General features: G+C 49.1%; 46 protein-coding genes and 1 pseudogene (1 of these 47 running past the window's edge). 37 read left to right on the top strand and 10 right to left on the bottom strand.

Translation table 11 applies throughout. The features are described from left to right. The 8 genes from ispH to C3B51_RS00835 form a co-directional block, all read left to right on the top strand. A protein-coding gene (gene ispH / locus C3B51_RS00870) for a 4-hydroxy-3-methylbut-2-enyl diphosphate reductase (protein WP_125716283.1) crosses the window boundary here: on the top strand, window positions 1-280 show its 3' portion. The gene continues 650 nt to the left of window position 1, outside the view; the window shows 280 of its 930 coding nt (coding positions 651-930); its start codon lies beyond the left edge, outside the window; it ends in the stop codon at window positions 278-280. A gap of 12 nt (window positions 281-292) precedes the next feature. Next, the gene (locus C3B51_RS00865; RefSeq protein ID WP_125716284.1) at window positions 293-1,336 is read left to right on the top strand and encodes a sensor histidine kinase; all 1,044 of its coding nucleotides are present in this window, start codon (window positions 293-295) and stop codon (window positions 1,334-1,336) included. Continuing rightward, the gene (locus C3B51_RS00860; protein ID WP_125716285.1) at window positions 1,314-1,988 is read left to right on the top strand and encodes a LytR/AlgR family response regulator transcription factor; all 675 of its coding nucleotides are present in this window, start codon (window positions 1,314-1,316) and stop codon (window positions 1,986-1,988) included. Before C3B51_RS00865 ends, C3B51_RS00860 begins: the two co-directional genes overlap by 23 nt. 95 nt (window positions 1,989-2,083) lie before the next feature. Beyond that, window positions 2,084-2,650 (top strand): type IV pilus modification protein PilV, encoded by a 567-nt coding sequence (gene pilV, locus C3B51_RS00855; protein ID WP_125716286.1) that lies wholly within the window; start codon window positions 2,084-2,086, stop codon window positions 2,648-2,650. A 1-nt stretch (window position 2,651) separates the two neighbouring features. Beyond that, window positions 2,652-3,629, top strand: a complete 978-nt coding sequence (locus C3B51_RS00850) for a PilW family protein (protein WP_130243858.1) — start codon at window positions 2,652-2,654, stop codon at window positions 3,627-3,629. Next, a complete protein-coding gene (locus C3B51_RS00845; protein ID WP_206074680.1) occupies window positions 3,623-4,114 on the top strand; it encodes a pilus assembly protein PilX in 492 nt (163 codons plus the stop codon). Before C3B51_RS00850 ends, C3B51_RS00845 begins: the two co-directional genes overlap by 7 nt. Beyond that, complete coding sequence (locus tag C3B51_RS00840; RefSeq protein WP_125716289.1) at window positions 4,114-7,242, top strand: pilus assembly protein; 3,129 nt, start codon at window positions 4,114-4,116, stop codon at window positions 7,240-7,242. The genes C3B51_RS00845 and C3B51_RS00840 overlap by 1 nt, the downstream gene beginning before the upstream one ends. Continuing rightward, window positions 7,229-7,651 carry a type IV pilin protein gene (locus C3B51_RS00835; protein ID WP_130243909.1) on the top strand — a complete coding sequence of 141 codons (423 nt, stop codon included), beginning with the start codon at window positions 7,229-7,231 and terminating at the stop codon, window positions 7,649-7,651. Before C3B51_RS00840 ends, C3B51_RS00835 begins: the two co-directional genes overlap by 14 nt. 63 nt (window positions 7,652-7,714) lie before the next feature. Here C3B51_RS00835 and C3B51_RS00830 read toward each other — a convergent pair whose 3' ends face one another. Together C3B51_RS00830 and C3B51_RS00825 are read right to left on the bottom strand one after the other, a co-directional pair. Beyond that, the gene (locus tag C3B51_RS00830; protein ID WP_164519166.1) at window positions 7,715-8,230 is read right to left on the bottom strand and encodes a GspH/FimT family pseudopilin; all 516 of its coding nucleotides are present in this window, start codon (window positions 8,228-8,230) and stop codon (window positions 7,715-7,717) included. A 165-nt stretch (window positions 8,231-8,395) separates the two neighbouring features. Beyond that, window positions 8,396-8,935 (bottom strand): GspH/FimT family pseudopilin, encoded by a 540-nt coding sequence (locus C3B51_RS00825; RefSeq protein WP_130243857.1) that lies wholly within the window; start codon window positions 8,933-8,935, stop codon window positions 8,396-8,398. A gap of 134 nt (window positions 8,936-9,069) precedes the next feature. On the opposite strand from C3B51_RS00825, the gene glnB reads away from it, so the two are divergent. Beyond that, window positions 9,070-9,408 carry a nitrogen regulatory protein P-II gene (glnB, locus tag C3B51_RS00820; RefSeq protein WP_010382451.1) on the top strand — a complete coding sequence of 113 codons (339 nt, stop codon included), beginning with the start codon at window positions 9,070-9,072 and terminating at the stop codon, window positions 9,406-9,408. Between the two features lie 86 nt (window positions 9,409-9,494). Here the strand turns inward: glnB and C3B51_RS00815 are convergent, their stop codons facing one another. Then, a complete protein-coding gene (locus C3B51_RS00815) occupies window positions 9,495-10,256 on the bottom strand; it encodes an outer membrane protein assembly factor BamD (RefSeq protein ID WP_046006671.1) in 762 nt (253 codons plus the stop codon). 121 nt (window positions 10,257-10,377) lie between these two features. Between C3B51_RS00815 and rluD the strand changes: the two genes are divergently transcribed. The 6 genes from rluD to C3B51_RS00785 all read left to right on the top strand — a co-directional run bounded on the left by rluD (window position 10,378) and on the right by C3B51_RS00785 (window position 18,167). Next, window positions 10,378-11,355, top strand: coding sequence for a 23S rRNA pseudouridine(1911/1915/1917) synthase RluD (gene rluD / locus C3B51_RS00810; protein WP_130243856.1), 978 nt, complete (start codon window positions 10,378-10,380; stop codon window positions 11,353-11,355). 1 nt (window position 11,356) lies between these two features. Further along, window positions 11,357-12,082, top strand: coding sequence for a peptidoglycan editing factor PgeF (gene pgeF / locus C3B51_RS00805; RefSeq protein WP_125716293.1), 726 nt, complete (start codon window positions 11,357-11,359; stop codon window positions 12,080-12,082). Between the two features lie 79 nt (window positions 12,083-12,161). Continuing rightward, window positions 12,162-14,735 carry an ATP-dependent chaperone ClpB gene (gene clpB, locus C3B51_RS00800; protein WP_130243855.1) on the top strand — a complete coding sequence of 858 codons (2,574 nt, stop codon included), beginning with the start codon at window positions 12,162-12,164 and terminating at the stop codon, window positions 14,733-14,735. Window positions 14,736-14,857: 122 nt separating this feature from the next. Next, window positions 14,858-15,793, top strand: coding sequence for an NADP-dependent oxidoreductase (locus C3B51_RS00795; RefSeq protein ID WP_130243854.1), 936 nt, complete (start codon window positions 14,858-14,860; stop codon window positions 15,791-15,793). A 71-nt stretch (window positions 15,794-15,864) separates the two neighbouring features. Then, a complete protein-coding gene (gene gshA, locus C3B51_RS00790) occupies window positions 15,865-17,442 on the top strand; it encodes a glutamate--cysteine ligase (RefSeq protein WP_130243853.1) in 1,578 nt (525 codons plus the stop codon). A 116-nt stretch (window positions 17,443-17,558) separates the two neighbouring features. Next, a complete protein-coding gene (locus C3B51_RS00785; RefSeq protein WP_125716297.1) occupies window positions 17,559-18,167 on the top strand; it encodes a hypothetical protein in 609 nt (202 codons plus the stop codon). 43 nt (window positions 18,168-18,210) lie between these two features. On the opposite strand, the gene C3B51_RS00780 is transcribed toward C3B51_RS00785, so the two are convergent. Further along, window positions 18,211-19,494, bottom strand: coding sequence for an HlyC/CorC family transporter (locus C3B51_RS00780; protein ID WP_125716298.1), 1,284 nt, complete (start codon window positions 19,492-19,494; stop codon window positions 18,211-18,213). Between the two features lie 93 nt (window positions 19,495-19,587). Beyond that, entirely contained in the window at window positions 19,588-20,394 is an 807-nt protein-coding gene (locus C3B51_RS00775) for a cytochrome C assembly family protein (protein WP_125716299.1), read from the bottom strand. Between the two features lie 162 nt (window positions 20,395-20,556). Between C3B51_RS00775 and ffh the strand changes: the two genes are divergently transcribed. Continuing rightward, window positions 20,557-21,936, top strand: coding sequence for a signal recognition particle protein (gene ffh / locus C3B51_RS00770; protein ID WP_046006663.1), 1,380 nt, complete (start codon window positions 20,557-20,559; stop codon window positions 21,934-21,936). A gap of 46 nt (window positions 21,937-21,982) precedes the next feature. Here the strand turns inward: ffh and C3B51_RS00765 are convergent, their stop codons facing one another. After that, window positions 21,983-22,816, bottom strand: coding sequence for a LytTR family DNA-binding domain-containing protein (locus C3B51_RS00765; RefSeq protein ID WP_130243852.1), 834 nt, complete (start codon window positions 22,814-22,816; stop codon window positions 21,983-21,985). Window positions 22,817-23,648: 832 nt separating this feature from the next. On the opposite strand from C3B51_RS00765, the gene C3B51_RS00760 reads away from it, so the two are divergent. The 15 genes and pseudogenes from C3B51_RS00760 to C3B51_RS00690 all read left to right on the top strand — a co-directional run bounded on the left by C3B51_RS00760 (window position 23,649) and on the right by C3B51_RS00690 (window position 48,183). Continuing rightward, a complete protein-coding gene (locus C3B51_RS00760; protein WP_125716301.1) occupies window positions 23,649-24,287 on the top strand; it encodes a class I SAM-dependent methyltransferase in 639 nt (212 codons plus the stop codon). 11 nt (window positions 24,288-24,298) lie between these two features. After that, window positions 24,299-25,723: an APC family permease gene (locus tag C3B51_RS00755; RefSeq protein WP_125716302.1), complete on the top strand. Its 1,425-nt coding sequence runs from the start codon at window positions 24,299-24,301 to the stop codon at window positions 25,721-25,723. Between the two features lie 77 nt (window positions 25,724-25,800). Then, complete coding sequence (locus tag C3B51_RS00750) at window positions 25,801-28,092, top strand: efflux RND transporter permease subunit (protein WP_164519167.1); 2,292 nt, start codon at window positions 25,801-25,803, stop codon at window positions 28,090-28,092. 28 nt (window positions 28,093-28,120) lie between these two features. Continuing rightward, a complete protein-coding gene (locus C3B51_RS00745) occupies window positions 28,121-30,214 on the top strand; it encodes an AMP-binding protein (RefSeq protein ID WP_130243851.1) in 2,094 nt (697 codons plus the stop codon). Next, a pseudogene (locus tag C3B51_RS00740) lies at window positions 30,211-32,883 on the top strand (AMP-binding protein); the annotation flags it as partial. The gene C3B51_RS00745 and the pseudogene C3B51_RS00740, both read left to right, overlap by 4 nt. Continuing rightward, on the top strand, window positions 32,860-34,422 hold the full coding sequence (locus C3B51_RS24125; protein ID WP_346427709.1) for a SagB/ThcOx family dehydrogenase: 1,563 nt from the start codon (window positions 32,860-32,862) through the stop codon (window positions 34,420-34,422). The pseudogene C3B51_RS00740 and the gene C3B51_RS24125, both read left to right, overlap by 24 nt. Before the next feature lie 2 nt (window positions 34,423-34,424). Next, window positions 34,425-37,463 carry a type I polyketide synthase gene (locus C3B51_RS00730; protein WP_130243848.1) on the top strand — a complete coding sequence of 1,013 codons (3,039 nt, stop codon included), beginning with the start codon at window positions 34,425-34,427 and terminating at the stop codon, window positions 37,461-37,463. Between the two features lie 80 nt (window positions 37,464-37,543). After that, window positions 37,544-40,888 carry a non-ribosomal peptide synthetase gene (locus C3B51_RS00725; RefSeq protein ID WP_130243847.1) on the top strand — a complete coding sequence of 1,115 codons (3,345 nt, stop codon included), beginning with the start codon at window positions 37,544-37,546 and terminating at the stop codon, window positions 40,886-40,888. Window positions 40,889-40,897: 9 nt separating this feature from the next. Further along, window positions 40,898-42,379, top strand: a complete 1,482-nt coding sequence (locus C3B51_RS00720; protein WP_130243846.1) for a condensation domain-containing protein — start codon at window positions 40,898-40,900, stop codon at window positions 42,377-42,379. Next, a complete protein-coding gene (locus C3B51_RS00715) occupies window positions 42,379-43,497 on the top strand; it encodes a thioester reductase domain-containing protein (RefSeq protein ID WP_125716309.1) in 1,119 nt (372 codons plus the stop codon). Before C3B51_RS00720 ends, C3B51_RS00715 begins: the two co-directional genes overlap by 1 nt. Before the next feature lie 55 nt (window positions 43,498-43,552). After that, complete coding sequence (locus C3B51_RS00710) at window positions 43,553-44,719, top strand: acyl-CoA dehydrogenase family protein (protein WP_125716310.1); 1,167 nt, start codon at window positions 43,553-43,555, stop codon at window positions 44,717-44,719. A 98-nt stretch (window positions 44,720-44,817) separates the two neighbouring features. Further along, the gene (locus C3B51_RS00705) at window positions 44,818-45,381 is read left to right on the top strand and encodes a class I SAM-dependent methyltransferase (RefSeq protein WP_130243845.1); all 564 of its coding nucleotides are present in this window, start codon (window positions 44,818-44,820) and stop codon (window positions 45,379-45,381) included. 14 nt (window positions 45,382-45,395) lie between these two features. After that, window positions 45,396-46,133 carry a thioesterase II family protein gene (locus tag C3B51_RS00700; protein WP_125716312.1) on the top strand — a complete coding sequence of 246 codons (738 nt, stop codon included), beginning with the start codon at window positions 45,396-45,398 and terminating at the stop codon, window positions 46,131-46,133. A gap of 9 nt (window positions 46,134-46,142) precedes the next feature. Beyond that, window positions 46,143-46,946, top strand: coding sequence for an outer membrane lipoprotein-sorting protein (locus C3B51_RS00695; protein ID WP_130243844.1), 804 nt, complete (start codon window positions 46,143-46,145; stop codon window positions 46,944-46,946). A 76-nt stretch (window positions 46,947-47,022) separates the two neighbouring features. Continuing rightward, entirely contained in the window at window positions 47,023-48,183 is a 1,161-nt protein-coding gene (locus C3B51_RS00690) for a hypothetical protein (protein ID WP_130243843.1), read from the top strand. 83 nt (window positions 48,184-48,266) lie between these two features. Here the strand turns inward: C3B51_RS00690 and C3B51_RS00685 are convergent, their stop codons facing one another. From C3B51_RS00685 to C3B51_RS00670, 4 genes are read right to left on the bottom strand one after another with little or no spacing between them, the layout of a single operon-like run. Continuing rightward, window positions 48,267-49,007, bottom strand: coding sequence for a HugZ family protein (locus C3B51_RS00685; RefSeq protein WP_125716315.1), 741 nt, complete (start codon window positions 49,005-49,007; stop codon window positions 48,267-48,269). Then, on the bottom strand, window positions 49,000-49,797 hold the full coding sequence (locus tag C3B51_RS00680) for a heme ABC transporter ATP-binding protein (protein ID WP_130243842.1): 798 nt from the start codon (window positions 49,795-49,797) through the stop codon (window positions 49,000-49,002). Before C3B51_RS00680 ends, C3B51_RS00685 begins: the two co-directional genes overlap by 8 nt. Then, complete coding sequence (locus C3B51_RS00675) at window positions 49,790-50,836, bottom strand: FecCD family ABC transporter permease (protein ID WP_130243841.1); 1,047 nt, start codon at window positions 50,834-50,836, stop codon at window positions 49,790-49,792. The genes C3B51_RS00680 and C3B51_RS00675 overlap by 8 nt, the downstream gene beginning before the upstream one ends. Beyond that, entirely contained in the window at window positions 50,833-51,651 is an 819-nt protein-coding gene (locus tag C3B51_RS00670) for a heme/hemin ABC transporter substrate-binding protein (RefSeq protein ID WP_130243840.1), read from the bottom strand. Before C3B51_RS00670 ends, C3B51_RS00675 begins: the two co-directional genes overlap by 4 nt. A 240-nt stretch (window positions 51,652-51,891) precedes the next feature. Here C3B51_RS00670 and C3B51_RS00665 point away from each other — a divergent pair, with 240 nt between their 5' ends. The 6 genes from C3B51_RS00665 (at window position 51,892) to tyrA (ending at window position 57,510) form a co-directional block, all read left to right on the top strand. Then, the gene (locus C3B51_RS00665) at window positions 51,892-53,982 is read left to right on the top strand and encodes a TonB-dependent hemoglobin/transferrin/lactoferrin family receptor (protein ID WP_165389094.1); all 2,091 of its coding nucleotides are present in this window, start codon (window positions 51,892-51,894) and stop codon (window positions 53,980-53,982) included. Between the two features lie 276 nt (window positions 53,983-54,258). Continuing rightward, a complete protein-coding gene (rpsP, locus tag C3B51_RS00660; protein WP_010382415.1) occupies window positions 54,259-54,507 on the top strand; it encodes a 30S ribosomal protein S16 in 249 nt (82 codons plus the stop codon). A 17-nt stretch (window positions 54,508-54,524) separates the two neighbouring features. After that, window positions 54,525-55,058, top strand: a complete 534-nt coding sequence (gene rimM, locus C3B51_RS00655) for a ribosome maturation factor RimM (protein WP_130243838.1) — start codon at window positions 54,525-54,527, stop codon at window positions 55,056-55,058. After that, a complete protein-coding gene (gene trmD, locus C3B51_RS00650; protein ID WP_130243837.1) occupies window positions 55,058-55,822 on the top strand; it encodes a tRNA (guanosine(37)-N1)-methyltransferase TrmD in 765 nt (254 codons plus the stop codon). The genes rimM and trmD overlap by 1 nt, the downstream gene beginning before the upstream one ends. A 33-nt stretch (window positions 55,823-55,855) precedes the next feature. Next, window positions 55,856-56,215: a 50S ribosomal protein L19 gene (rplS, locus tag C3B51_RS00645; RefSeq protein WP_046006656.1), complete on the top strand. Its 360-nt coding sequence runs from the start codon at window positions 55,856-55,858 to the stop codon at window positions 56,213-56,215. A 161-nt stretch (window positions 56,216-56,376) separates the two neighbouring features. Next, complete coding sequence (gene tyrA / locus C3B51_RS00640) at window positions 56,377-57,510, top strand: bifunctional chorismate mutase/prephenate dehydrogenase (protein WP_130243836.1); 1,134 nt, start codon at window positions 56,377-56,379, stop codon at window positions 57,508-57,510. Window positions 57,511-57,671 lie beyond the last annotated feature (161 nt).

Below are 57,671 nucleotides of genomic sequence, written 5' to 3'. Positions count from 1 at the left end.
GCTTGTGGTTGGAGCAAAGAACAGCTCTAACTCAAATCGACTGCGCGAACTTGCCGATAAAATGGGCACGCGAGCATTTTTGATCGATGATGATAAGTGCCTCGAAGCCGGCTGGTTTGAGGGGGTTGGCAAAGTGGGCGTGACAGCCGGTGCGTCAGCTCCCGAGGTGCTAGTCCAACAAGTGATTGCCCGATTAAAAGCGCTGGGCGGTCAAACGGTGGTTGAAAACCCGGGTCAGGAAGAGAACGTGGTCTTCGCCGTGCCTGTTGAGCTCAGGTAAGCATCCCTGACCATGGATAAGTCAGAGGCAATTGGCCTGGGACTGTTAAAAGCCATGGTGTCTGAACGAGGCGTATTGGCTATGCTGATCGCCTCGCAATCCCTTTCCTTTATTTACACGCTCGCCGACTATGATGACTTCTGGCTGACGCTGGGCCTGGTCAGTTTATTTACCCACGGCAACGCCTTATTGTCTTTGGCACTCATTGCATTGATCAGTGTTTTCAAAGTGTCTAAACCGCAGCAAAACGGTGTGCTTGAGCTGAGCATCGTATTTGTGGTGTTCATTAGTGTGTGTATTGGGCTGAGTATCGGGATCCAGTTCACGCCCTTGTCATCTCATGTACCAATAGACTGGGGACCCGTATTTAGCCACAGTGCCATTTGTTGCTTTGTAGTGGTGATTTTACTGTATTTTATGTCTATCTATATCGACAATGTCAATGCACTGGCACTGGCGGCGCGTGCAGAAATTGATGCCCTCCACGCAAGGATCCGGCCGCACTTTTTGCATAACACCCTTAATACGCTGGCTGAACTGACCCATGAAAATGCCGCAGATGCAGAGCAGGCTGCTTTATTGTTGGCGCGTCTGATGCGGGTGTCGCTTGCCGAAAAGAAATGGCACACCATTGCCGATGAAGTGGCTTTAACCAAAGATTACCTGAGCCTGGAACGCTTTCGCTTTGAGCAAAAACTACAGGTTCAGTGGCAGATAGACGAGGCTTTACTGAGCGTGCCCATTCCGACATTAACACTCCAGCCATTGGTCGAAAATGCGGTATTACACGGCATAGAAAAGCGCGTTCAAGGCGGTACTATTAACATTCAGATTGAGCAAGTGGATGACGTGATTGCGCTGCGCGTTACTAACCCATTGCCTCATTCAGTACATCATTCCAGTGGTAATGGTATTGCCACTAAAAATATCGATAAACGATTGTCTCTGTACTATCAGCGCCGGGCGAGTTTGAGGATTGAGCGAGATAGTGATAAATTCGTAGCTACCATCCTTTTACCTGACACCGGAGCATATGAATTATCTGATTTTGGATGATGAGCCAATCGCCAGACGGCGGTTACGGCGCTTGATGTCGGAGTTTGATCATTTCACGTGTGTGGCAGAAGCGGCCGATGGCGCTGAGGCGTTACAATTATGCGAGCTTAACTCACCGGATTTGGTGTTTCTGGATATTGCCATGCCGGGCATCGATGGACTTGAGGTCGCCGGTCAGCTCAGAGAAAAAATGCCAGAATGTAAAATCGTCTTTGTGACCGCATTTGCCGAGCATGCTTTGCGGGCGTTTGATCTGCTGGCTGAAGGCTACCTGGTTAAACCGATAGATAAAGAACGACTGGTTGCGTTACTCGAGCATATCTATGGTGAACAAATGCAGCGGCTGCAATATCAGGTTGGCCATGATACGCGCTGGGTGGCCGTGTCTGATATCCTGGTTGCCAGAAGTGACGAACGTTATACCCACATCTATTTTAACGGCGGTGAAGCACTCATCGATATTCCTTTAAAAAAACTGATGGCCGCATACCCCCGGCATTTTGTACAAGTACACAGAAATACCTTAGTGAAAAAACAGGCGGTACTGAGCCTGGAGTCTGTTGAGGGCTGTCATCGCGTTCGGCTGGAAGGTTTTGCTGAGCCCATTACCGTGAGTCGCCGTGCTGCGGCCAGCTTTAAATCGCTGTTCTGACCATTAAACCCAGCTGATTGACCGTTGAACCCACGACCGGGTTCATGGTGAAGTGATTCATTATATTATGTAGTGGAGCAAACTGACGTTGAAAAATGATGGCAAACACTGTGTGTATTAACACAAATCGCGGATTTACCCTTTTAGAATCGCTCATCGCGTTTATGGTGCTGAGCTTTGGCTTGCTGGGGGCGGTGGCACTGCAGGCAAAAGCCAAGCAAGCTAGTTTTGACTCGATGCAACGCGCCGCTGCTGTTGCACTGGCCGGCGATATTATGCAGCGGATCCGCAGTAACGACACCCTCAATCTGGGTAACCAGTACCAACAAGTATTTAGCAGCACCGCAACGGTGAACGGTAACAATCGCTGTTTCAGTAACGTTTGTACCAACGCAGAAATTGCAGCGATGGATCTGGAGCAGTGGATCATGGCAATCCAGGCCCGTGAAAATACCGGTTCACTTGACGATACCACAGTGTGCATCACCACGGCTCCGGTGCCGGGCTCTCAGGGGCGGGGTTTTAACGTTACTGTGAGCGTCGCCTGGGCAGGCCGACAGGCCTTTGACATGAATGCGGCCAATGAGGCCATCAATTGTGGTGACAACAATGATTTTCGGCGTGTGGTTAGCATCAACAGCTATATTCTGGTGAGGGATTAAGATGAGACGCTCTGGTTTCACTCTGGTTGAGCTACTGATCTCCATGTTCATTGGGGCACTCCTGCTTGGTGGTGTTGTCACGGCTTATGTCAGTATGAAAGTGACGACTCGCGACACGATGGCCATTGGTGAGCTGCAGGAGGTAGGTCGCCTGACCCTAACTCTGCTTAGGCGCGATATTGAGCAGGTTGGTTTTTGGGGCACATTTTATGACAAAGGACTGACCGCGAACAATTCGAACAGCCCGGCTAATCCAAACAATGACTGCTTTGGTGGCCTTAATAATGGTAGTTTTCCAAATACGGTGCAGACTAACTTTCGCTCTGTTTTTGCAACCCAAACAAGCGGCACCGCACTGACTTGCATCTCCGGCGCCAAAAATAACACTGAAGTATTGCAGCTCAAGTTTCTTGAAGGCCGGCAGATCACAAATGACGACGATGTAGAAAATAACCGCTACTATTTTATTGCGCAGCAGGAGCAGGGCACATTTGTGGCGGGGGAAGCCTACACTGGACTACCAACCAATAACGCCACTTTATGGCCATACAGTCACCATGTTTACTACATCGAAGAACAGCCTATTCGCATCAATAGCCAAACGGTCACAACACCCATTTTAATGCGCAGAAGGTTGACGGTGGCAGGTGGTATGACCAAAGAAGCTGTGATTGAAGGGGTAGAGGACATTCGCTATCTGTTTGGTCTGGATACCAATGGTGACAGCCGGGTAGACACCTACCGTAGTACACAGAATATGACTGCTGGCGACTGGGAGCGCTCGGGTGGTATTTTAACAATCCAGATCATTGCACTGGTGCGGGTATTGGAGTCCGACGCAGGCCTCGAGTTAAAAAGCCAGACGTACACGCTTGGTAATGACCCAGACAGACGCACCTTAACCTTCAACGATAACTATCGACGTACGGTGTTCTCGACCACCATTCAGCTTTATAACATGGGGATCTCAACATGGTAATGGCGCATAAACAGCAGGGTATGGTGTTGATTGTTTCTATGGTGCTTATTGTGGCCGTAATGAGTGTTGCCGTGACCCTGATGAGCAGCAGCACCATAGACATCAAAGTGACCAATGCAGCGCAGGAGCGCGAAGCGGCGGAAGCCCTGTTAATGGGCGAGGTACAGCGGCTCATCGCGCGGGAAAAAGGACTACAAAGTAACAGCGCATTTAACTCGCTCAATGGGCAGTTTGTGGTCGATGGCGCCATGGCCAGTCGAACAATACACAAAGATGATGAGCTGGCACTGGCAAGTTTACAGGAAAACCTCAACAGTGGTGAGTTGCTGCTCGAATGTCCACGAGTTTTTAATTTTACTAACGGATTGAGCTGTGTTGTGACTGAAGTGCAAAGCACTGTGCAATATGGCGACCAGTCGCGACATCAGGTAACCGTAGTAATTGGTATTGCGCAAGAGGTAATGAGTAATCGGGAGAATCAATAATGTGGCATAGAATTCTACTTGCCCTGAGCGCTTTACTGATATTCAGCACCCAGGCCGAAGATATTGAGCTGTTTGTAAAGCATGATATTTCGAATTCAGAAAAGTCGCGGGTATTGGTGGTGTTTGATACCTCTGGCAGTATGGCGTGGGATGTTAAAGATGGTCAGCGCTGTTACGAATATCGCAGCGGGCGGTTTCGAAGCATAGATTGCTTTGATTCATCACAAACCAGTAAGCGCTGTTACAAGGTGCGCAATGGCTGGTATCGGGAGTCAAATTGCGGTGACAGCCGTTTAAAGGTCGCCCAGGACGCCATTACTACGCTGGTCGATGAGAACCCCGACTTTGATATTGGCCTGATGCGTTTGTATTCCAGCTCTGGCGGTTATGTACTAAATGGTTTGGGAGCCAGTCAGACAACTTTGAAAAGTAAAATTGCTAACCTGCCGGCCAGCGGTAATACGCCACTGTCTGAAACCCTGTGGGAGGCATATCTTTATCTGACCGGAAAGAACGTTTTATATGGTCGTGATAAGAGTGACCGTGACCGCAGCATTGAAAGTAATGGGGTTTATATTTCGCCGTTTAAACCGGATCCGCTGGCGCCTAAGCGCTGTGACACTTCTACTAATATTATTCTGATGACTGATGGTGACCCTACCAGTGACTCGGCGCGCAATACAGATATCTATAATAAATATGTGTCTACCTTTGGCACAACGCCGAGCAGAGTGTCTAATAATTATCTGAATTCACTGGCCAAAATAATGAGAGGTACTCCGGAAACTCAGGTTGACCTTTACCCTGATACACCACAGGAGCAAGATTTTGCCCGCACCTATACCATTGGGTTTGGTACTGGAATGTCGAATGCAGGTAAAGCCTTGCTGGAGCAAACTGCGCTGGATGGCGGCGGGGAGTACAAGCATGCTAATACTGCTTCGGAGCTTTCTGAGGCACTGAAAGCTACTATCACGAATATCCGTGAAAAAAGCGACAGCTTTTCGTCGCCCTCGGTGTCAACCAGTAGCTCAGATTTAAGTCGCAGCGGGGATTCAATCTACTACACCATGTTTTACCCTGAAACCCATACCCGTTGGCGCGGCAACCTCAAGAAGCTCAAGGTGAAAGGTTCTGTGATCCACGGTATGGGCAGTAGTAGCCATGCCATTAACGAAGAAGGGACCATCGCTGATAATGTCACGACCTACTGGTCTCAGCCTGGCTCCAAAGATGGCTCTAAGGTGGGAGTCGGTGGGGTGAATTACCAACTGTCCAGGCAAACCACGCGCAAGATTTACTCAGACTATGGCAAAGGCACTCTGATGTCGTTTGACTATGCTACTGCGTTAATCGCAGCGGGTGGAGACTTGGCCAAGCTTAGGACCCTGTTTTCAGTGGACAATGCTGGCGTACTGCCCGATGTGATCAACTGGTCCCGAGGGATTGATGTTAATGATGAAAACAATAACAACTCGACTCAGGATCGGCGTAGTGCGATTTTTGGTGACCCACTGCACTCCAGGCCGGTAACCATTGACTATGGCAATGGCGATCAGCGGGTGATTGTCGGGACCAATGCCGGCTTTTTACACATGTTCAAAGATAATGGTGATACGGTCACCGAAAGCTGGGCGTTTGTACCGGGCTCGTTGTTAGATATTCTTAAGCCACAAATGGATCGTCAGGATGACACTAAACTCTACGGGGTCGATGGTCCGATTACGGTGTACTTCTGGGACAAAAATGATGATGGTAAGGTTGGCAGCGGTGAAAGAGTGTGGCTCATTGTAGGCCTGCGCCGTGGTGGCAATGAGTATTATGGCTTTGATATCACCTCGCCAGATAACCCCAAATTACTTTGGGGTGGACCAATAAAAGGCGGTGTGGCACCTTACAAGCAGTTAGCGCAAACCTGGTCCAAGCCTCAGGTCACCTTTATTAAGGCAAAGACGGATGCTCCGGTGATCATTTTTGGCGGCGGCTATGATACCAATAAAGACAATGCCTTGTTTTCTGAAGACGAAAAGGGCCGCGGAATTTATATCGTTGACATCGAAACTGGTAAACCATTTTGGAGTTTAACCGCTGACAATGGCTTTAAAGGCAAACACAGTATTGCTGCGGACGTCAGCACAGTTGATTCTGATTACGACGGTTATATAGACCGTATTTATGCTACAGACACAGGTGGGGGAGTATGGCGGTTTGACTTGCCCGGCACTAAGCCCAATGATAGTGAAACGCCGTGGACGCATTTTCAGCTGGCCAACCTCAGTGGGGGCACCGATAATAATAAGCGACGCTTTTTCTATCGCCCGGTGGTTGCTCGTACCTATTTTTCTAAGGTCTCAACGAAAACGGTAAATGGTCAGACGATAACCATTCGCCGGGATATCCCCTATGATGGCCTGCTGATTGGCAGTGGTAACCGGGCTAAGCCCACATCCACCTCAGTACAAGACTTTTTGTACATGATTAGGGATGAAAATACCAAAACCCGATCATTTGACCGTGATAGCACACCAGATGTCATTCGTTCGTCGGATTTATTAAACGTCACCAACGATCCGTTTTATGCCCGTCTCGATGATTTTGACCGCTTTGTAGAAAAAGAGGTCGAGTTGGGGGCGGCCAAGGGCTGGAAGTTAAAATTGGGCAATGGTGAGAAGTCTATGGCGGCCGCGACTGTGGTTGCTGGTGTGGCCTACTACACCACCTTTACCCCGGCCAGCGTTGAAGTGAACGAGTGTTCGATCACCGCAGGTAAGGGACAGCTGTATGTTTTGCACCTCAATTATGGCATGCAGATGTTAGATCAGCGTAGTTATCAGACCACCGCCGAAGTGCCAGATACACCCAGAGTGCACTACAGTGAGTATACCGAGGAAGATGGTAGCACTACGATTAAAGCTCAGCTGATAAGCCCGGTAGTCCATCTCGATGATGGCAATTCAAGCGATGTTGTTGATGGTAAAGTAAAGCTGGTTGAACCAGATGCCGCAGAGCCATACCGCAAGCCAAATGGCGATGTTGGTGGTCCAACGGGCTCTAAAGAGGTCGAAATCACAATGCAAACGCGGCTATTGTACATTTACAAAAAAGAAGAGCATGATGAAAAGAACTAAGCACACAGAGCAGGGGTTTACCCTGGTTGAGATGATGATCACCATCGCGATTCTGGGGATTTTAGCCAGTATTGCCTATCCCAGCTATTCGGAATATGTCAGGCGCGCTGCCAGAGCCGAGGCCGCTGCGACCTTGCTGGACGCGGCAAACAAACAAGAGCAGTATTTTGTCGATAACCGCCAATATGCCAGTACACTGGCGGAGTTGGGGTTACCGACGACAACAGAAAATGATTACTTCTCTTTGCAGATAGCGCTGGGTGATGACCTTAACTCCTTTGTGGTCACAGCCACTGCGACCGGTGGGCCGCTGGCAGATGACACAGAGTGTACTACGTTGACCATAAACAACCTGAATATTCGCGGCAGCACGGGCACGCTTGCGGCAGATCGCTGTTGGGGTCGCTAGCTCAAACAGGTGCCTGCCAGATAGCAAATATTCAACAGAGCTGGGGTTACCTAGCTCTTGGTGTTACATGCACTTATTGGTGTCCCTGAGTCGGCTTCGGCCAACCACACTGACTGACAATGCCAGGCCAAGAGGGTCACCTGTGAGGCGTTGTGTGCAGTACACAAAGGTACCATTGCCAAATCCTTTCAACGTGCCGGTATGTTTAAAGGTAATGGCCGTTCTGGGGTAATCCAGCGTGTCTGATGTGCGTATTTCTGAGAGCACCATCAGTTTTACGTCGTTTTTGTCAAAGTATGCCCGCTCGTCACGGTCACTAAAAACGGTGAGCTCCTGATGCCAAAAATTCGTGCAACGACCATTGACCAGCGGGCAAATCGTGACGGGGGTCTGATGCGTTATCGCGTGCAGTCGCGCCAAAGTCAGGTGGCGGTCAAGTAACACCAGAGCTTGTCTGGCACGGTCCAGTTCAGTCATCGAGTGTACCGCTGGTGCAGCCAGTAGTAATAACACGCTAAACAGCGCCATGCAGATAATTAATTCAAGTAGGGTAAACCCACTGAGAGTCCTTGAGGCCATGAGTACGCATCCGTGCATCAGTCATAGTGGTTAGCCTAGTTGTTTGTGTCCGGACTGCAAGACATATGAATAAATATCATTTCAGTGCGATATCGGTATGTTAGGTGATCTTTTCAGACCTCTTTTACGGATGTAAAAATAAGCATAACAGTGAAGGTTAGCGGTTTAGTTACAGGTGAGGGTTGTGTCGCCCCGGTAGAGTGCGGAACCCACAACACTGACCTCCAGCTGCTGGTTGGGAAAGTTTGTAGCAGCAGGGCAGTAAATAAAGCTGCTGGACTGCAGCATCGCGGTGCGGCCGCTAGAATCAAAGCGTAAGCTGGCTGCTGGAAAGGTCAGGCCATCATTGTTAGGGACGCGTTCCATCACGCGCAGCAGGTCGTCGGTGCCTGTGTTGTAAGAGCCATTATTGTCTCTGTCGAGGAAGACTGCAATTCGGTTTGTCTGCCAATTCTCTTGGCAGACAAAGCTGTTGTTAGCTTCAACCAGGGCTGCGGTTGCCGGGCATATAATGATGATCTCATCGGTTGCTGTGGCTTGTGCCCTGGCAAAGGTTACGGTGCGTTTAAGTTCTCTCAGGTAAGCTTCGGCGCGGGTTGAGGTAGTCAGACCGCCGCTGAATGAGAATGCCAATGTGGCCAGTACACCCAAAATAGCAATAGTGATAACCAACTCAAAAAGCGTGAAGCCTGTATTTTTTTTCATGATTACAGCCAAAAACAGGAATAAAGTCTATCTAGTATAGTGCGTCTTTTTGTGTATTTATTCAATTGCTTTGTTTGCCTTGTTTTATGGGATTGTCTAAAATCGACGCATTACCAAAGGGATAAGAATCAACCATGAAAAAGATAGAAGCCATCATTAAACCATTTAAGCTGGATGACGTGCGAGAAGCGTTATCCGACATAGGTATTACCGGTATGACCGTGTGTGAAGTCAAAGGCTTTGGCCGGCAAAAAGGGCACACTGAGCTGTATCGTGGTGCGGAGTATATGGTCGACTTTCTGCCGAAAGTGAAGCTTGATATTGTGCTGGCGGAAGAAGATGTAGACCGGGCTATTGACGTGATTTTGAAAACGGCACAGACCGGCAAAATTGGTGACGGTAAAATCTTTGTCACCGAAGTGGAGCGCGTCGTCCGTATCCGTACCGGTGAGGAAGACGAGGAAGCCATCTAAGTCTAACTTCGTCCAACTTAACTTAAACAAAAACGCCGGGTGCTGTTTGCAATCCGGCGTTTTAGTATTCAGTCTGAATAGGTCGCTTAGCGTTGTTGGTTCAGCTCTTTTGCTTTGCGGGCATTCTCGCTCAACTCATCCAGCCCTAACATGGCATAACTTTTTTCCATCATTTCAAGTGCAGGTACCAGGTAACTGCTCTGAGAAAAATGCTCAACCACGTATTTACCACGGTTTGCGGCAGCCAGGTATGCCTCTCGTTCAAAGTAGTAGTTGGCGACTTTCAGCTCATAACGCGCCATCTTGTTAAGCAGCCATGCCAAGCGCTTTTTGGCCTCCGGGACATACGTACTGTCCGGATAGTTCTTCACAAGCGTTGTCAAATCCTGGAAAGCAACCCGTGTGCGACTCGGGTCGCGGTCTGCGCGATCAATACCAAAGTATTCCTGAAAACCGTTCTCGTCTGCTTTGATATTGATTAGGCCTCGCATGTAATACATATAGTCGAGGTTTTTATGGTTGGGGTTCAGGCGTAAAAAGCGATCTACTGTGGCCAGTGCTTGCTCGGTGTTCCCGGTCTGATAAAAGGCGTAGACCAAGTCCATCTGCACCTGATGAGAATAAGGACCAAACGGGTAACGTGAGTTGATGGCACTGAGTAGTTCGATGGCACGTGCATACAGGCCTGAGTCGAGTGTTTGCTTGGCATCTTCGTACAATGCTTGCACAGATTTATTTGGTACGCGTTCGATTTCTTCTTGTTCTGGGGCGGATGAGCAAGCTGCTAATCCCAATACAGATGCGCTCAGTACGATTGCAAAAGCGCGTTTTCCCAACGTCTTTATCATTTTATTTTACTACCTTCGTTATCAGGCTAGGCCAAGTCGGCAAAACCGAGTAAACTATGCATTTATGCGATTCTAACCCAGTCGAGCATGGCTTGCACTGGTATTTTAGGTAAAGTTACACATGTCTGAGCAAATTTCTCTACAAGCCGATGTGCCAGTGGAACTGGGCGGTAAACGTCTAGACCAGATTTTGGCGCAATTGTTCCCCGATTTTTCACGTTCTCGAATAAAAACCTGGATCCTCGATGAAAAAGTCACCGTCAATGGCGAAATTCTGGCGATCCCTAAGGAAAAACTGCTGGGTGGTGAAGTCGTTGCGGTGGAAACACAAATAGAGGCGGAGCGGGAATACGAAGCGCAAGACATCGCGTTAGACATCGTTTATGAGGACGATGACATCCTGGTGATCAATAAGCCTATGGGTCTGGTGGTGCATCCTGGTGCCGGTAATCCAAATGGGACTGTGCTCAATGCATTGTTGCACCATCACCCGGAGATCATTAATGTCCCGCGTGCTGGCATAGTACACCGTCTTGATAAAGACACCACCGGGCTAATGGTGGTGGCCAAAACCATAGTCGCACAAACCCATTTGGTAAAAAACCTCCAGGCACGTGAAAACTTTACCCGTGAATACGAAGCCATCTGTAATGGCACCATGACAGCAGGTGGCGTGGTAGAAAAGCCTATTGGCCGTCATGCCACTAAACGTACCCACATGGCGATTCATGAAATGGGTAAACCGGCAATTACGCATTACCGGGTTGCGGAAAAGTTTCGCGCACATACACGCCTGCGTTTGCGCCTTGAAACGGGCCGTACGCACCAGATCCGTGTCCACATGGCGTACCTTAAGCACCCGCTAATTGGTGATCAGCTATATGGGGGCCGTCCTTGCCCACCGCGCAATGCATCGCCAGAGTTCCTCGACACTTTGCGTGGCTTTAAGCGCCAGGCGCTGCATGCTGTTAAGCTGCGTATAGCGCACCCGGTGAGCGGCGAAATCATGACCTGGGAAGCGCCTATCCCGGAAGATATGCAAAAACTTACAGCCGCTTTGCGTGAAGATTTTAAGCTCAATCCACAAATAGATTACTAATATGCTGCACCCGGATTGGCCATTGAAGAAGGTTGTCGGCACCTTGTCGACAACCCGTCAGGGGGGCGTTTCAGCGGCCCCTTTCGATGGTTTCAATCTGGCCTGTCATGTTGGAGACAATCCACAAGCCGTTGCACACAACAGAGCACAGTTGCAGGCTCAGGTCCCGGTGCCCATCGTTTGGCTTGAGCAGGTACACGGTAATACCGTGATCCTGGCAGAAGAACAGTACGATATTACTAAGACGCCGCAGGCCGATGCTATTTTTACTCGCTCCCGACAAGTTGCGCTGGCAATTATGACAGCCGACTGTCTGCCTGTGCTTCTGGCCAGTGATGATGGCCAGGAGATAGCCGCAGTACATTGTGGCTGGCGCCCTTTGGCGGCGGATATTCTTGCCAGGACCATTGCACATTTCAGGGCTCCGAGGTCCCGAATACATGCCTGGCTGGGTCCGGCTATAGGCCCTCAGGCTTTTGAAGTGGGCGAAGAAGTACGCGAGCAGTTTGTCGCCCGTCATCAGGCGCACCAGAATGCCTTTAAAGCACAAAAAAATGGGCGCTATCTGGCGGATATTTATGCGCTGGCAACACAGCAATTGAAAGAGCTTGGCGTGCAATTTATCTTCGCACAGGCGCAGTGTACTGTATCCAACCCTGAGCATTTCTTCTCTTATCGTCGCGATGGTCGCTGTGGCCGCATGGCCTCTTTGATTTGGCGCAAATAATTGTCGTCTGCACCTTGATCAAACTCCCTCTGATACCCATTTTATAGGTAACTAAGTTATTTATAAGGTTATTTCGGGTATGCGAATAGATAGATTTACCAGTAAATTTCAAGCAGCGCTGTCTGATGCGCAATCTCTCGCATTGGGGCGTGACCATCAGTTCATTGAACCTGTGCATCTTATGTACGCACTGCTACAACAAAGTGGCTCCAGTGTCCGTGCATTGCTTGCGCAGGCCGGTGTGAGTGCCGATGAGCTTAACACTAAACTTTCTCAGGCCATTGAAAAGCTCTTCAAGGTGGAAGGGGTGGGCGGTGATGTTCAGCTGTCGAATAACCTCATTTCACTGATCAATTTATGTGATAAATATGCTCAAAAGCGCAAAGACAAATACATCTCCAGTGAGTTGTTTGTATTTGCTGCCTGCGAAGACAAGGGCCCGCTGGGTGATATTTTCCGCTCGTTAAATATCACGCAGGACAAAATTGAACAAGCCATTAAGGCCATTCGTGGTGGTCAGAAAGTCGATGACCCCAATGCCGAAGATACCCGCCAGGCGCTGGAAAAATACACCATAGATCTGACCGAGCGAGCCGAGCAGGGCAAGCTGGATCCGGTCATCGGGCGTGACGATGAAATTCGTCGCACGGTGCAGGTTTTGCAACGTCGAACCAAGAACAACCCGGTGCTGATTGGTGAGCCTGGCGTCGGTAAAACGGCTATTGTAGAGGGTTTGGCACAGCGCATCATCAATGGTGAGGTGCCAGAGGGCCTTAAAGATAAGCGGGTGTTGTCGCTGGACCTGGGTGCCCTGGTGGCTGGTGCTAAGTATCGTGGTGAGTTTGAAGAGCGCCTGAAGTCGGTCCTGAATGAGCTGGGCAAAGAAGAAGGCCGGGTGATCCTGTTTATCGATGAGATCCATACCATGGTCGGGGCTGGTAAAACCGACGGCGCCATGGATGCCGGTAATATGCTTAAGCCTGCGCTGGCGCGCGGTGAATTGCACTGCGTGGGTGCCACAACGCTGGATGAGTATCGCCAGTATATTGAAAAAGACGCGGCACTGGAGCGACGCTTCCAGAAAGTTTTTGTCGCTGAGCCCAGTGTGGAAGACACCATTGCGATTTTGCGTGGTTTAAAAGAGCGCTATGAGCTGCATCATTCCGTGGACATTACCGATCCCGCCATTGTTGCCGCGGCTCAGTTGTCGCATCGCTACATTAGTGACAGACAACTACCCGATAAGGCCATTGACCTGATCGACGAAGCGGGTTCATCTATTCGCTTACAAATAGATTCTAAGCCGGAGCAACTGGATAAGCTGGAACGACGTATTATTCAGCTTAAACTGGAGGACAATGCGCTGGCAAAAGAAAAAGATGAAGCCAGCCAGAAACGCCGCAGTGAAATGCAGGCGCTGATCCAGCAGCTTGAAACGGAATACCGTGAGCTCGATGAAGTCTGGAATGCCGAGAAAGCCTCATTGCAGGGGACTCAGGTGATCAAAGCTGAGCTGGAGCAAGCCCGACTTGATCTTGAAGTGGCGCGCCGGGCAAGTGACTTGCAGCGGATGTCGGAGCTGCAATATGGTCGTATTCCTGAATTGGAGCGCAAACTGGATCTGGCTTCTCAGGCCGAAATGCAGGAAATGAGTTTGCTGAAAAACCAGGTTAGCGAAGATGAAATTGCAGAGATTTTGTCGCGCTGGACCGGGATACCGGTGGCGAAAATGCTGCAAGGCGAGCGTGATAAGTTATTGCAGATGGAAGACGAGCTACATAAAAAAGTGATTGGTCAGGATGAAGCCGTGAGTGCGGTGGCCAATGCCATTCGGCGCTCGCGCGCGGGTCTTGCCGATCCTAACCGCCCGATTGGCTCATTCTTATTCCTGGGTCCAACAGGGGTCGGTAAAACCGAGCTGACCAAAGCGCTGGCAGGCTTTATGTTTGACACTGAAGATGCCATGGTGCGAATTGATATGTCTGAGTTTATGGAGAAACACTCCGTAGCACGGCTGGTGGGGGCACCACCGGGGTATGTGGGGTATGAAGAGGGCGGTTATCTGACCGAAGCGGTGCGCCGCCGTCCTTACTCGGTGATCCTGCTCGACGAAGTAGAAAAAGCCCATCCAGATGTGTTTAATATTTTGCTTCAGGTGCTTGACGACGGGCGCCTGACGGATGGTCAGGGCCGTACCGTTGATTTTAAAAATGCGGTGATCATCATGACCTCAAACCTGGGTTCTGATGTGATCCAGGAGCAGGCGGGCAGCAATGATTATGCGACACTGAAACAGCGGGTGATGGACGTACTGGTTACTCAGTTCAGACCGGAATTCATTAACCGGATTGATGAGACAGTGGTGTTCCATCCGCTTATCAACGAGCACATTAAGCAAATCGCCGACATTCAGCTGTCGAAACTGCGCCAGCGTTTGCACGACAAAGGCTTTGGGTTTGAGCTGACCGACGCGGCATTGGATAAGATTGCCGCCAGTGGCTTTGACCCGGTATATGGTGCTCGGCCACTCAAACGCGCGGTACAACATTATATTGAGAACCCGCTGGCTCAGCAGCTCTTACAGGGAGACTTTGATGCTGGTGATGTGATTAAGGTCGATGTCAGCGGCGATGACATCGTTTTTACCCGCTAAATACAGCAATAAAGGGGTAGCACAACGCTGCCCCGCTTCATACCTAAATTCAACGTGCTGAGGTTGGGGCTTTTCTCGTGGTATGTTAAAGTTCCTTATCAGCATTCAAACCCGCATCTTCCATGGAAAAGTACTATCGCCAGTATGGCATTTTTCAATTTGGTGGCAGCTCTGAACTAAAAGAGCAGGCGCTACCGCTGACACCACCTAAGAGCCAACAGGTGTTGATTCAAGTCATTTCAACATCCGTCAACCCCATAGATATGAAAACACGCAGTGGCCTGGGCTATGTTGCCGCAGCTAAATTGCCCGACGCTTTTTTGCCACTGGGTTACGATGTGCTTGGCAAAATTGTGCAAACCGGCGATGGTGTCACGCGCTTACGAGCGGGCGATACTGTAATTGGCATGGTTGGCTTTGCTGCGCACCCAGGTTGTTATGCAACCCATGTCTATGCCGACGCCGACGAGTTAATCAAGGTTAATGAGAAAGCGGATATGAGTTTATCCGGTCTGTGTCTGGCGGGGTTAACTGCCTGGCAGGCGCTGGCTGACTTTGAGCCTGATAAACGACCTGTGTACGTTAATGCTGCAACTGGTGGAGTTGGTCACTTAGCGCTGCAAATAGCCCGGTTACGTGGCTTTGAGGTTATCCCGGTAAGCCGTCGGACTGAGCATGAATTGTTCAAGACACTGAAGATCCAGGCGATGACTCCAACGGACTATTTGGCAAAGCCGCGAGACGGGATCCTGATCGATCTGGTGGGTGGAGCACTTGGTGAGCAGATGACAAGAAACCTGCTGCCAGGTTCAGACTTAGTGACAATTCCAACGGTGACCAAAGAGCAGATATTAGCGGTTGCTCATGAGCAACAGGTTCGCGGACGCGGTCTGTTGGTTGAAGCAAACCAGACGCAACTGACCCAATTATATGAAGCGTTTCAGAGCGGACAATTAAAAGTGGTCGTCAGTCAGCAATTTGAATTAAGCGATATTCAGCGGGCACATGAGTATCTTGAACAGGGCACTCATTGTGGCAAAGTGATCATTACCGCTTGAGTATTCGTAATTTGCCCCAATTGACAGTAGCATTGTGTACTACTGAGCACCGGGCCTCGAGGTATTAGTTTTTGAAACAATTAAATTTACAAGGCAAGTTACAAGCGCTTGCAACACCGGCACATCTCAATGCTCTGCGTGGCATTAAACGCGGGATAGAGCGCGAAGCGCTGAGGATTAAGCCATCCGGAGAGATTGCCAAAACGCCCCATCCACAGGGCGCGGGTCATGCATTGACCCATGGTGCGATCACCACTGATTTTTCTGAATCGTTACTGGAATTTATCACCCCGGTGAGTGAGTCTCCACAGGAGACGCTTGCGCAGCTGAGCGATTTACAGAAGTACACCCTGAGCCATATGGGCGATGAACTTTTGTGGCCAATGAGTATGCCATGCTACATACAGCACGAAGACGATATTGTGCTGGCCCAGTTTGGTGATTCTAATATAGGTCGGATGAAAACCCTGTATAGGGAAGGCCTGAAAAACCGTTACGGCAGTATGATGCAGGCTATTGCTGGCGTGCACTTCAATATCTCATTCCCGGATACCTTGTGGCAAAGCCTGCAAGTGCTTGAACAGGATACGCGCCCGTTGCAGGACTTTATTTCTGCACAATATCTTGGGCTTATCCGTAACTTCAAGCGTGAGCTGTGGTTGATAAGCTACCTGTTTGGCGCATCGCCGGCTTTGTGCAGCTCCTTTTTACAGGGCAAAAATAGTCAGCTTCCTTTTAAAAAGCTGGGTAAAGGCACCCTCTATCTGGAATACGGTACCGCGCTGCGGTTGGGAGATTTGGGCTACACAAACAGTGCCCAGTCATCGTTGAAGGTGACATATAACAGCCTGGATGAATATATTACGGGATTGCAAAATGCCATCCGCTGTCGCTCGGATCTGTATCACCATATTCCGGACTATCAGCATGAGACACCCAAGCAGCTCAACAAGAATATCCTGCAGATCGAAAACGAATTCTATTCTCCGATCCGACCAAAGCGCAATGGACGCTCCGGTGAGACGCCCACTCAGGCATTGAGTCGGGGCGGAATTGAATATGTTGAGATCCGGGCGCTGGACGTTAACCCTTTCAGTGAAACCGGCATTGATCTGGAGCAGATCCTATTTTTGGACGTCTTCCTCAGTTATTGTTTATTGAAAGATGCTCCTGAGCTGAGCTGGGAGGAGCAAAAAACCTGCGATGCCAATTTGCAGCAGGTAATTAACGAGGGGCGCAACCCGCAGGTCATGTTACAGCGTGGCGCTGAGGCGTGTTCATTACAGCAATGGGGCCTGGACATCTTTGCCCAGCTTGAAAGCGTTGCAAAGTTAATGGACGAGGCACAGGGTACACAGTGTTACGCTGAGGTGATTGAAAAGCTCAAAGCCTGGGTGACCCAGCCAGAGCTGACCATCTCTGGACGTATTGTTACACAACTTACCCGCGAGGGTAAGGACAGTGGCGAGCTGGCTTTATCACTGGCGGCGCGCTATAAGCAGCATCATGCGACTACCCAGTATCAAGCCTATGAAGCTGAAACGCTGGATACCATGCGTGCACAGTCATTTACGGATGAGCAAGGTGTGGTGGCAGCAGATAGCGCCTCTTTTAGCGAGTTCTTGCGGGACTATTTTTCACGGGCATAAAAAAACGCAGCCGAGAGGCTGCGTAAATAAATTTCAGGGATGAAACAATGCTAAACTGCTGCATTCAGAAAGTAGGACCGGCACAATTTAAAAAAGTTCAACGAGTTCATAAAAAAATGAGAAAAAAAATAATTTTATTACCTTTGTTGGCTGCGCTCACCGGTTGTGCCACGGCACCTCCGAAGCAACCTAATGATATTTGTAAGATTTTTGAAGAAAAGGACGACTGGTACTTTGATGCAAAAGACGCACAAGAAAAATGGGGATCGCCCAAACATGTGCTGATGAGCATGATGTATCAGGAAAGCTCATTCAGGCACGATGCCGCACCACCGATGGAATATTTTTTATGGATTATTCCCATTGGTCGTGCCAGCAGTGCATACGGCTACTCACAGGCCAAAACCCCGACCTGGAGCGATTATATTCGTGAGACGGGCAATTCAGGAGCTGACAGAGACGACTTTGAAGACGCCATCGATTTCATGGGGTGGTTTGTGTATAAAACACATAAAATCAATGGCGTTTCAAAATGGGATGCCTATGCGCAATACCTGAATTACCACGAAGGCTGGGGTGGCTATCGCCGGGGCACCTATAAAAAGAAAAAGTGGCTGATGAAAGTGGCCAACAAGGTGAAGCACAGGGCATCTCGTTATGGTGCGCAGCTTAAACGCTGTGAAGCGGATCTGGACAAGAACTGGTTCGAGCGTTTGTTCTCTTGATAAGCAAACTGGTATAAAAAAGCCGCGATAGCGGCTTTTTTTATTAGTGAGGTTTGACAGACTTCTTTTTCTTGTGCGGGTAAACCTTCACCACTTTGATCATATTTTCCTTGATTTCGACCACTTCCATCGGGTAGCCCGCTATCTTCAGGCCCAGCTGGGTCTGCGGAATATCCTCAAGATGCTCAACAATCAGACCACTCAGGGTCTTAGGCCCTTCTGTAGGCAGGTGCCAGCGCATCTCTTTATTGAGGTCGCGCACGTTGGCACCACCGTCAACCATCACAGAGCCGTCGTTTTGGACGTCCACTTCATCGCTCGGGGCAGGCGTTTTAGTCGTGGTAAAGTCACCTACTACCTCTTCGAGAATGTCTTCCAGCGTCACCAGACCCTGAATGTCACCATATTCATCTACTACTAAGCCGATACGCTCTTTGTTCTGCTGAAACTTCAGTAGCTGAGTATTGAGCGAGGTGCTCTCCGGAATATAGTAAATCTCGCGTACCGCACGCAGCAGTGAGGGCTTATCAAACTGCTCTTTGGTCAGCAGACGTAAGGCATCGCGCGAGTGGATAAAACCGACGGCATCATCAATCTGATCCCGATACAGTAGTACCCGGGTGTGCTGTGCATTGGTCAGCTGCTTGGAAATGTCTTTCCAGTCATCATTAATGTCGATGGCATTGATCTCATTGCGCGGGATCATAATGTCTTCAACCGTCACATGATCTAAATCCAGGATGGAGGTCATCATATCCTGGTGATTGGTTGGCAACATGGCACCGGATTCATTCAGGACTGTTTTAAGTTCTTCTTTACTCAGACTGTGTTCTTCGATTTGCTCTGGTGAAACCCCAATTAGCTTTAACATGCCGTTGGTGATCCAGTTAACCGTGACAACCACAGGGAAGAGTATTTTTAACAGCAGCTTAAGAATCACAGAGCTGGGAAACGCGATTTTTTCCGGGTACAGTGCCGCCAGTGTTTTGGGTGTCACCTCAGCGAAGATCAAAATGACCAGCGTCAGTGCAAAGGTGGCAACCACGATACCGGCATCGCCCAGCAGGCGCATACCCAAGACAGTGGCAACCGCAGAGGCTGCAATGTTAACCAGGTTATTACCGATGAGGATCAGACCAATTAAGCGGTCTGGGCGCTTCAGAAGTTCGTCTACGCGTTGTGCCGACTTGTGTTTTTCTTTGACCAAGTGACGCAATCGGTAGCGATTGATAGACATGATCCCGGTTTCCGAACTGGAAAAATAACCCGAGAGCAGAACAAGCACGCCAAGAATAATAAACAAGGCGCTGGTTGATATGTCGTCCAACAGAGGATCCCTTTTTTGCTTACGAAGGAGTATTAAGCGTTAGCCAGAATTCAGAGTCAAGTCAAAAACCGTGAACTTAAGCTAAAACTTAGATTAAAACTTACCTAAGATCACTTCTTGAACAAAGCGACTACCAAAATAGGCCAAGGTAACGATACCTGACGCACCTAACACTGCAAATACCACAGACTTGCCCCGCCAGCCGAACTGGTGGTGGCCAATGGTGACGGCACTGAACATACACCAGGCAACCAGTGACAACACGGTTTTGTGCAAAAACTCTTTGGCAAACATGCCCTCGAGAAACACAAAGCCAGAGAGCAGTGCCAGAGTTAACAGGCCTGTACCGACAGTCAATAGCTGATAGAGCTGTGATTCAACCTGCATCAATGGCGGCAGATGGCTGTGCATGATGGCCAGGTCTTTTTCTTTCAGGCGGCGGTCAATGAAGTAAAACTGTACCGCATAAAGTGTGGCGATGATCAGCACGCAGTAAGCCAGCAAAGACAAAGAAATATGCACGACCAAGCCAATGTCCACGTCCAGTGATTTCATCACGATATGATGTGGCACGAACAAGCTGGCAACCAACAGCAGCGCAGCGAACCCGTAGACAACGGGTAATAGCAGCGTGGCCGGAAACTTCAGGGAAACCGTTGTCACCGACACCACAATGACCCAGCAGGTAAGCAGTGCCACATTAATGGTACTGAGGTCCTGCCCATCTTGCGTAAACACGGAGTTTACCAGCACCAGCATATGGCTAAGTATCGCCACCGTACTGAAAATAATGGTCAGCTTTTGGCTGGGGCCTTCCTTATGGAATAGGCGCGACAATACATGCCCGGTGGCAAGTACATAAAACAGACTGGCAAACAAAGATAAACTGATGATCAACATGAGTGGCTTTCTACTTACATGCTCCTTTTGTAGGCTATTGTATTTTAAGCACGGGTTCTTGCATAGGGGCAGGGAAAAAGTTTCTTAACTGACTTGAATACTGTATTAGTGACGCGCATATCAGTATAATGCTGTGCAATTACGACATACTGGAAGCGATAAATGTTTGAGAACCTCCAAGAACGCTTAGGAAAAACGCTTAAAAACATCAGCGGCCGCGGCCGACTCACCGAAGACAATATTAAAGAAACGCTCCGTGAAGTGCGTATGGCACTGCTCGAAGCGGACGTGGCATTGCCCGTCGTCAGAGACTTTGTAAAACAGGTTAAAGAGCGTGCAGTGGGTGTTGAAGTGACTAAGAGCCTGAGTCCAGGCCAGGTTTTCATCAAGATCGTACGTGAAGAACTCGAAAAAGCCATGGGGGAGGCCAATGAAGAGCTGAACCTGGCAGCGCAACCGCCAGCGGTTGTAATGATGGCGGGTCTGCAAGGTGCGGGTAAAACCACCAGTGTGGGTAAGCTGGCTAAGTTCTTAAAAGAGCGAAAGAAAAAATCTGTGCTGGTGGTCAGTGCCGACGTATACCGTCCGGCGGCTATCAAACAGCTAGAAACGTTGGCGACAGAAGTAGACGTTGAGTTCTTCCCCAGTGATATTTCGCAAAAGCCGGTGGACATTGCTACCAATGCCATATCACACGCGAAGAAAAAGTTCATCGATGTAGTGCTGGTGGATACCGCAGGCCGTTTGCACGTTGATAACGAGATGATGGGCGAGATCAAAGATCTCCATGCGGCCATCTCACCGATTGAAACCCTGTTTGTGGTTGACTCTATGACAGGTCAGGATGCTGCGAATACCGCGAAAGCATTCGACGAAGCGCTGCCGTTGACCGGTGTGATCCTGACCAAAACAGATGGTGATGCCCGTGGTGGTGCGGCCTTGTCTATTCGTCATATCACAGGTAAACCCATTAAGTTCATCGGTGTGGGCGAGCGTACTGATGCACTGGAGCCATTCCACCCGGATCGTGTTGCGTCACGTATTCTCGGCATGGGTGACGTGCTGTCATTGATCGAAGAGGTGGAGTCTAAGGTTGATAAAGACAAAGCGGCTAAAGTGGCCGAGAAAGTCTTTAAAGGCGATGGCTTCACGCTGGAAGACTTTGCTGAACAACTACGCCAGATGAAAAACATGGGCGGTATGATGTCCATGTTGGATAAATTGCCTGGTATGTCAAATCTGCCGGATGCCGTTAAAGGTCAGGTGAATGATAAGACATTTAACCAGATGGAAGCGATCATTAACTCCATGACACCACACGAGCGCGCGCGTCCGGAAGTGATCAAAGGATCACGTAAGAAGCGGATTGCAGCCGGTTCAGGTACTCAGGTTCAGGATATCAATAAGCTGCTTAAACAGTTTACCCAGATGCAAAAAATGATGAAAAAGATGAAGGGTAAGGGCGGCATGATGAAAATGATGAAGAACATGAAAGGCATGATGCCGCCGGGTATGTTCGGTGGTGGCGGTCCGAAGTTTTAATCGTTAGCGAAAAACCCGAATCTTCCATTCGGGTTTTTTATAAACTTCAATCCTGTTCTGATACCTTGTGTACATGGATCGGAGTGACCGGTAAAATAACTCCGCTCTTCATCTTCACCTTTACCCTACCAGCCACCCTGAATACGCTGTCTATGTGGTTTCTATTGATTGCGTAAGATCGGTGAACTTGCACTACGTGCGAGTCATCTAAATCAGCTACAATTCTCGACAGAGTCTTCCTGAGTGTGTACTTTTCTCCTTTTTGCTCCTGAGTGGTCCATAAATAGCAATAATTCTCTTCGACCTTTATGTACTCAATATGCTCGATGGGGATGGCTTTTTCAATATCATTGATCTTAGCTTTGACCGATTTTTTAGCCTTTTTGTTGTTATCCATCAGGTTGATAATAGAGTTCTTGTTTTTCATAAAAAATGCGACTGTAAAATATGAAAATAAAGAAACAAGGAATGACAAAATAACAGTGTCAACTATTTTAAAGCTACTATGAGAATAACCCATAATATCATGGGAGTCAGGCCCATAAACCATATCAGACACCAGTAATTCAAATAAGCAAGACAAAGTATAAAAAAGACAAAACCATAAGTTTATCTTAAATTCAGGTAGCTTTTTATTGTCTTTGTTCTTTATAGACTTAAAATACAAGGACATCATCAGACACGTTAAAAATACTTTTATGTACATTGTTAATACATGCGTGGTAAAAGCATGATCAGATTCAACGGGGTGATCGTTGACATGAACTATGTATAAAAAAAGAGAAGAAAACACAAAGCAAGATAGTAAGTAAAGCTTCTCCTGACAGTTAACTATTGAAATGCCAAAGCTTCTAATTTCTGACTTTAATTTCATTTCCATATCAAACCTTTGTTTTGGACAGTTTTAATCCTACTTGATGGTATAATATATCTCTGGACCTTGTTGTCAATTGTGATTGTTTTTTCCCTTTTTTCTTACACGCTGTCTGGGCTGAATAGGTTGTTGCTATAAATGAAACAAAAGACGAAGATGAAGATATTTCCCTAGTGACGTTTTTTGTATTTAAATTGTCAATAATTAACTGTTATAGAGCCACCAGCGCAACGCCGTATTACGCTAACGCGTTTTTTACAGCTGAGTGAGCCGAAAATTCCCCGGATATCAGCTGCCAGTGCCATTTTCACTTAAATACACAGCCTTTCCACTTCCCTGTCTTACTTTAAAGTATGTTATTGACAGTAAGGGGCTCTAACCCCTTAACTCTGCGAACTTTTTACTCTGGTAAAGCCCAAACTATTACACCGTTATCAACAAGGCCCACTGCGGACCAGCGCGGTTCTACATACCTTAAAAACTAAGCCTCAATTGAAGCGCCCCTATTCCATTTCTGCATTCGCCAATCAATTCAAGTCTAACGTGCAGGTCTAAAGTATAAATTATAGTCAATTGAATCAATTGGTTGAAAGGATAGATAACTTTTCTTGATGTAATGAATCAATCCCAAATCGAAACCTTGATTAACTCCGTTAGTCAACTTGTCACTAAGTTGGGCATTTCGTCACCAATTTCTGTACAGGAGATGGCGTTATGGGGAAATTAATGACCAGTAAGACGTACGGTCTTTTCGGATATTCATATCCAGAGCGTTCAAAGTTGGCTCGGTCGCGCTGGCTGGGTATGAAAAACACACAGCTATAGGAGAGAACAATAGATGAGTTTTACTTTATCACATGCAATAAAGGTAGTACTGGGGTTGGTTTTTATGTCATTCCTGGTTTTACTGCTCGGTTGCTCATCCGCTATGAGCAAGCTGGACTATTCAAATATTTTTAATAGAAAAGGCTGGAATCATACCGATAAAGTCGTTGAAAAATTGGCCTTAAAAAAGGGAGACGTGGTTGTCGACTTGGGTGCAGGCGATGGTTATTTTAGCTATGTGTTGGCTGAGGAGGTTGGCTCCGCGGGTAAGGTGTATGCTGTTGATATCTCGCAATCAGCATTGGATAAGATCAGTAAAAATGCAAAAGAAAGGAATTTAGACAATATCTACACGGTATTGGCCGAAGAAGCCGATCCGAATTTGCCTGTGAATGATATCAATATGATATTCATGTCTAATTCTTATCACCACATCTCTGACCGCATTACCTATTTCAAAAAAGTATCTAAGCATTTGGCCCATGATGGTCGTCTGGCGGTACTAGATACTAAAGAGGGCACGCCATTTTTTATCATTCCTCATGGCGTTCATGCACAGCAGATAAGGCAAGAGCTCGCAGAAGCGGGTTATAAATATACTGTGGGCTACGATTTTCTGCCATTCAATAACTTTCAACTCTTTACTAAATAACAGGGCTTATCATGTCAGGCAAGAAAGTGGGGCTACTTGCTGCGATATCAGTCATTGTAGGCAATGCTGTGGGTAGTGGCATCTTTACCACAACGGGTTTTTTGGCACGAGATGTTGGCAATCCACTGGTGATATTGATGATGTGGGTGACAGCGGGTGTTGTTGTATTGTGCGGTGTACTGACCTACTACAGGTTGCACTTGAAATGGCCAGAATCAGGCGGAGAGTTTGTTTACATAACCAAAGGGTTTGGCCCCCTGGCGGGCTTTCTTTCCGGCTGGGCTTCATTTGTGTTTGGTTTTGGTGCCGCAATAGCGGCATCAGCAATTAGCTTTGGCTACTTCTTCGACAGTGCTGTTAGCAGTTTTATCCAGCTAGATATCGCCACCGATCCGGCCATTCAGTTGTTAAGTGACAAGCGTGAATCCGAAAGCTTTAAGGTGGTCAATCCCAGCTATCTGGCGGTTGGGCTGGTCTTGCTGGTGACGTATTGCCACTCGAAAAGTGTTTCGCTCAGTGGTCAGTTTCAGTTTTTCCTTACTTTGTTAAAAGTCGTCTTTATTCTTACTTTGTTCTTGTTTGGTATGTCCGAGATTTATCAGGACTATACATCCACCGATACAACAACTCATGTGGGCTACTTTGAAAAGAACTTTGTCCAGGGGTCTTCTAGCAGTGTGTCTTTTAGTGATATTGCCGTGGGCATGGTTTTTATTATGTATGCTTACTCCGGCTGGAATGCTGCAAATTATATTAGCGAAGAAATAGAGAACCCTAAAAAGAATATGCTAACCGCCATGGTGGTAAGCACTTTGAGTATTGTCGTGCTCTATGTCTTTTTAAATATTGTCTATCTGTCTGCTTTGCCTGTCAGTGAGTTGGCTGCAGCGCCAATAGTGCCGGTTGCAGAAAAGGCATTAAGGGCGCTGTTAGGCGAAGGTGTTTCTATCGCATTCTGCGCCATGTTGTGTGTTTCCATTGTCAGCTCTATCAGCGCTATGGTGTGGGTGGGTCCGCGTGTTTATTTAAAAATGGCACAGTATAGCTCAAAGGTGCCAAAACGCTTAGCCAGCAAAAATAATCAGGGCGTTCCGGTGAATGCTATGTGGGCACAAACGGTTTGGGCTGTGCTGTTGTGTTTAAGTGGTACGGTCGAGAATATTCTGCTGTTTAGCGGTCTGCCTCTTCTTTTATTTAGTCTTTTGGCAGTGTGTTCAAGCTTTCAAATTACATTTCCAGATGATTCTTTATTCAAGTTTCTTTTCTATCGCGCGTGTTCTTTGATTTTTATTGTATGTGTGCTGTTTTCAATTTTTATTGTTTTCAAAGAAAAGCCGCTGATTTCAATCATCTCAATTCTAGTTCTTTCTCTTGGTGCTTTAGTCTATTTCTTTAGTGATTTTAGAGCATTGATATATAGAAATTATAACAATTAAACGGGTGTTTTATGGATAATAACAAAGTCTACAGGTTTGTCGGGTTTATAGTGAATAACCCCTTAAAATCTGTACTTATGGCATTAGTTCTTAGCTTTATAATGATTTCAGGGGTACGCTTTTTACAGGCTGATTTTACCTATAAAGCTTTCTTTTCGGAGGGTAACCCTCACAGAGCGACTATTGAGGATTTCGAAAAGCAGTTCAGTAACGATGATTCAATCGTTTTGCTGATAAAAAGCCCTTCAGGTATTTTTGATCAGGAGAGTGCAACACTGATCACTCAATTAACGGAGGAGATGTGGAAAGTACCCGACATTATCCGCGTCGACTCATTGAGTAATTATCGTTGGGTACATGCTCAGGAGGATGACATCATTGTTGAGCCGCTCATTCCGGAGCAGGGGCCTTATAGCCAAGCCTTGCTGGATGAGCGCAAACAGGTTGCGCTGACGGATGAGATTATTCCCGACTTTTTGGTCGATGCCAGTGCGCAGACGACCATGATTGTTGGTTATGTTCGCCCAACATTTGAGCAGCCGGTGATGCCTGAGCCGATAGTGCAGGCAGTTCGAAAGCTTGTGGAGCAATACCAAAGCGGCGATCATGAAATTCATATCACCGGCCGTATGGCAATTATGCAGGGCATGAAAGAAAGCTCGCAGGCCGATACAAAGTCCCGCCTTCCCTTGGTACTGGGTGTGATCATCCTGGTCCTGGCATTTCGTTTTAAGCATCCGGTAGGCGTAATGCCGGTCATTCCTGTCATTATTCTTAGCGTGATTGCAACTATGGGCCTGGCTGGTTGGACGGGTATTAAAATCAGCAATATTACGGCCATGATCCCACAGTTTATTATTGCGATTTGTGTCGCTGATGCCGTACACATTTTAACTTCTTATTTTAGTTACAGGCGGAAAAATTACGCAAATAAGTTGGCAGTGCAAACTGCACTGGATGAAAATGTTGTTCCAACACTGCTTACAACTATCACGACATCAGTTGCATTCTTCAGCTTTTTGTCGTCCGACATTGGTGCCGTTTCAGGGCTGGGCGTATTGGTCGGTATTGGAACTATTTGGGGCTGGTTCATGTGCTACTTCTTTTTGGGCGGCATTCTGTCGAAGGTGCCCAATAAAAAGTCTGCGGACCCGCTGATTGAAGTTCACAATGACCAGAGCGACATAGCCTCATCAGATAGCAGCTCGTTTATTTATCGTTACACCGAGAAAGTCTTTTCTTTAGCACCTGTTATAGCGCTGGTGTTTGTTGGGTTATCTGCGGCTAGCGTGTTTGTTGCCAGCAAGAATGAGATCAATGCGAATCCGTTCAAGTATTTTGCACAAGGTTTTTGGCTCAGAGAGTCTAATGATTTTGCAGAGGCAAACCTGAAGGGCTCGCAAGGAATGGAAATTGTCGTTAACAGTGGCACCGAGGATGGCATTAAGTCACCGGAGTTTCTAGCGAAGGTGGAAAACTTTCAGCGTTGGATAGATACCACGCCCGGAGTGGTCCGCACTTATTCGATCATTGACATTATTAAGCAGTCTAACCGTTCATTACATGCAGATCAGCAAGCATTCTACAAAATTCCTGATTCTCGTGAAGCGATAGCAGAGTTAATTTTCTTATACTCAATGAATTTACCTCAGGGGCTGGATCTGTCTAATCGGGTGAGTCTAAATAATGATGCGATGCGGATCAGTGTTCGCTGGACCAATTACGACTCCGCTTTGGCTACCCGATATGCAGATGAGATAGTGGCTTATGGTCAAAGTTTAGGCCTGGATGTGCATTCGACCGGCAAAATGCTGCTGTTCCAGAGAATGAATGGGTATGTCGCAACGTCTTTTGTGGTCACTTTACTGATCACCGTTGTGATTATTAGCATTCTGTTGCTCGTCACATTCAAATCGGTAAATCTGGGTTGGATCACATTGATCGCCAACTTATTCCCATTATGTCTGGGTATGGCGGTGCTGTACTTCACAGGAAATTCTATAGATATAGGTGCGGTTATTGTACTGAGTGTGTGTCTGGGGGTTGCGGTAGATGACACAATTCACTTTGTCAGTCACGCACAAAAACACTTAAATCAGGGGAGGGAACTAAAATCAGTCATTAGAGATACACTACTTAAAGTCACACCAGCAATAACCATTACAACGGTTATTCTGGCCATCGCATTTGGGTCATTCATTACAGCTGATTTCGTGCCAAACGCAAACTTTGGCCGTATGGCTGCCACCATCTTATCTACAGCCTGGTTAGCAAACGTCACTTTGCTGCCTGCACTGTTATACCTGTTTCTGCAAAACAAGCAACCTGCTTTGAATTCTGAGAGTACGCCAACTTCAGAAATGAGCTAAGTAAAAAATAATAATATAGGACTGTGTTATGGAAGATATAATGGAATACGAGAGAAACAACTTTCTATTTGATGTACCTTTAACGGGTAAAATCGCATCATATTGTGAGCTATTGGATCACTTAGCCGTCACTATGCCTCATCGACTTGCGATCCAGTTTTTGAAAAAAGGGGTAGAAGAAGAACAATTAACTTATGAAGAACTGAGAGAGCGTTCAGTATGTATCGCTAATCGCTTGCTGGCCTCAGGGCAGGCTGGTGATCGCGTCATTCTGATGTTCGACCAGGGGGTCGACTATATCACTGCGTTCCTGGGCTGCTTGTATGCCCGCATGGTCGCTGTCACAGCGTTTCCACCGCAGGATCCAAGACGCAATGATCGTCTGACCGCCATCATGGATGACTGTGCTGCTCACCTGATCCTGGTCAATGATAAAACCTGGGGAGCGCTCAATAGCGATGCGGTCTCTGCCAGAGATAATGTTGAATTGATCAATGTATCTGAGGTCTGTCTTGAGTACCTTAATTATCAGACCTTACCTCAGGTTCAGTTAGATGACTTAGCATTCTTGCAATACACGTCTGGCTCAACAGGCACCCCAAAAGGGGTGATGATTACACACCGTAACCTGTTGTCCAATGTTGAGCTGGAGCGCTCTAATATGGGGCTGCACAGCAAGAGTGTTTTTGTTTCATGGTTGCCTTTGTATCATGATATGGGGCTGATTCTTATCTCATTGTGCGCGATTTCTAATGCCTCACCTTTATACTTTATGGCACCGGACGACTTTGTCAGAAATCCGTTGCTGTGGCTGGAAGCGATCAGCAAATATAAAGGCACAGTGAGTGGAGCCCCCGATTTTGCATTCAGAATGTGCTGTGACAGGATTAAAACGTTGCCAGAGCACGTCGATTTGTCATCACTGGAAGTGTTGGTCAACGGCTCTGAACCAATCCGTCAAACAACGGTTGAGCGCTTCTATAATACATTTGCGCCTGCTGGGTTGAGTAAGAATGCCATGCACTCTGTGTATGGGCTGGCGGAGTCGACCGTCTATGTGTCTGGCGTAAATATTCTTAAACACAATAAGCGGTTTTGCGAGTTGTCTCTGGAAAACGGGCTGGCAGTAGAGCGTCACGATGGTGGGAGGCATTTGGCTAGCTGTGGCAGAGTGGATGTAGAGTTTGCGCCAGATATTCGCATTGTTAATCCTCATACCCAAGTTGAAGCAGAACAAAATACGGTCGGAGAAGTTTGGATTTCGGCAGCCAGTAACGGCGTAGGTTATTGGGGGCGAGCAGCCCTGTCTGACGAAGTGTTCAAAAACCGCATTGACTCTCAGAACAGTGATTACCTGCGCACAGGTGACTTAGGCTTTATTTATCAAAACCATTTGTATGTATGTGGCCGGATCAAAGATCTGATCATTATTCGCGGTCGCAACCTTTATCCATCAGATATTTGTTCCAGTGTTGAGTTTTCACATGAATCGTTGCGTTCCCGTCCTATCTCTGCGTTTAGCGTAGACACACCCCAAGGCGAGAAGCTGGTGGTAGCAATCGCGAATAAAGGCAGTGCGGATGACTTCGATAAGATAGTTCAGGCGATTAAAAAGCGCGTTTTGAACGATCACGGAGTTGATGTTTCGGGTGTGGTGTTTGTCAGCAATCAAAATCTATACCGCACAACAAGCGGAAAAATTCAGCATGTTAGATTGAGAGATGAATTTATTCATAACGCACTGAGCTATCGCTATCGATACCTTGATGAGGTACTCACCGCTTTGTTTGAACACAACCAGCCAGCTCACGAAGTAACAGAAAGCTTTGAATTCCGCCACCATGATGTCAGCCAGACACTTTGCACATGGGTGAAAGATCTCTCTAACTCTTCTGAAAGGCCTGACAGCCAGTGCAATTTGTTTGAGCTGGGGCTCGATTCTTTGCGCGTTGCTCAACTACTGGAAAGTATTGAGGAGCACTATGGTGTGACAGTGGAACTGAATGAGTTTTACGAACCCCCGACACTGGCTGAGCTAACCGATACAGTCAATCAGCGCTTCAGGGAGAAACTGGGCATATCAGTAGAACAAGAACATAAACTGGTGGAGATACTTGTATGAATCATTTAATTGAGCAAGGAGAGTCGCTCTTTAATGAGCTGAGCGAACAGTCTATAGCGATGCAGCTGGTTGGAGATAACGTAAAAGTATACGCCAGGCAAAATACCATCAGCGAGTCTTTGCTGTTAAAAATTAGGCAAAACAAAGAGCAGCTAAAGGAGTTCTTAAAAAGTAAGAAAAAGCTGCCACAAATAAAACCAGACAAGGAAGCCCTGTATCAACCTTTTCCGTTAACGGATATTCAGCGCGCCTATTGGGTTGGCCATCAAATGGAGGTGGAGCTGGCCGACGTCTCTATCCATTATTACTCTGAGGTGCTGTGTGCATCATTGGATCTCGTACGCTTTGACGAAGCGGTGCAAAAAACCATCGCCCGTCACGACATGTTGCGCGCGGTGGTCGATGAGCAAGGCTCACAACAGATCTTAGCCAACACGCCAGCCTATGAGGTGCAGTTTGATGACATTCGTCATCTGGATGATGCGCAAAAAACGACCTGGCTCGGTGAATATCGCAATGCCAGATCGCACTCGCAGCGCAGCCCAGGACATTTTCCGGGGTTTGACTTTAGCATTGTCCGAGTCAGTGACGCACAGGACATTCTGTACGCGAGTGTAGATCTGTTGCATGTCGATGGCGGAAGTCTGATGATCTTGTTCAATGATCTCTACCGGTTTTATGAAGATGCGTCATATAACCCAGAGCCCATATCCATTTCATATCGCGATTATGCGTTAGCAGAGGCCAGCATTCATCACTCTGCGCTGTATCAGCAAGGGCTTGAATACTGGCGCAATGAAGTGAAGAACCTGCCTGCAGCGCCCGACTTACCGCAGCTGAATGTCGCCAGTCAGGCTTCACGCTTTGTCAGACACCAGTTTAATATTACGCCGGAGCAAGGAGCGATGCTTAAGCGTCGTGCTGCTGATTTGAAAGTCACACCCACAGTATTTGTGATGCTTGCATTTTCGGAGTTGTTACGTAAGTGGAATAGTGGCAACGACTTCACCCTGAATGTGACGGTCTTTAACCGGCTGGCAATGCACCCGGAAGTCAATCAGTTGATTGGTGACTTTACCTCTATGTTGCTTATCCCGGTCAGTCATGATCAGGACGAAACCCTGGCCGACAAAGTGCTAAGACTGCAAAAGAAACTCTGGTCTTCAATGAAACATCGCCATGTCAGTGGCGTTACAGTGCTCAACGAGCTGGGCAAATACACTGGTAATCAAGGCAATGTGCAGATGCCAATCGTCTTTACCAGTATGCTGGACTTGGGCGGCCAAGGGATCCCTTCCAACTGGCTGTCATGTTTTGGTGAAGAGCAATTCACCCTGACTCAGACACCACAAGTGTCATTCGATCATCAGATCACTCAGCTTGAGTCAGGTGAAATGCGCTTTAGCTGGGATGTGATAGAGCATTTGTTCCCGCTGGGCATGGTTGAAGACATGTTTGAAGTTTATGAGCAACTGGTACTGGCACTGATCGAGGACCCCGCCAGCTGGAAGCAAAACAGTTTGGATATCTTGCCACAACGACAACTCGAAGTGGTGGCGCAGGCCAATGACAGTCAGGTGGATTTTGGCGAGCCTTGCTCTTTACTGGATTTGTTTAAAACCAGTGTGGCAGCGCAACCCGACGCGACAGCGGTAGTCAGTGGTGATACGCACTTTAGTTATGCACAACTGGATCTGCAGGCCCGTCAGTTGGCAGCAAAAATCATCGAGCACAATATTGCGCCAGGCAGTGTCATCGCCATTTTTATGGAGAAAGGCTGGGAACAAGTTGTGGCGGCACTGGCCATTCATTACAGCGGCTGTGCTTATCTGCCGCTGGATGTTGAGCAACCGGTACAGCGCCTCAGTTACCAGCTGGAAAATAGTGCCGCTGTGGCAATATTACATCAAGATCACCTTCTGTCTCAGGCACAGACATTACCCGTTGCGCATGCCATTGCCGTGACTTTGCAGGAACAAACAGAGTGTGTGCCTGACGAGCAAGTGTTGTTACAACGTAAGCCCGCCCCGGGTGATTTATCACACCTGATCTACACGTCCGGTTCAACCGGTAAACCAAAAGGGGTAATGGTCGAGCACCAACAGGTCGTTAACCGTATGCTGGACATCAATCAAAGATTTGCGATTGGCGCCGGGGATGCTGTGATAGCCCTGACCGCTTTGCATCATGATCTCTCGGTCTATGATCTGTTTGGTATGCTGGCTGCAGGCGGCACTATGGTGATCCCACAGCGGGACTTACGTTTGGATCCACAGCACTGGCTGGCACTGGCGTCGCGCCATCAGGTCACGGTGTGGAACTCGGTACCGGCCTATTTAGATATCTTTTTAGATTATCTCGATACCCAGTCTCAGGCTATGAGCGCCGATGCATTCAAAATGTTTATTCTGGCGGGAGACTGGATCCCGGTCAACCAGCCCAAGCGTGTCCATGGTTACTGGCCACAGGCACAGTTTGTCGCATCCGGCGGGCCAACAGAGACCACTATTTGGGATATTTATAATCTGGTTGATCCCAACGAGACTTTCAAATAGTCCATACCTTATGGCAGGCCACTGGCAAACAGTCAGTACAAGATCCTCGACCGCCATATGAATCCGTGCCCAACCTGGGTTGCCGGTGAAATGTATATCTCAGGCGCAGGTGTCACCGCCGGGTACATGAATCAACCACAGCTCACCGCCGAGCGCTATGTAAAGCTGCCCACAGAAGACACTGTGTATTTCAAAAGTGGCGATATGGGCAGGTACTTACCGAACGGGCAGATTGAGTTTGTCGGCCGCAATGACCATCAGGTGAAGATCCGCGGCTTGCGCATCGAACTGCCGGAGATTGAAGCCGTAGCCGAAAGCCTGCCGGAAGTGAGCCGGGCCGTGGCGCTGGTTAAACAAACCGACCAGGGTCCCAAGCTAAGGCTTTGGGTACAAGCCGGGTGTGTCATGGCCGAGAGCGTGTCTACGCCGATTGATTTCGATGGACAGGAATCGGACTTTGAATCGTCGGATATGTCGGTGGCAGATGTCAGCGAGCGGCTCACCAGAAAACTGGAGTATCGTGCCCAGCAGGTTGCTGATGAGTCAGCGCTGCATACCTTACCTGATATCCAGCATGAGCAGCTCAATCAGCTCAAAAGCTATCGGGAGTTCGCCAGTCAGACCATGTCTCTGGACGCGTTTAGCCGTTGTCTGGCGTTGCTCAGAGCACGTACCAGTGGTGGCGAAATGAAATCCGGTTATGGCTCTGCTGGTGGCCTGTTCCCGGTGCAGATCTATTTCCACCTCAAAGAGAACTGCGTCGAGTCGTTGCAGGCGGGCCTCTATCGCTACTACCCGTTACAGCATGCGGTGGCCTATGTGAACGCAACACAGGCAGATCCCGAGCAGCACTTTAATCATAACCGGGTCACCTGTGAAAACGCACCTATCGCCATGTATTTTGTGCTGCATGAACCCACGATAGTCCCTCAGTATGGCCAGTTTTCTGAGTCCATGGGACACATCGAAGTTGGCATGATAGCGCAATTGCTGCGTAGCGAAGGGCCAAAAATTGATCTGGGTATTTGCCAGATAGGTGGCCTGAAAGATCAAGCTCGATTAGAGCAAGACCTTGGCCTGACAAGCGATCACACGTATCTGGGATCGCTGCTGATGGGTCAGATAGACCATCATGCCAAAGAAGCCGAGATGCTGAGCCAGTCAGAGATAACGGCACGGGTTCGCGAGCAATTGTCAGCCAGTCTGCCGAACTACATGGTGCCGGATGAGATAGGCGTGCTGCCTGAGTTACCGCTGACAGCCAATGGCAAGGTGGACAGAAAAGCGCTCCTGACTAAAGAGGTGGCGACACAGTCGAGCATGGAGATCAGCCAACCGACCAACGAACTGGAAGCGATATTGTGTGACACCTTCAAAAGCATCGTCGGTGCAGAGCAGGTCAGTACTACAGAGCGCTTCTTTGATATGGGCGCTAATTCCGCGCTGTTGGTACAGGTTTACCATGCATTTAGGAAGCAGGTGGACATTGAGTTCAAACTGATCGAAATGTTTAAACATCCAACGGTGTCCGGGCTTATTGCCAGCATCGCACAGCCCGCCACACTCCAAGCAGACACTGCCAGTTCGGAAGCTGAACTTGAGCGGTTGAGAAGAAAAAGAACCACACTCAGAAATCGACTTAAAAAGGGATAGTTATGAATTACGATAATGCAGTCGCCGTCATTGGCTTGTCCGCCCGGGCCCCGGGCGCATCGGACCTGGCTCAGTTTTGGCGCAATTTATGTGCAGGTGAAACCGCATTCACAGAGATAAGCGACGAGGCACTCAAAGCGCAGGGCATACATGACAAGTTTCTGGCGCAGGATGATTATGTCAAAGTGGGCGTGGGGATCGAAGATGTCGATAAATTTGACGCGTCATTTTTCGATATACCTGCCAGGGAAGCATGTGTGCTCGATCCTCAGCAGCGGATCTTCCTGGAAGGCTGCTGGGAAGCTCTGGAAAATGCGGGCTATGCCACAGAGCAAGCCGAGCGTTCGGTTGGTGTGTTTGCAGGCGCCAGTATGAATTCGTACTGGATGAGAAACCTGGGTTGTCAGCCAGAGTATGTCTCATCCAACGCCGGGTTTCAGGCGCTATTAGGTAACGATAAGGACTATCTGGCCACTCGAGTGGCGTACAAGCTTAACTTGCAAGGTCCGGCAGTGACAGTACAAACGGCCTGTTCTACCTCTCTGGTTGCGGTTCATATGGCTTGCCAGAATATTCTGCTTGGTGAGTGTGATATGGCACTGGCAGGAGGGGTATCCATTAAGGTCCCCCAGGATGCTGGATATTTTTATCAAGATGGCATGCCGTTTTCTAAAGATGGTCAATGTCAGGTGTTTGACAAAGACGGCTCCGGTACCATCTTTGGCAGTGGAATGGGGGTGGTGTTACTCAAGGCCTATGATCAGGCCATAGCGGATAACGACAACATACTTGCGGTGATCCGTGGCTCTGCCTTTAACAATGATGGTAACCGCAAAGTAGGCTTTACTGCGCCGAGTAGTGAAGGTCAGGTTGCAGCTATCAAGCGTGCTCTGACTGTGGCAGAAGTGGATGCGCACAGCATCAGCTACATTGAAACTCACGGCACCGGCACAAACCTTGGTGATCCAATTGAATTCCAGGGGATCCAAAGTGTCTATGGTAACGGCGATATGCCTTGCTTTATTGGGGCGCTCAAAGGCAGCGTTGGTCATTTAGAGACCGCTGCGGGGATCGTTGGCCTGATCAAAACCGTGCTGATGTTGCAGCACAAACAGATCCCGCCACTGGCAAACTTCAAGGAACTTAACCCGCTGATTGAAGCTGATGGCACGCGTTTTCGCTTTAATACCACCGAGCAACCCTGGGATGCAGACTTCCCGCGCCGGGCAGGCGTCAGCTCATTTGGTATGGGGGGCACCAACAGCCACATCGTACTGGAGGAAGCACCTGCACCGGGCGTAGACACCGTATCTGCCGATCTGACGCGTGAAATCGTCACCCTGTCGGCGAAAAGTGCTAGCTCACTGGAGCAAATGTCCGCCAACCTGTTGCAGTGGCTGGAGCACAACCAGGATGCAAACTTCCACCATGTGTGTGCAAGCTTGCAAACTCACCGTCAGGACTTTTCACACCGGCGCAGCTTTTTAGCCTCCTCGGTTGAGCAGGCCATTGATATATTGAAAAACCACCCTGAGCAACAGTTGACCATGTCCTCTCCTCAAAGAGACAGCCTGGTGTTCCTGTTCCCTGGTGCTGGTGCACAGTATGTCAATATGGGGCGTGACCTTTATCGCAGTAATGCTACCTATGCGGCAGCTCTGGACCGTTGCCTGGATCGCTTTGAGTCGTTACTGGGTTTATCGCTGAGAGATTATCTGGATAGTGCACCACAGAACACAGACGCGCTGATGCAGGCCATGCAGGCACCCAACCTGATGTTCCCATTAACTTTTAGCTTTCAGTATGCACTGACTCAGCTGCTGGCGGACTGGCAGCTGCAGCCGCAGGCCTGTTTAGGGCACAGTCATGGAGAATACATCATCGCCCACCTTGCGGGAGTGATGGACTTTGAGACGGTGACCTTACTGGTAGCCAAACGCGCAGAGCTGATGATGAAGCTGCAACCCGGGCAAATGCTCGTGGTTCCCCACAGTGCCGAACAGGTCGCGACAGTGGTTGCCGACATGCCTATCTCATTTGGGGCAAAAAACAGTGCTAAGAATACCGTGCTCTCTGGCAGCACCGAGCAAGTGGCGGATGCCAAGCGCAAGCTGGATGCGCAACTGGGTGGCGACATTAAGGCACTGCATATTGACGCCGGCCTGCACAGCCATTTGATCGATGCGATTTATGACGAGTTTTTGGCCGTCGTCGCGCAATGTCAGCTACACGCGCCCAAGATTGACTGGGTATCTTCCATCTCCGGCGAATGGGTGAACGAAGCGACGGTGACACAAAGCCAGTACTGGGCGGATCACATGCGTAATACCGTTGAGTTTGTGACGGCCAGCACCACGATGATGGAGAAGTATCCTAATGCCGTGTTCCTGGATCTTGGTCCCAATCAGGTCGTTGGTGAATTATTACGAGAAAATCATGCCGATAAAAATCCATCCGTGGTTCCCTTTGCCCGCAGCTTACGCCAAGCCGTGCCGGATACGGCTGTACTGCAAGAAGCACTGAGCAGACTTTGGTTGTGTGGCTATACACTGGATTGGTGTGCACTGAATCCTGAGCCGGTGCGTCCTTTACCTTTGCCGACCTATGCGTTTGACCGCCGCTCATATTGGGTTGAATACAATCAAGACCCCGATGATGCGCTGCGCTTCGAGTCGCTGTCATTTAGCAGTGACACGCAAGAGAGTAGCGACAGCTCGGAGCAAGGCAATCGACCTAACCTGATGACACCCTTCGTAGCCCCGGCAACCAGCACAGAAGAAAAAGTCGCTCAGATCTGGCGGCAGTTCTTCGGGATTGCACCGCTTGGGATCTATGACAACTTCATAGAGCTGGGTGGCACATCGCTGCTGGCAACTGAGGTGATTGGCGATATCAACCGAGTGCTGAAGTGCAAAATTACCCTGTCTAACTTCCTGGCTGCCGGCAATATTCACAAAGCCGCGGAGCTTGTTGAACAGTGGCATGAAGAACATGAATTGAAGCTCAAGCTTGAGATTCTGGACATGTTAGAAACTGTCTAATCCACCCTGATAAAAAGACTTACGCAAGTCGTGAGTCTTACTAAACAAAATCGACTAATAACGAAATTGGAATATAAAAAATGAATGATATTACAGCAAGGATAGATAATTTATCACCAGAGCAGCGTGCTAAATTTGAAGAACTACTGGCAGCAAAAAAAATGCAACATGACGACAGTCAGCAAGAACTAGATATGCCGCAGATCACACCAAATCCAAAGGACAGGTACGAGCCGTTTCCCTTGACCGATATTCAGCAGGCGCAGTGGTTTGGTCGCAGCGGGATATTTAACATCACAGTAGCAGGACATGGATATGCTGAATTTGACTGTAAGGGTAAAGATTTAGACAGACTGGAAAAGGCGTTCAATCAAATTATTCAGGAACATGAGCAGCTGCGTATGGTTGTACTGCCCAATCTGCAGCAGCAGGTGATTAAAGATGTGGGCCACTACACATTTAAGCGCTATGACATGCGTGGGAAAAGCGAAGCTGAACTACAAGCCAGTCTAGACAGCGTCAGGGACAGAATGTCACACGAGATCCTGCCCTCGGACGTATGGCCGATTTTTGAAGTGTGTGCCACCATCTGGGATGACAACTTACGACTGCATTTTAACTTTGACTTGTTAGTTGGCGACGCCTGGAGTTTCCGCGTCATTATCGACGAGTGGGCAAGGATCTATAACGATCCGCAAAACTATCGCCCCAGTCCGAAGGATTTGACCTATCGCGACTATGTTCTGGCGTTGCAGGAGCTGGAAGAGTCACCGATCTTTGAGCGTGACTTGGCATATTGGAAAGAGCAACTGCAAGATCTGCCTCCACCGCCATTGCTGCCGATGATTGCAACGCCAGAAGAGATCAAAGAAGTCCGGGCTGAGCACTATTCTATCGTGTTGAATGAACAGCAATGGACGGATCTAAAGGCGGTGATCAAGCAAAAAACACTAACACCATCCGGGTTTTTTGCCAGTGCCTTCTCAGAGGTGATCTCACTGTGGAACTCAGTTTCCGCGCACACTTTAAACATGACCGTATTTAACCGTTTGCCTCTGCACCCGGAAGTCAACAATCTGATGGTTGGGGAGTTTAATTCCTTCCAGTTGGTGAAAGTGGACAACCAGGGGCAACGGCCGCTGATTGAGCGTGCTGCGGATGTCCAGTCGCTGATGTGGCAGCATCTGGAGCACAGAAGTATCACAGGTGTACGCCTAATGCGTGAGCTAACCCAGATGACGGAAAGCTCTGTGGGTGAAGCCATTATGCCTGTGGTATTTACCAGCACGCTGGCGCACCATGAAGGTGAAACGGATATGCCGACTCAGGCACCAGGTAGCTGGGTGTACGAAGTGTCACAAACACCGCAGGTATGGATGGAACATCATTTATGGGAAGAAGACAGTGAACTGGTGCTGCACATTGATGTGGTCGCAGGATTGTTCCCCGATGGTTTGATCCAGGATTTTATTGATACCTACGAAAAACTCATTTTTAAACTGATCTATGAAGAAGCTGCCTGGCAGCAGGGGAGCGCTGATTATCTGCTGCCGGATCATCAAAGAAAGCTGTGGGCAAGCTATAACAACACGGCCGCTGAGATCCCGACAGAGCTGTTGCATGAAGGTTTTCTGAAGTCTGCGCAGCAATGTCCTGACAAAACGGCAGTCGTCTCAAGCCGTGGTAACCTCACATACGCAGAGCTGGATCACAAGTCGTCGCAACTGGGCAACTACTTATATGACAAAGTGTCGGTTAATGAGCTGGTGGCCATTGTGGCACCGAAAGGCTGGGAGCAGGTTGCTGCGACGCTGGGGATCTTAAAGTCAGGTGCAGCATATCTGCCGATTGACCAGGAGCAGCCAACTCAAAGGTTACATGAAATTTTGGCCAGTGGCGGTGTCACTCAGGTGGTTACAACTGCTGCCCTGATGCAGGAGATCACCTGGCCGGAGCATGTTGAATGTGTCAGTTTTGAGTGTGAGAAACTATGCAGTCAGGCAAGCACGTTACCTGTACCGAGACAAAGTAAGCATGACGTCGCCTATGTTATTTACACCTCGGGTTCTACAGGCAAGCCGAAGGGCGTGACAATTGACCATCAGGGGGCAGTGAACACCATAGTCGACATTAATGAGAAGTTTTCTGTTTGTCGTGATGATGTGATCTTTGCCGTATCTTCATTGAGCTTTGATTTATCAGTCTATGACATTTTTGGTGGCCTGGCGGTTGGTGCGACGATTGTGATGCCACAGAACCAGCTGCCCGACCCTAAACACTGGCTGGAACTGGCCAATGCACATCAGATCACGGTCTGGAACTCTGTGCCGGCCTTGCTAGAAATGTTTGTTGACTACGCAGACGAACATGCCCAGATCATTCCTGATTCACTGCGCTTATCCCTGATGAGTGGTGATTGGGTGCCACTGTCACTGCCAGATAAGTTGCAATTGATCAACTTTGATATGCAAGTGATCAGTCTGGGCGGTGCAACAGAAGCGTCTATCTGGTCCATCTACCACCCGATCGATCAAGTTAAATCGCAGTGGAGAAGCATCCCTTATGGTAAACCACTTAAAAATCAGACTTTTTATGTTCTGAATGATGCCCTGGAAGTGTGTCCGTTATGGGTGCAGGGAGAACTGTACATTGGCGGTGTGGGCGTTGCGCAAGGTTACTGGGGCGATCAGGAAAAGACCGATGCAGCATTTATCACTCACCCGGTTACCAAAGAGCGCTTGTATAAAACAGGTGACTTAGGTCGGCTGCGTCCGGAGGGGTGGATCGAATTCATGGGAAGAAACGATACCCAGGTTAAAGTGCGCGGCTTCCGGGTTGAGCTGGGTGAAATCGAGTCGGCGCTCTATCAGATTGATGGGATCAGACACAATATCGTGATCACCGCAGGTGAAACAAACCAGGATCGTCAGCTGGTTGCTTATCTGGTCGCAGACGAGGTAAACGGCGATCCGGTAGCCTTTATCGAGACGGTGAAGGAAGCGCTGCGCGCCAGGCTGCCGGACTACATGATCCCGGAAAATATCCAACTGCTCGATAGCCTGCCGTTGACGGCCAATGGCAAGGTAGACCGCAAGAATCTGCCTGAATTTGAAAGCAATGCTGTGGAAGTGGTGTATGTCGCACCGGCCACGGATGTGGAAATACGCGTTGCCGAAATTTGGTCTCACCTGCTGAAAGTAGACAAAATTGGTACGCAGGATGATTTCTTCCGTTTAGGTGGCAACTCGCTCATCGCCAGTAATCTGTTGTACAAGCTGAATGAGGTGTTTGGCGTAGACCTGCCATTATCAGAGCTATTTGAAGCAACCACGGTGGCACAGATCTCCGCCCTGATTGAAAAAACGATTATCAATCAAATTGAGTCTATGTCAGATGAAGAAATTGAGCTGCTGGAAGATTTCTAAGGACGGACCATGACAGATTTAGAGAAAAAAATACAGGGCATGTCTGCTGCGAAGCAAGCCATGCTGCGTAAAATGCTCAAAGGAAAAGCGGTTAAGCTGGATGAACAGCAAGCAGTGCAAACCATGATAGCAGAGCCTGAGCAGCGTTATACGCCGTATGCACCACGCAGTTTTCAACTGGCGCAGTTAAAGGCGGCAGCAAAAGCCGGTACGGGACACTGGTTTTTTATGGAGACACAACGTGATGCCTTAGATATTGAGCGATTTGTTGAGACCATCAACCAATTGGTTGCTCATCACACTATCCTCCACAGTATTCAGGTGGATGACGGGCAAAGCACGCAGCTGCAAACCCGCACCGCTGTGGACTGGCAGGCACACGTGGTGGATCTGAGAGGCGTGGATGAAAGCAGCAAAGTACTGCGCCTGGCCCAGATCCGCGCCCAGTTTGAAGCGCCGAGAGCGGGTGAAAACACACAGCCGTTTATGGTGACAATTTGTCAGCTGGATAACAACCAGTGGCAGCTGTTCGTTGGCGCTGATCTGATGTTGCTGGATCTGGTCAGCGTGGAGTTTCTAGCCTTGCAATGGCGCCAGCTATATGAAGGTCGTAAATCGCTGGGTGAGATTGGTGCGCTGACATTCCGTGACTACTGTCAGACTGAGCGGGCATTTCAGAAGTCCAGCCGGGAGTGGCAAAACTCTCGGACATACTGGACTGAAAAGTTAGCGGATCTGCCTCCAGTGCTGACAGGGGATGATTTATCCAGCACTCAGCCAGTATCTACCGCAGGGGCTGAATATCGAGTGGATATTATCGATAAATCACTCTGGATGGCGATTAAGGCATTTGCCAGTGATAACAAACTGACCGGCTCCATGGTCATCTACAGCCTATTTACTCTGGCGCTGGCTGGGACTGCCAGACTGGCTGACTTTACTCTGGAAATGCGTCTGTTCAATCGCATTTCATTCGACGCCAAAGTCAATGACATTCTTGGTCAGTACAGCTCCGGGACCTTCAGTAAAGTGGAGATCGATGGCCTGGCGCAGTTTGTTGACTATTGTCGTCAGCTGGAATCACAAACCTGGGCAGATCTGGACAATGGCTTTTATGACGTGGTGAGCGAGCAGGCGCTGACTGAGCAGGTCAAAGATAACCGCATTGTGTTTACCAGCACTATCTCCCGATACAGCGAATTTGTTGAGGAAGGTGTGGTGCCGCCGATGAAGTGGTTCGGTGCAATGCACAATGGTGTTGCCCATGTGCCGGGTCAGGCTCTGGAGCTATTGATCGTTGAAAATGCGAATCTTCTGGAGTTGCATTGGTTTATTGATCATAACAAGGCATCGGGCGGGGTGGAGCAAGTTATCACACAGACTGCCAGTTTGATCAAATCGGTTGCTCAGGCACCCGAGCGCTTTTTTGCATGTGCCAATGCGCAGCTGGTTGATCTGAGCTTCTGTGATTGTGCGGTAGAGGAGGCGTAATGAATTCAGATGCGTTTCTTAGCGAGCAAAAGTCACATGTCTTGATGACCGGAGCAACTGGGTATCTGGGCTCGCACCTGGTGGCGGAGCTACTGCAACTCCCATGGCTTAGAGTAACGTGTTTGGTCCGGGCACAGTCGCAACAAGCGGCTGTGCAGCGGCTCAAAGACAGCTTGCAATCTTTCGATTTGTGGGATGACAGCTATGCGGAGCGTCTCGACGCAGTGGTTGCTGACCTCGGTGAGCCCAGGCTGGGGCTGGCACCGCTGGTCTACCAGCAGCTGCTTGATGATATTGATGTAGTGTTGCACAACGGCGCCGCGGTTAACTATGTGCTGACTTATGCCCAGCTAAAAAATATCAATGTCAATGGCACGCAGGCTTTGCTGCGGCTGGCACAGGAATCAGACGTGGCGTTTGTCAATGTGTCCACCTTACGCTTGTTTGATGCCAGAAGTGATGGCCAGCCTATTCTGGAAAGTGATGAAGTGGATGAGGCGTCGACGGCTTACTCAGGTTATTCGCGCTCTAAATGGGTAGCAGAAAAGCTGGTGGCGAATGCTGGCAAGCGTGGCTTGCGTTATTTCACCGTGCGGCCCGGGTTGGTGTGCGCCGGCAAAACCTATAACTCGCCGAACGTCAATGATGCACTGGCTAAACTGGTGACCGGATGTATTCAACTTGGCGCTGCACCAAGCGGTGCGCTACAAGTCAACCTCACCTCTTTGGATTATGTGGTAAAAGGGCTCGTTGAGCTGATGTTGAAAAGTGGTACCAGCGGAAAAACCTTTCATCTGGTCAATGATGACGCGACCTTGTTTAGCCGGGTGATGGAAGCGGCAATTGAACTGGGGCATCCCCTGGAGCTGTGTGATTATGACGTGTGGGTGGCGCGGCTCAGGTCGAATGCTACCACCAGTGACAATGCGCTGTTGCCTTTGCTTGACTACTTTGAGCCGGAGTTACCACAGAAAAGCCAGGGCAGGGTGTTTGACAGTCAGTTCACTCAGTCTTTCATCAGTCAGCACCATGTTGACAGCGGCAAACTGGACGATGAAGCACTACAGCGTGTGGTGCTGGGTATGCGGCAATTCAACCTGTTCCCTTCCCCTGTTTAATTGTAAGGAAATCGCGCACGGATTGTTGCGTGCGCGTTTTTAAAGGATCTTAGCTATGAGTAATAAATTTAGTCTGAAAGCCACCAGTGAAACACTGCGAGCGTTCAGTGAAACATATGTTCGACCCAATGTCTTGGCCAGGGATAAAGCGCAAAAATTGGACATAGATATACTGGAGCAACTGGCAAGTGCTGGCTTGCTGGGGCTAGAAGTGCCCGAGCCGTACTTTACCCGGGACGACAATTGTTTGTTTGACAGTGCCTTGCCCTTTTCTGGCTCGGTGTTGACCATTCAGGAAATCTCACGGGTCGATCCGGGTGTCTCGGTCTATTTGCATGTGCATAACATACTGTTTAACAAGCTGCTTTTACAGTTTGGCAGTGAGGAGCAAAAGCACCAGTGGTTGCCCAAGGTGGCAACGGATGTTACGGGCGCATTTGCGGTCACTGAGCCTCAGGCTGGCAGTGATCTGTCCCTTATGACCACTTCCGCGACCAAAGTTGAAGGCGGCTATGAAATTTCCGGTGAAAAAACCTGGATAACCAATGCCAAAGAAGCGGGTGTCATGGTGCTGATAGCCAATGTGGCACAGTCTTGCGGTCGTGAAGTAGCCACCGCGTTTTTACTGGATACCAATTTACCCGGTGTCACGATTGGCGAACGGCTGAGCAAAATGAGTGTTCGGGCAAGCTCAACATGTCCTGTCGTTCTGAATAAGGTCTTCGTGAGTGATTCAGCGGTACTGGGCACACCCAATCAGGGTGTCGACATTGCCAACTATGGTTTATGCGTTGGCCGGATTGGCATTGCAGCACAAATGCTTGGTCTGTCAGAAGGGGCACTCGAGCTGGCCACGAATTACAGTAATGAGCGCCATGCTTTTAAAGATAAAATCGTTAACTTTCAGGGCGTAGCGTTCCCGCTTGCGCAGTTGTCTGCGGAGATCAGCGTGCTCAAACCCTTTATTTATCAGGCTGCGAAGAAGATTGAGCTGGGCTATTCGGCAACTCAGGTAATGGATGATGCGAATAAAGCAAAACTGCTGGCATCTCAGCTAGCAGAGAGAGCGTCTTCCTGTGCGGTCGAAACCCTGGGCGGCAATGGGGTTGCAGAACAGTATGCAGTCGAAAAACTCTACCGCGATGCCAAGGTGGGCAAAATTTACGAAGGTACCGTCAACATTTTACTGAGAAGCATTGCGAGCAGGGCTTTGTGTAATTAACGGTTGGCAAGTGGCATAAGCAGGAGTTCGGTGCGTAGACCGCACATAAGGTGCCTGCTCTTGCTTGCCTTGTACGCAATTGGAACAGGAGTAAATAAATGGACAAGCAAATCAATAGCCGGGTTTGCCCGGTTGAAAAGGCCCAGTCGCTGGATACTTGGTACCGTCGCTGGCTGCAAAACCCATACAAGGTTGCGCAACCTTATGTGTCGCAAGGCATGAAGGTGGTCGATTTTGGCTGTGGCCCGGGTTATTTCACGCTGGATATTGCCAGACTAGCCGGTGACTCAGGGCAAGTGTTCGCGATGGATATACAGCAAGGCATGTTGGACATAGTAGCGGCGAAAACAGCAAGTGCGGATATCAATAATCTGCAATGTGTATTGTGCAGTGACAGTGCCTGGTCGGCTTTGCCTCCGATCGATTTGATCTGGGCTTTTTACGTTGTGCATGAAGTACCAGACCCGACAAAGTTGATTGAACAGTTTGACCGTGTCCTCAAGCCCGGAGGTGGCATACTGATAGCCGAGCCGGCTATTTTTGGCCTCAGTGCCTCCCACTTTAAAGCCACAGTCACCCAGTTTATAGCAATGAACTACGTTGTGAAGCCGGTAAGGGGACTGTTCATGGCAAAAACATACTTTTTCGAAAAGCAAGCATAAGGAGCATTGCAGGCATGGTAAAGGACAATGTTTGGTTTGTTCAGCACAAACCAAAAAGTGCACATATCACTCACAATTTATTTTGCTTCCCTTATGCCGGAGGCAGCGGCCAGGTATACCTTGACTGGCCACAAAAGGTGCCCGACCACTGTCAGGTAATAGGGATCGAATACCCAGGTCGGGGCAGGCGCTTTGGCGAGCCGTTGGAAAACAATTTAACCCAGCTGGTAGAGGCCTTATTTGACAGCATTAAGCCGAGTCTGACCAAACCGTTTTCGTTTTATGGTCACAGCAACGGGGCATTGGTCGCATTTGAGCTGGCAAAAAAAATCAATGCTGAATTGGGGTTAAAGCCGAAAAAACTCTTTATTGCAGCAAAGCGGGCACCGCAAAATGGACGTGAATTTCCACTTCATGCTCTGCCGGAGGACGAATTTATCTCGGTATTGAAGCAGTATAAAGGCACCCCAGAGCAGGTATTTAATACCCCAGAGCTGCTGGAGCTTTACACCCCGATTTTGCGTGCTGATTTTGCACTGAGTGAAACCTACGAGTTTACAGCTGCCGAGCAGTTGAATATGGACACTGTGGTGATTGCCGGTGCACAGGATGAGGTGGCCAGTTCAGACGAAGTGTTTGCCTGGGGCGAATTATTTTGTGGCAACGTCAGCCATGAAACCTTACCCGGGGGGCACTTTTTTTTACACGAATGTGCACCACAGCTACTAAATATCATTAACAGAGAACTGTAAGGAACACGTATGCTTAATCTTGCGAAAAAAAACCTGACAAACGTTTATCGCTTTGTTGTACCAGCCTTGTTGCTGTCATCCTGCTATTCAATGGCGGCAAGCATAGATGCAAAATCGCTGATGGAAAAAAGGCAGCAACATAACTCGGGTTGGCACTCCAGTAAAGCAAATTTAGAGATGGTACTTTACACGCCATCGGGTGAAACCTCGACGCGTAAGATGCGCAATATGTCACTTGAAGTCGTGGACGATGGTGACAAGAGCCTGAGTATGTTTGATGAACCACACGATGTCAGTGGCGTTGCATTTCTCAACCATTCTTACGTTTCTAAAATGGATAATCAGTGGTTGTACCTCCCCAGCCTGAAACGCGTCAAGCGCATTTCCTCAAACAACAAATCCAGCTCATTTATGGGCAGTGAATTTGCGTATGAGGACATGAGTTCGTTTGAAGTAGGCCGTTATAGCTATGGCGCGGCGAGCCAGGACAATACCTTAGACAAACCGGCGTTTGTGGTCGAATCAACGCCAAGCTATCCCAGCTCAGGATACACCAAGCTGAAAACTTGGCTAGATGCCGGTCATTACCAGCCGTTGCAGGTGGAGTTTTTTGATAAGCGGGGAGAGCTGTTAAAACGGCTCACCCTGAAAGATTATAAACAGTACAAAAATGGTGTTTGGAGAGCGCACACATTGGAAATGGCCAATGTCCAGAATGGCCGTAAGACCGTACTTCGTTACTCAAATTTTGATTTTACCGTTTCACTGGCAGACAAAGATTTTAATAAGAATGTACTGAAACGTATTAGATAATCGTCTGCGTGCCTGTTCAGGTGGACCAGACATGAGGAACACCTGACAGTGCACGTGAAACAAACAGGGATACCGTATGAGATATCTGTTATTTGTTATGTTGTGTGTCAATTCAGCACAGGCCTTTGAGCTTAAAGGTCAGGCAGACATAGAGCATAGACAGTTTTTTGCGCACGGAACGCAAGATAATGGTTTGTATCAAACCTCCGTTAAACTGGAGCCGGAATTTTACTTGGCAGAGGTAGCGGGTAGCACCAGTCTGACCGTTAAGCCATTCGCGCGTTTCGACGGGCTCGATAAAAACAGAACCCATGTCGATCTGCGTGAATTTATATTTTTGCATGTTGCCGACGATTATGAGTTGCGCGCCGGAGTCGGGAAAGTCTTTTGGGGGGTCACTGAGTCATTGCACCTGGTAGATGTGATCAACCAAACCGATCAGCTTGAGGGCGTGGACGGCGAGGACAAGCTTGGCCAGCCTATGGTGCAATATAGTATTGCCCGGGACTGGGGGATGTTAGATGTGTTTATGTTGCCCTATTTTCGCGAGCTGGCATTTCCGTCGGCTCATGGGCGTCTGGGGACGCCATTTGAGGTGGATGATGCCGCTGTAACTTATGAGTCGTCGCAACAGGAAAAACACCTGGATTTCGCCCTCAGATATAGTCAATATTTTGATATCTGGGAACTTGGCGTCAGCTATTTTCGTGGTACTAACCGGGAACCACTGCGTCGTATCAATAGCAATGACACTCTGGCACTTCATTACACGCAAATGAACCAAATCAGTGTCGACTTGCAGGGGGTTATTGACAGCTGGTTACTAAAACTGGAAGCATTGTCGAGAAACGCTCTGCAGTCACATGTTGCCTATGTTACCGGTTTTGAGCACACCACAACGCAGGTTTTTGATAGCCGCATGGATCTCGGTGTTATTCTTGAATATCAATACGATAGCAGGAACGGTACGGACATGCCGCTGACCCAAAATGACCTATTTTTTGGCACTCGGGTGGTGGCCAATGACATAGATGGCAGCGAGTTATTGGCGGGTGTTTCGTGGGATTTGGATGACAAGGATTCGTTTATTTTTAAACTCGAAGCGTCAACTCGGCTCACAGATCAATTTCGGGCAGTGCTAGAGGCTTACCTTTTCCACTCTCAGACTCCGCACAATCCGGTTTATGGCAACCGTAAAGAAGACTTCTTACAGCTGACTCTGGAATATTACTTTTGAATCTGTCTGTCTCGTGTGTCAGAGGTTATCCTGACACGTGAGACAGACAAGTAACAAACAAATCTATACAGTGCAAGGGCGTTTTAGTCTGTCACCGCTGCTGAAAAGTGTGTACGGGCAGCTTTGGTGAGGCGCACCAGCTCCTTGCGCACTGCGGTTGCGTCTTCGCAGCGCTTGTCGAAGGGCACGTAATAGGATTTGTTATTTGCTCTGAAATAACAGCCTTCATTGAGTAGCGTGGTCATCATCACCTCGGCGGCATCAACATTATGCACCAGCTTAAGGATCAGCTGATTGGCATCCCGATGGTCGTCATTCATATGTGCCACCATATGCGCTTCGCTGGCCAAATCCCAATTGGCAGCAGGCTGTGCCCATTCGTCTGCCTCTAGCCAGAAGATCTGGCCAAAGCCGGCGATATAACGCACGCGTTTTATGTCCATACGCCACAATTTGAAATCATGTGCCTGGCGGTAGCTGACGGCCTCAGGAAAGTGACGCTCATAGCGCAGCAGTAACTCGGCTGCTTCTTCATCTGGCACCGGGGTGGCGTCGCCGACGATGGTGACGCGGGCATGCTCGTTCTGATCGCCGCTTTGCGCCGCATCAAATATGGTCGCGCACACTCTGCTGTCGGCTGTCAGGTTGCGTGAATGCTGTGCAATGCCTGCAATGTAAAAAATTAGCCGACCCTGATCGTCACTCATAAATGGCGTGACTGAGCCAAACGGGTAGCCGGCCAGGTTTTTAGAGAGTGTGGACATCACACAGACAGTCGAATGTCTGAGCAGCTGGCGCGCTTCAAAAACAGCTTGTTCACGCATTGGGAGCTCCTGTTAGCGGTTCTGAGAATATCATAGGTATATTATATCCGGGATGCAGATTAATCTGCATGCCTGTTTGGTAAATGGGTTGCAATACTTCGTGTCTGAGGACATTTTGCGGCGGACCATCGCTTCGGATCTGGCCATTATCCAGCAAGAGGATCCGGTCGGCATAAAGCGACGCGAGATTTAAATCATGTAATACGGCAATAACCGTATTACCCTGACGGGCAAAGCGTTGCGCGGCACTGAGTACCCGATGCTGGTGGTGCAGATCTAGTGCCGAGGTCGGCTCATCCAGCAACATCAGTTTGTTTCGGGTGCCCGGGTCATGTGCATTTAGCTGGGCCAGGCAGCGGGCAAACTGGGCGCGCTGAAATTCGCCGCCAGACAGTTGCGTAACCTCACGTCTGGCGAGCTGTTCAAGTGCCAGCTGAGTGATGAGTTGATCCACCACGGCAGCTTGTTCCCTGGGGCTTTCCTGATAAGGGTAGCGGCCCATGGCGATAAGCTCTGTGGTATTAAAGGCAAAGTTGACCCGATTGTGCTGCAACAGCACGGCCCGCTGTGTGGCCAGCGTTAGCGGGTCCAGCGTATTGAGTGGTGCGCCGCGCCATAAGATCTCGCCATGATAAGGAATATCATCGCAAATCGCGCTCAGCAGGGTCGACTTACCGGCACCATTTTCACCCAGTAAGACAATAAACTGACCAGCTTTTAGCGTCAATGACACCTTAGTCAGTACCGGCTTGGCGCCGCGGGTCACCGTCAGGTTAAGACATTCAAGCATGTGCACCTCGTTTTTGTTGGATCAGCAAATAGACAAAAAACGGACTGCCGAACAGGGCGGTGATCACACCAATGGGCAGCTCTGAAGGGACAACAATCAGACGTGCCAGCCAGTCGGCCGTGAGCAATACCACACAGCCAAGTAACATACTCAAAGGCAGCATACGGCGCAGATCGGGGCCGACCAGCAGGCGTGCCAGATGCGGGACCAGCAGGCCAACAAAGCCTATCATGCCTGACATAGCAACGGCGCCACCTACACCCAGCGCTATCAAAAATATGACTTCATTTTTCAGTCGCCTGACGTTAACGCCCAGGTGTCTGGCATCGCGCTCACCGAGCATCAAAGCGTTGATCTGTTTACGACGAATAAACAGCATGGCGATACAGATGAGGATCAGCGGCGCACCATATTGCATTGCGGGCCAGCTCGCACCGGCCAGTGCGCCCATCTGCCAGTAGGTCATCAGGCGCAGCGAGGTATCGTCGGCAAAAAAGCTAAATAACCCTATCAGGGCCATGGCCACGGCATTGATGGCTACTCCGGCAAGCAGCAATACCGTGATCTGGACCTGACCCTGGTGACTGGCAATCCGGTATAATAAAGAGGTGATCGCCAGAGCACCCAGAAAGGCAGCCGGTGCGACCATGGACTCATTAATAAAGGCAACCTTGGGTGACAGTGCAATCACGGCTATGGCTGCAACGGCGGCGCCACCGGTTACGCCCATCAGGCTTGGGTCCGCCAATGGATTGCGACACAATGCCTGACTGGCAGCACCACTGCAGGCCAGTACACAGCCCACCAACAGCGCCAGCAGCAGTCTGGGCAAGCGGATCTGGGTTACCACAGTCGCATGCAGCTGGCTGATGTCCTGAACAAAAGCGTCGGGCAATATTGCGACCAGAGGCATGCGCCAGTCCCAGCCAACCGGGCCGCTACTCAGCGATAACCAGGCGAGCACAATCACCATGACTGCGCTCAGCCACAACCAGATCTGGTGATGACGCGCCGTCAGAATAGCAAGTGTGGGTGTCATAGCGCGGATTGTTCCCGATAAGCTGCAAGCTGAGCAATGGCCTCGGGCAATCGGGTGGTCATGCCCATTGACAGCAGAGAGTCCATGACCAGCAGTCGGCACTGCTGCGCTGCTGGCAGTAATGCCAGGGCACTTTGCTGACAAAACTGCTCAGGGCCGCCCAGGCTATACACAACATGGCTGGGCGCGACCAGAAAATCGGGCGCACTGACCAGCATGGCCTCGCGATTGAAGGGTTTGTAGCCGGGTGCCGTTGCCAGATTACGGATCCCTGTGTAGTCAAACAGAAGGTCTGGCACGGTTTCCGGGCCCGCCACGGTAACACCGCGATCGCCCGCAGAGAGAATAAACAGGGCACTGAGCGACGACGGTGGCGCTTTGGCGGGCAAGGTTTGCTTCAGGCGGGCAATAAGACCTTGTGCCTGGCTTTGGCGGTTCAGATCCCGGCCCAGCTGACCTATCAGGTTAAAGAGTTCATTAATATTGGTCGGCTTATCGTACAGATTCAGTTTAACGCCTGTGCTGCGCAGCTGGGTTAAGACTTCGGGCCTGCCACTGCCTTGTAAGGCCAGGATCAGCTCGGGATGTTGAGAGAGCACCCCTTCAGCTGCCAGATCCCGATAGTAGCCAACTTTGGGTAATTGAGTTGCTTGCAGCGGCGAGGTACTGGAGGTATCAACCGCCACAACGTCTTTCCCGCCACCCAGAGCGAAGACGATGTCCGTTAGGGAGCCGCCGGCGATAACGACCCGCTGAGCTGCGAGTATTGGGTTGCTGAGCACTGCTAGCATAATCAGAAACACAAGTTTTTGCATTTTTTATCCCGTTAAAATCAATTGTATTAAATGGGTCCGGGTATTTGCTTACAGTTTATTAATCCGTCAAAACAGACAGCCTGATAGCACGTTCCCGGTCTGATGGTGATTCTACGTAATGAAAACGCATAAATCTACATAAATATAAAAATGCAAACCATTATCATTTGCAAATGAGTTTTGGGAACATTATAGTGCTCAGCAAAATAGTTCTGTTTAATTCCCTGAATGAGGTTTCTAATGACTTTAAAGCACAGCAGTATTGCGCTTGGTGTAGTGGCGGCACTTTTTGGTACGACCGATGTTAAGGCCGATGAATTTGAAAAGTCGGCAGACGTGATTGTGGTCAGCGGGTCACGGGTCGAGCAGAAGCTGTCGGATGTCGCTGGCAGCGTCAGTGTGGTGACCGAGCAGGCTCTGGAGCAGGAAGTCAGTATCGATCTGGCTTCGGCATTTCGTTATCAAACCGGTATAACCACACAGGGCAGTGCGGGTAACGCTCAGGCGATCACTGTGCGCGGCATTGGCGGCAACCGGGTTGTGTATATTAAAGATGGTCGTCGACTCAATGATGCCTACGAGGGAGGGCAGGGCTTGTTAATCGGCCGTGGTTATCTGGACTTAGAGGGTGTCAGGCAAATCGAAGTTGCGAAGGGGGCTGCATCTTCACTTTATGGCTCTGACGCACTTGGCGGCATCGTTGTGATAGCCACTAAATCGCCGTCTGATTATCTGGCGGATGTCGCCAGCTATGCGCACCTCAGCGCCGGTTATCACGGTGCCAGTGATGAGCAAAGCCTCAGCGGCGTGTTTGCAAAGCGCCTTGGCGAGCATGCTGCATCGGTCCAGTTAACGCGCCGAGATGGCAGCCAGACACAGAATTATGATGAAACCTTACCGGAGGCGGACTACACCTCTACGGCTGCGGTACTCAAAGGTGAGTTGACCCTGGGGGCGCAGTCCAGCCTGTTAACCACTTTGGATTATTACACGCAGGAAACCGAGCAGGTACTGGCAGCTCAGAGCCACGAAACAAAGGAAGAGAACGACAGCCTGTCGGTGTCTGTACTCTATAATAGCAGCGCGGCAACCAGGATATACGATAACCTGGAGGCCCAGGCATACTTCAGCGATTACGAGCAGCGCAGCGACCAAACTCGTGCTGGTGCTGACCGCTCAGGCCCTTACGTTGATACCAATGACTATCGCTTTGAGCAGCAGATTGTCGGTACCCGATTGGTACTGGACAAACAGTTAACCGTTGGCGATGTCGCGCACCAACTCGTATATGGGGCTGATTTCGACCAGTATGACACCGAGCGCCCGCGTTATAAGTCACGGCGCAACCTGCAAGGCACACTGGTTAAAGATCATGAGCCACAAAAAGCGTTCCCCGGCGCGGATACAAGGCTGATTGGGCTATTTGTGCAGGATAACGTGACGCTGCTGCCCGATACCCTGAGCGTAAATGCGGGCCTGCGATTGGACAGTTATCAGATGGACCCCAAGCAAAGCGCGTTGTACGCCGACGGTGCCTTTGACAAAATTGATGCAACGGCTTTGTCACCCAAACTGGGCGTGGTATACAGCTTGTCCCAGAATCTCAGCCTGGTGGGCCAGTATGCCCGTGGTTTTAAGATCCCGCCCCACGATCAGGCCTATCAGAGCCACGGTGTTGAGCCTTTTTACCAGATCATCCCCAATTCAGACCTGGATCCGGAATACAGTGACAGCATAGAGCTGGGCTTAAAAGGCAATTTCGATAGCAGTCAGTTCTCCCTTGCCGTATTCCATTCGACTTTTGATGATTTTATTGCCAACCAACTGGTACGCACCGAGCCGACCTTTATTCCCAATGTCAGCAAACAGGTATTTCAGTACCAGAACATTGAAGAAGTAAAAATCAAAGGGGTTGAAGCGAATATGACCCTGTGGCTAAACGATCAGCTTGCCATCGACAGTGGCGTGACCTACCTGCATGGTAAAAATTCCCAGACCGATGACTACATAGAATCGCTGAGCCCGCTTAATGGCTTTGTTAAAGCGCGTTATGAATCTGAGCAGTGGTCGCTGACAACGGCGCTGCGTGCTGCCAGTCATATGGACAAAGTCCCCTCTGATGCGGCAATTAAAACCGCTGGCTGGGCCACGGTTGATGTGTTTGCAGATTATCAGTGGCACAGCTGGCAACTGAATGTGGGGGTCTTTAATTTGCTGGATAAGGAATACGTCAACTACGAGCGGGTTGCTGGCAGTGCTGCCGACACCAGCTTGTCTCAGTATACAATGCCGGGACGTTATCTGGCGGCCAAAGTTAAGATCACCTTCTAGTCTGCACAGTTAAAGTACCGCTGTATATAAAGAAGGGTGTCTGTTTTGCGGCCCTTCTTTTATACTGATGCCCTCAGTTGCGATATGACCCAGGCTGGTCATCGCATTAACACAATTTAGGCGTCATCTTCCGTCAATTACCAAGCATCTTCATCATTTGGTAATAAAATGGATTTCACACTTGCAATGCGTGAAAAAAGACGTACAATTCCCCAGCTTCCCAAAGTGGGAAGCAAATCTTATTAATGAAAACAGTCAATCTATGTAGAGGACGGTATGGTAACTATTCGTTTGCAACGTGGCGGCGCTAAAAAGCGTCCATTCTATCAAATCGTGGTTGCGGATAGCCGTTTCTCGCGTGACGGTCGTTTCATCGAGAAAGTAGGTTTCTTTAACCCAATCGCTGCTGGTCAAGAAGAAAAACTTCGTCTAGACCTTGCCCGTGTTGATCACTGGGTAGGTCAAGGCGCTGGTCTTTCAGATCGCGTAGCGAAACTGGTTAAAGACGCTCGTAAAGCGGCTTAATAGGCGTAAGTGTAACCATGAGTCAAGAAAAAACCTCGACAATCGTTGTTGGTAAACTTGGTGCTCCTTATGGCATCAAAGGTTGGCTTAAGGTGCATTCATTTACTGATGATCCCCAAGGGATCTTCGATTTCAGCCCATGGTTGATAGGTCAACAAGGTAAATGGCAAACCCTTGAAGTGAGCGACTGGCGTCGTCACAGCAAGGGCTTTATCGCCAAGTTTGCGAACATCAACGACAGAGACGAAGCAATGGCACTGACCAATGCAGAAATCTCAGTAGATGTAGAGCAGCTCCCTGAATTACCAGAAGGGGAGTTTTATTGGCGAGATCTCATCGGTATGACAGTCGTTACGACAAAAGGGTATAACCTGGGTCATGTTGATGACTTGATGGAGACAGGATCAAATGACGTTTTGGTTGTGAAAGCAAACAAAAAAGATGCATTTGGTCAGTCTGAGCGCTTAATTCCATTCCTGACAGAGTCTGTTGTGATTGAAGTTAAGCACGAAGAACGAGAAATTACTGTAGACTGGGATCCGGCGTTTTAATGAGTGAACAGCAAAAACTATGGGTTGGGGTGATCTCACTCTTTCCTGAAATGTTTGACGCGGTCACTCAGCAAGGTGTCACCGGTCGGGCCGTAAAAAACGGGCTGATCGACTTTCACTGCTGGAATCCGAGAGACTATGCACTGGATAAGCACAGAACCGTTGACGACCGACCTTATGGTGGTGGTCCGGGCATGCTGATGATGGTCGAGCCTCTCAAACAAGCCATTCTCGATGCCAAACAGGCAGCAGGGAAAGGCGCTAAAGTAATTTATATGTCTCCACAAGGGCGGAAGTTAGATCAACAAGGTGCGGCCGAACTGGCTCAATCCGAAAAGTTGATTTTAGTCGCTGGTCGCTACGAAGGTATAGACGAGCGGATCATCGAGTCGTATGTCGACGAAGAATGGTCCATCGGGGATTTTATTTTAAGTGGAGGTGAACTGCCCGCCATGACATTAATCGACGCTGTCGCGCGATTGGTGCCAGGTGTGTTAGGTCACAACCAGTCTGCAGAACAAGATTCGTTCTCAGACGGCTTATTAGATTGTCCACACTATACTCGGCCAGAAACGTTGGATGGAAAACAGGTGCCTGCTGTATTACTCAGTGGAAACCACCAAGCGATAGCCGAGTGGCGCTTAAAGCAGTCACTGGGAAGAACTTGGTTACGCCGTCCAGACTTGTTGCGTAACCTAGCTCTGACTGAGGAGCAAGCACGTTTGCTTGCTGAATTTCAGCAAGAACATGAAGCTTGTGGCTAGAAGACAGTTACTCCTAGGAATGTGAGAAATAAAATGGCAAAAGTAAACCAAAATATTATTAAAGCGCTTGAAGAAGAGCAGCTTAAAACAGACGTACCTGCGTTCGGCGCTGGTGACACAGTTGTTGTTCAGGTTCGTGTTAAAGAAGGTGACAAAGAGCGTCTACAGGCCTTTGAAGGTGTTGTAATCGCTAAGCGTAATCGTGGTCTTCACTCTGCATTCACAGTTCGTAAAATCTCGAACGGTGAAGGTGTAGAGCGTGTATTCCAAACGCACAGCCCTCTTATCAGCAGCATTGCAGTGAAGCGTCGTGGTGCAGTTCGCCGCGCGAAACTTTACTATCTGCGTGAGCGTTCTGGTAAGTCTGCACGTATTAAAGAAAAACTTAACTAATACGTCGCATTTACCAATGCTTAAAAACGGGCCACTCTTTGAGTGGCCCGTTTTGGTTTTTATACTCTATAATTTCAATCCGCTTTCTTATCCTATTTCTTCCTGTTAGACTGGGTGTATCTTTTGGTTTACTGAAGTAAATAATAGTTTACACTATGGGAATGAGTCAAACATCTGAACTTGCTTTGCTGCGGGAGAAAATTGACGCCTGTGACAGCGCGTTGGTTGATCTGCTGGCACAGCGCCGCGAGCTTACCGAGCAGGTCGGTAAAATCAAGCAAGCCACCGGGGCGCCTTTACATGTGCCACAACGTGAAGCCAGCCTGATCGAAGCCCGGCGAGCGCAAGCCGAGCAAAAAGGGGTGAATCCTGATCTGGTCGAAGACATCTTGCGCCGCATGATGCGTGAGGCCTATGAGAATCAGCAAAGCGAACTGGCGTGCGCGGCCCCTCAGTTATCGCCTGTGGTCATCGTGGGTGGTGCAGGGGCAATGGGCCAGTTGTTTGCCCGCCAGCTTGAGCGCTCCGGGTATCAAGTACGCATACTCGACAAGGCACAACAGGCCGAGCAAGAGGCGATTTTAGCCGACGCCAAACTGGTGTTGTTGAGTGTGCCGATTAATGCACTGGAGCAGGTGATCAATGAGTTGCCTGAGCTGCCCGAAGATTGCGTGCTGGCCGATATCACCTCGGTTAAACAAGCACCCTTGCAGGCCATGATGAACAAACATGCAGGTCCTGTTGTTGGCCTGCACCCCATGTTTGGCCCGGATATTTCACATTGGGTGAAGCAAACCGTGGTGGTGTGTGATGGCCGAGGCGAGCAGGCGTATCAGGGACTGCTTGAGCAATTGCAGATCTGGGGTTGTCATCTGGCAAACATGGCAGCGAAAAAGCACGATCAGGCTATGCAGATCATCCAGGTCATGCGCCACCTCACGACGTTTGTATACGGTCAGTTTTTGGCCCGCCAGTGTCATACGCTGGAAGAGCTGAGAAGCTGCTCATCGCCTATTTACCAACTTGAGTTGATGATGGTTGGTCGCTTGTTTGCGCAATCGGGAGAGCTCTACACCGATATTATGCTGGCACAATTTGACGAAGTAGAAGGTTTGCTTGCCAGTTATCAGGATACCTTTGCTCAAACCCTGGGTCGCTTGCAGGCGGGCGATAAAGCGGCGTTGATGGCGGCGTTTGAAGAGGCGAAAAGCTATTTCTCGGACAGTGCACAAACCTTTTTACGACAAAGTCGCGGTCTGCTTAACAAGGCCAATGACGCTAAGGTCATTTCTTAGTTATGATGGCAGAGCGAGGCAAGCCTCGCTCTTGTTTTTTATACCAATTTGCTTAATTAAGTGTTCTATTTTGAGGCGAGAAAATATCGTCGATAACCAGGCAAAAATTTTGCTATTTAGTTGTTCTAAATGAGAAGTTTTTAACACCGTTAGCGCCATAT

This window comes from Pseudoalteromonas rubra (assembly GCF_004212645.1).
In the GTDB taxonomy this organism is placed as follows: domain Bacteria; phylum Pseudomonadota; class Gammaproteobacteria; order Enterobacterales; family Alteromonadaceae; genus Pseudoalteromonas; species Pseudoalteromonas rubra_G.
The sequence above is the reverse complement of the archived record's forward strand: the minus strand, read 5'-3'. Positions and strand labels throughout refer to the sequence as shown.

Coding starts and splice junctions, on each gene's coding strand:
- C3B51_RS00865 (WP_125716284.1), top strand. CDS start 293: ATGGATAAGTCAGAGGCAATTGGCCTGGGACTGTTAAAAGCCATGGTG.
- C3B51_RS00860 (WP_125716285.1), top strand. CDS start 1,314: ATGAATTATCTGATTTTGGATGATGAGCCAATCGCCAGACGGCGGTTA.
- pilV (WP_125716286.1), top strand. CDS start 2,084: ATGATGGCAAACACTGTGTGTATTAACACAAATCGCGGATTTACCCTT.
- C3B51_RS00850 (WP_130243858.1), top strand. CDS start 2,652: ATGAGACGCTCTGGTTTCACTCTGGTTGAGCTACTGATCTCCATGTTC.
- C3B51_RS00845 (WP_206074680.1), top strand. CDS start 3,623: ATGGTAATGGCGCATAAACAGCAGGGTATGGTGTTGATTGTTTCTATG.
- C3B51_RS00840 (WP_125716289.1), top strand. CDS start 4,114: ATGTGGCATAGAATTCTACTTGCCCTGAGCGCTTTACTGATATTCAGC.
- C3B51_RS00835 (WP_130243909.1), top strand. CDS start 7,229: ATGAAAAGAACTAAGCACACAGAGCAGGGGTTTACCCTGGTTGAGATG.
- C3B51_RS00830 (WP_164519166.1), bottom strand. CDS start 8,230: ATGGCCTCAAGGACTCTCAGTGGGTTTACCCTACTTGAATTAATTATC.
- C3B51_RS00825 (WP_130243857.1), bottom strand. CDS start 8,935: ATGAAAAAAAATACAGGCTTCACGCTTTTTGAGTTGGTTATCACTATT.
- glnB (WP_010382451.1), top strand. CDS start 9,070: ATGAAAAAGATAGAAGCCATCATTAAACCATTTAAGCTGGATGACGTG.
- C3B51_RS00815 (WP_046006671.1), bottom strand. CDS start 10,256: ATGATAAAGACGTTGGGAAAACGCGCTTTTGCAATCGTACTGAGCGCA.
- rluD (WP_130243856.1), top strand. CDS start 10,378: ATGTCTGAGCAAATTTCTCTACAAGCCGATGTGCCAGTGGAACTGGGC.
- pgeF (WP_125716293.1), top strand. CDS start 11,357: ATGCTGCACCCGGATTGGCCATTGAAGAAGGTTGTCGGCACCTTGTCG.
- clpB (WP_130243855.1), top strand. CDS start 12,162: ATGCGAATAGATAGATTTACCAGTAAATTTCAAGCAGCGCTGTCTGAT.
- C3B51_RS00795 (WP_130243854.1), top strand. CDS start 14,858: ATGGAAAAGTACTATCGCCAGTATGGCATTTTTCAATTTGGTGGCAGC.
- C3B51_RS00785 (WP_125716297.1), top strand. CDS start 17,559: ATGAGAAAAAAAATAATTTTATTACCTTTGTTGGCTGCGCTCACCGGT.
- C3B51_RS00775 (WP_125716299.1), bottom strand. CDS start 20,394: ATGTTGATCATCAGTTTATCTTTGTTTGCCAGTCTGTTTTATGTACTT.
- ffh (WP_046006663.1), top strand. CDS start 20,557: ATGTTTGAGAACCTCCAAGAACGCTTAGGAAAAACGCTTAAAAACATC.
- C3B51_RS00765 (WP_130243852.1), bottom strand. CDS start 22,816: ATGGAAATGAAATTAAAGTCAGAAATTAGAAGCTTTGGCATTTCAATA.
- C3B51_RS00760 (WP_125716301.1), top strand. CDS start 23,649: ATGAGTTTTACTTTATCACATGCAATAAAGGTAGTACTGGGGTTGGTT.
- C3B51_RS00755 (WP_125716302.1), top strand. CDS start 24,299: ATGTCAGGCAAGAAAGTGGGGCTACTTGCTGCGATATCAGTCATTGTA.
- C3B51_RS00750 (WP_164519167.1), top strand. CDS start 25,801: ATGGCATTAGTTCTTAGCTTTATAATGATTTCAGGGGTACGCTTTTTA.
- C3B51_RS00745 (WP_130243851.1), top strand. CDS start 28,121: ATGGAAGATATAATGGAATACGAGAGAAACAACTTTCTATTTGATGTA.
- C3B51_RS24125 (WP_346427709.1), top strand. CDS start 32,860: ATGTATATCTCAGGCGCAGGTGTCACCGCCGGGTACATGAATCAACCA.
- C3B51_RS00730 (WP_130243848.1), top strand. CDS start 34,425: ATGAATTACGATAATGCAGTCGCCGTCATTGGCTTGTCCGCCCGGGCC.
- C3B51_RS00725 (WP_130243847.1), top strand. CDS start 37,544: ATGAATGATATTACAGCAAGGATAGATAATTTATCACCAGAGCAGCGT.
- C3B51_RS00720 (WP_130243846.1), top strand. CDS start 40,898: ATGACAGATTTAGAGAAAAAAATACAGGGCATGTCTGCTGCGAAGCAA.
- C3B51_RS00715 (WP_125716309.1), top strand. CDS start 42,379: ATGAATTCAGATGCGTTTCTTAGCGAGCAAAAGTCACATGTCTTGATG.
- C3B51_RS00710 (WP_125716310.1), top strand. CDS start 43,553: ATGAGTAATAAATTTAGTCTGAAAGCCACCAGTGAAACACTGCGAGCG.
- C3B51_RS00705 (WP_130243845.1), top strand. CDS start 44,818: ATGGACAAGCAAATCAATAGCCGGGTTTGCCCGGTTGAAAAGGCCCAG.
- C3B51_RS00700 (WP_125716312.1), top strand. CDS start 45,396: ATGGTAAAGGACAATGTTTGGTTTGTTCAGCACAAACCAAAAAGTGCA.
- C3B51_RS00695 (WP_130243844.1), top strand. CDS start 46,143: ATGCTTAATCTTGCGAAAAAAAACCTGACAAACGTTTATCGCTTTGTT.
- C3B51_RS00690 (WP_130243843.1), top strand. CDS start 47,023: ATGAGATATCTGTTATTTGTTATGTTGTGTGTCAATTCAGCACAGGCC.
- C3B51_RS00685 (WP_125716315.1), bottom strand. CDS start 49,007: ATGCGTGAACAAGCTGTTTTTGAAGCGCGCCAGCTGCTCAGACATTCG.
- C3B51_RS00680 (WP_130243842.1), bottom strand. CDS start 49,797: ATGCTTGAATGTCTTAACCTGACGGTGACCCGCGGCGCCAAGCCGGTA.
- C3B51_RS00675 (WP_130243841.1), bottom strand. CDS start 50,836: ATGACACCCACACTTGCTATTCTGACGGCGCGTCATCACCAGATCTGG.
- C3B51_RS00670 (WP_130243840.1), bottom strand. CDS start 51,651: ATGCAAAAACTTGTGTTTCTGATTATGCTAGCAGTGCTCAGCAACCCA.
- C3B51_RS00665 (WP_165389094.1), top strand. CDS start 51,892: ATGACTTTAAAGCACAGCAGTATTGCGCTTGGTGTAGTGGCGGCACTT.
- rpsP (WP_010382415.1), top strand. CDS start 54,259: ATGGTAACTATTCGTTTGCAACGTGGCGGCGCTAAAAAGCGTCCATTC.
- rimM (WP_130243838.1), top strand. CDS start 54,525: ATGAGTCAAGAAAAAACCTCGACAATCGTTGTTGGTAAACTTGGTGCT.
- trmD (WP_130243837.1), top strand. CDS start 55,058: ATGAGTGAACAGCAAAAACTATGGGTTGGGGTGATCTCACTCTTTCCT.
- rplS (WP_046006656.1), top strand. CDS start 55,856: ATGGCAAAAGTAAACCAAAATATTATTAAAGCGCTTGAAGAAGAGCAG.
- tyrA (WP_130243836.1), top strand. CDS start 56,377: ATGAGTCAAACATCTGAACTTGCTTTGCTGCGGGAGAAAATTGACGCC.